The following is a 57,671-nucleotide window of genomic DNA, read 5'->3' on the forward strand; positions in this document are numbered from 1 at the left end:
TGCTGGAATTTATAGAAAATAACAGAATCATATCTGAAAAAGAAGAATGAAAATAAATTCTTCATCTTGTAACAAATCTATAAAGGCTGTCTAACAGCTTTATCTATATAACTATCTTTCCAATGGAGCAGGAAAAACAACTATAATTAAAATTATGGCAACTTTACTTAAAGCAGATGCTGGAAGTGTTGTAATAAACGGTTTGGATATTGAAAAAAATCCAGGGAAAGTTAGAGCCTCTATCAGTCTTACTGGTCAGTTTGCTGCTATTGATGAAATTTTGACTGGGCGTGAAAATCTTCAAATGATAGCAAAACTTAGACATATTAAAAATCCAAATGCAGTAGCAGATGAATTAATTAAGAGATTTGGTATGTCAGAAGCAGCAGATAGCAGAGTTGGTACTTACTCTGGAGGTATGAAAAGAAGAATTGATATTGCAATGAGTCTTGTTGGAAAGCCGAAGATTATATTCCTAGATGAGCCAACAACTGGTCTTGATCCAGAAGCACGTTTAGAAGTTTGGAAAATTGTAAAAGAGTTAACAGCTTCAGGAACTACAGTATTCTTAACAACTCAATATTTAGAAGAAGCAGAACAACTTGCAGATAAAATTGCTATTCTTCATGGAGGGAAAATAATTGCTTTAGATACACTAGAAGGATTAAAAAAACTATTTCCGCCTGCAAAAGTTGAATATGTTGAAAAACAACCTACATTAGAAGAAATATTCTTAACAATCATTGGTAAAAGGGAGGACAAATAAATGGGATTTACAAATAAATATTTTTTCAAAGATATGAGTGTTATGTTTGGGCGTTCTATGCGTCATATTTTTAGAAGTATGGATACAATTATTACAGTTTGTATCACACCAATAGCAATGATGTTATTATTTGTTTATGTATTTGGTGGTGCAATTGAGACAGGTACAGAAAATTATGTTAATTATCTATTGCCTGGTATAATGTTAATGGCAATTGGTAGTGGAATTGCATATGTAGCTTATCGTTTGTATATAGATAAAGAACGTGGTATATTTGAACGTTTTCACTCTATGCCAATTGCTCGTTCTACAGTATTATGGGGACATGTATTAACTTCATTAATTTCTAATGGAATTTCTGTAGTGATAATTATACTTGTTGCTTTATTAATGGGCTTTCGTTCATCAGCAGGAATCTTAGAATGGTTAGCGGTATTTGGAATCCTTGGGATCTTTACACTTGCTTTAACTTGGATTGCTGTAATTGCAGGGCTTGCTGCCAAAACCCCAGATGGTGCAGGTGTATTTTCTTACCCAATAATCTTTTTACCATTTATAAGTTCAGCCTTTGTACCAACAGAAACTATGCCTTCAGTAATAAGTGCTTTTGCAGAAAATCAACCTGTAACACCTATTGTAGAAGCTCTTCGTAATTTATTAGCAAATAAGCCAGTAGGAAATGACATTTGGGTTGCCCTTGCTTGGTGTATAGCAATAATTGTTGTAGCTTATATATTTGCAATGAGAATCTATAAGAAAATATGAATTGTAAAGATAAACTTATAAAAATATTATAAGATGGATGAAAAAATTATAAAATGAGAAAAACATCTCAAATTTAAGTAGTAGGTGGTGTAAGTCTTTTATTATTTGGATCTATAGAAACATCAGGACTTAGAACCTTTATAGAAGAGCAAGTAGATTTTTCAAAATCAAAAAATTTAATACTTACATCAGTTATCTTTATGATAGGATTAAGTGGTATAAAACTAAGTGTAGGTGTTATAGAGTTAAAAGGAATGGGACTACAGCGGTAGTTGGAATTGCTTTAAACTTAGCATTTCTAATATTTGATAAATTAGGAATTATGAATGAAGAACCATAAATAGGTAGACTTAGAGAAATTTTTAATACATAATAACGAATTAATTAAAGTTATGTGAAACTATGATAGTTAAGCATAACTTTTTTTATTTATAATGCATGATAGAAATGAATGTAATTAAATAAAATAATCTATAAATTTACAAAATATGATATAATAAACAAACGAGCTTTTGCTATAGAATAACTATTAAAATTGAAAGGATATTGCTAATGAAATTAATATATATTTGGGTGGAAGAATTTAAAAATATGAAACAAACGGGATTTAGTTTTACAGATAAATTTAAAGTTAAAGTTAAATCAAATTTAGAAAAGTATGATGTATTAATAGAAGAAAATAATAGAAGTGTAGAGTCATTATTATTTGGTGAGAATATAAACTTAGTATCTGTTGTTGGAGATAATGGAGCAGGCAAAAGTACATTACTAGATTTGATAAGAATAATGTTATTTGATCAAAATCGTATAAAAAATAGAAATGTAGGTTTTAGCATATGGTTTCAGGAAAATAAATTAGTAAAATATGCATTCTGCAATAAACACGTTACTATAAATGGAGAAGCTGTTAACAACGTAACAGATGATAACGAATTTAATCTTATATATTACTCAGATACATTTGATATTAAACACTATGATGATGATTTTGATGATGGAGAAGATGTTGAAACCTATATTGAAGAAGATGATTGGAATCGATACTTTAATGACCTTGAAGATGAATGTATTGTACAACAGTTAAGTTTTCAAAATAGATACATGAAACAGTATAATGTTTCAACTACATTTTTATTAAAAAACAGTAAAAATGATAAAGATAAAATTATTAACTTTTTTCATGACGAAGTAAAAAGGCATATAGATTTATATAGTAGAATCAGAAAAATATCAGATTATGAAAATAATATGTTAACATTAAAAATACCAGATAGCTTAACTATTTCAATAAAATTTTTATCACCAAAGATATGTGACGAAGTATTAGATGATCATTTAGTAAATTATTCATATAAAGATATAAGAGATGCTAAACATGGTGGAAATTATACAGAATCAGTAACAATTTATTTATTACAAGAATTACTAAAAATTTATGATTCAGTTGTAAATAAAGGTGATTATAAGATTATTTCAAAGATAGATATTAATTCACTTAACGATATTATTTGTTGGAATTTACTTATTATCTATATTTATAGAATATTAGATGAAAGAAAAGAGGTCTGGGAAAATGATAAGGATGACTATGAATATGTTGATGGAAAATTAGAAGGCATTATTGAAAAATATAATAATGCCAAAGATATATTTAAATTTTGTAGAGAATTATTTGAAGTAGTTGAAAAAGGTGAATATGAAGAAAGTTTCAAGAAAATATTAGATTTTTATGAATGTTTAAAAGATTTTAGAATAAAAAGCGGACATAGTATAGATATTAACTTTAGATTTTCAGATGAAATTATGAGTATTTTAAATGTCAGTAATAGATTTGTTGATGTATTTCAGCAAAATTCTTTATACAAAAATGGTTGGAATGGTGAGAAAGACATAAATGATTTTATGAATTTATATAGTAAATATGAAAAAATAGTAGGGCATTTAGATTTTTTCATGTTAGATTGGGGAATGAGTACTGGGGAATTTAGTTTATTTAGCATATTTGCAAGAATATACAGCTCTGTAAGTAGAATTCAAAAAGAAAACGGAACTGATATAATGATTTTACTTGATGAAATAGATAATACTTTTCATCCTAGTTGGCAGCAGACAATAATAAGCGATATAATTAATTTTTTAAAATTATTATATCCAGAAAAAAGGTTTCAAATAATTTTCACAACACATTCACCAGTACTATTATCTGATATACCTAAGCAGAATGTTATATTTTTAAAAGAACAAGCAATAGAAGAAGAACATGAACAGACTTTTGCTGCTAATATAGCAAGTTTATATTATGATTCATTTTTTATGAAAAAGGGCAGTATTGGAAATTTGGCACATAATTGCATTAACAATTTGATTAATGCAATGAATAGTGTAATTGAAGATAATATTTCAGATATTAAAATACGAAGGAGAATATTAGTTAATAGATTTTATGAATTACATCATAAAATGTTTAATAAAGATTTTGATTCCGAGCAATATGAAGAAAAAACTTATCAAATAAGGAATTTAATAAATTCAGTGGGTGAAGGAATATGGAGATATAAGCTTAATGAATTATTTGAACAATGTGAAGTAGTTTCAGAAGAAAAAAATATCAACAAAGAATTCTTAGAATATATTGAACAATTAAAAAATTCAAAAGGAGAAACTGCTGTAATAAAATTATTAGAGGAATTAAAGGAGAAAAATAAATGATTCCTATAAAGAAGCGTTTGGATTTAATAGAACAAAAAGAATATGTTTCAAAAGTAATGGAGTGCATGGAGACACCTAAGAAAAATAAATTGAAAATAAGTATTGAATTGATACATAAAGATATAAAGATGAATGATTATGGATTATATAAGGATTTACAAATGAATAGTGAACTTTGGGAGAAAGAAAAAAGTAAATATTATATGATATATTCATGGCTAACTTTAGATTATAGTTTATTAGAACAAATTAAAAATTATATTAATAAAAACTATATAGAAAGTAGTTTGAAAAACTATAGTAGCATTTTACAGAAAAATAGATGTAAGGAATTACGAGGTTATTGTGACTTGGTAAAAAGACGAAAATATTCGTATAGTAAGAATAAAAATGTATCTGTAGAATTAAATAAACCGAATGGCTATGATAAAATATATTCAGAATTTGATGACTGTAAAAATATTTATGATCTGTTTTCTAAAAAGCAAATTAATAGATGGGTAATAGAAAAGACCGATGTTAAAGTATGTCCATATTGTAATTTGGCCTATACATATAACAGAAAAGATAAAGCAACTGCCCAATTAGATCATTTTTTTAGCAAATCAGAATATCCAATGTTTGCACTATGCTATTATAATCTGATACCTTCTTGTCCTGCATGTAATCATATTAAGCTTGATAACAATAAAAAAATGTCATCACCTTATGAGAAAAATGCATTTGAAAATGTAAAAATTAATTGGAAATTATTTAACGATAATAATCCTGATGAAAAAGCTTTGAAAGAATTGTGTAAAGAGATACAAATAAATATTAAATCTAATAAAGAAGCGGATATGAATAATATTACTATTATGAAACTTAATGAAGCTTATAATTGTCATAAAGATGATGCTAGTGAAATTATAAAAAGAATACAGACCTACTTAAATGAAAGTTCAAAGAAATTGATACAGTCAATAACAGTTAAAAATGCAATTAGTGACGATGAAATTGAACAGTTCTATTTTGGGATGTACTTAGATGAAGCAAAGGATACAAATAAAATATTATCTAAAATGGTTAGAGATTTTACAAAGCAATATAAGAAAATGAAATCAGGTGATTAGCAATTTAAATTTCAAAAAATCCAGGGCTACATAGCTTACACAGTTATATTCATGGTATAAAACTAAGCATAGGTGTTATAGAATTAAAATGAATGAGGGACTAGCAGCTGTAGTTGGAATTGCTTTAAATTTAGCATTTATAATATTTGATAAATTAGGAATTATGAATGAAGCAGCATAAATAGAGAAATTTAGAGAAAATTTATATAAATAATAACAAATTGATTAAAGTTATGTGAAACTATGATGGTTAGCATAACTTTTTTTATTTATAATGCTATATGGAAATACATCTAGTTAAAGAAAATATAATAAATTGATAGGAGAATAAATTTTTACTAAGTTTAATAGATAAAATTGAAGAGATATACCTAAATATTTAATACAACCTTGATTTGTAAATGTTTTCGATATAATATGATATTATTAGAGTTTATAGGGATGGAGAGGGTTTAATATGCCAATGTTAAAATTTAAGGGAATAGAAACTGAAGAGGTTTGTACAATAAGTAAGAATTTAATAGACGAATTACAGGAATTAATTCAATGTCCAAGAGATTATTTTAGTCTTTCAGTTGATAAATCTGTCTATATAAAAGATGGGGAAATAGTTAAAAGTGAACCTATAGTAGAAGTTTCATGGTTTGATAGGGGACAAGAAGTACAGGATAAATCTGCAAATATAATTACTAAGTATGTTCATTCTTTGGAATATCCAAATGTGGATGTTATCTTTTTTAAATTAGATGAAAGTAAGTATTACGAAAATGGAGAGCATTTTTAATTATTTAAGTAAATATACTGTTAGTAGTAGATAATTGTATATTTAGAACTATTGTTTATGAATTATCTACAATTACATTTATATTTACTTATTAAAAATTTACGATTATTACTTAATGAATATAGGACATTTTATAAAAGTTAGTTAAGTATATCTAATGGGGTGATAAGATGATAATAGAAGTTAATAATAGTATTATTGAAAAGCTGACACCTACAGAAAAAGCTGTAGTTAATTATATTAATTCTAATGCAGATAAATTATCTAATATGTCTATTGTTGATGTAGCAGAAGAATCCTTTACTTCTCCTGCAACTGTATCAAGAACAATAAAAAAATGTGGATTTGAAGGTTTTTCAGAATTGAGATATAAAGTATCTGCAAAAGAAGAGCATAATCATGATTCTAAAAAAGTAAATGAAATATTAGGAAAATCCTTAATTGAAGTAACAAAAACTGTTGAAAATATATCTATAACTAAGGTATTGAATATAGTTAAGATTATTAAGGAGTCTAAGAGGATTTATATATTAGCAAGAGGATTAACTGAATTAGTTGCACAAGAATTTAACTTAAAGCTGCAACTTTTAGGATATAATACATTTTTGATTGTAGATCCAAATATAATGATGAATATATGTAAAACAATTGAAAAAGAAGATGTAGTTATTGCATTTTCATTAAGAGCTGAAACTAATGAAATATTAGAATCTGTTAAAAGTGCTAAAGATTCTGGTGCTAAAGTAGTTACATGCTGTTGCGTAAGAAAAAGTATCTTAGAGGAATATTCAGATGTGACTATAGTTGGTTATAAACAATCTAAAACATCTATAAAAGAATTTGAAGTTACATCAAGATTGCCATTATATATTATTTCAAGAGCAATAATAGATTATTTAATAATATAAAAAATGTATCCTGAAAATTAAAAAAATTGATTTTCAGGATACATTTTTATTTAGAATACAAGTAAAATAGCCATAGTAGCATAAAAAGGGTAAAAATAGATGAAAAGATTTTAGAAAACATTTTCCGTATGATAATGCTAAAATTTAATTATAGAAGAGAATTTGTTAAGTTGATATTAAAAATAGCTTAATAAATCTTAGAGATTTGGAGGGATATTATGAAAATATTATCAACAATGGAAATGTTAAAAAAGGCTCAAAGAGAAGGATATGCTATACCAGCATTTAATATTCATAACTTAGAAACATTACAGGTAGTTGTAGAAACAGCAGCAGAATTAAAATCACCAGTAATACTAGCAGGAACTCCATCAACTATTGAATATGCAGGAGGAGAATTTATAGTAGCAATGGCAGATGCAGCAGCTAAAAAATATAATATTCCTATTGCAATACATTTAGATCACTTTGAAGTAATAGATGAAATAAAGCACTTTGTTAATTTGGGATTTAAATCAACTATGATAGATGCTTCTCATGAGACTTTTGAAGAAAATATAGAAATAGTTAAAAAAGTAGTTGAATATGCTCATAAATATGATGCAACAGTAGAAGCAGAACTTGGTAGACTTGGTGGACAAGAAGATGACTTAATAGTAGACGAAAAAGATGCTAAATACACTAATCCAAAGCAAGCAAAAGAATTTGTTGAAAAAACAGGAATAGATTCATTAGCAGTAGCAATTGGAACAGCACATGGATTATATAAAGGCCAAGCAAAGTTAGATTTTGATAGATTAAAAGAAATAAGAGATATGGTAGATGTACCATTAGTTTTACATGGGGCGTCAGATATACCAGATGAATTAGTTAAGAAGGCTATTTCACTAGGAATATGTAAAGTAAACGTAGCAACAGATTTAAAAATTCCATTTTCAGGTGCAGTAAAAAAATACTTTATAGAAAATCCTGATGCTAATGATCCAAGAAAATATATGGCTCCAGGAAAAGAAGCTATGAAGAAAGTAGTTGCACATAAAATAATGATTTGTGGAAGTAATGGAAAAGCATAAGTAAAAGTGGGGGAGATATAAATGATATATACGCTAACAACTAATCCAGCAATTGATATGAATTATACAGCAGAAAGTTATGAACCATTTAAAGTTAATAGAACAACTAATATAGAATACTCTCCAAATGGTAAAGGAGTAAATGTATCTCTTGTATTAAATCATTATGGAGTAGAAAGCAAGGTACTAGGCTTTTTTGGGGGATTTACAGGTGAATTCATAGTAGATGAACTTCAAAAAATGGACATAGAAGTTGAGTCTTTTTGGATTGATGAGCCAACTAGGATAAATGTTTTTATAGATACTAAAGATAAAAAGGAATTTAAATATGTAAATAAGGGCCCCTTTGTTCCTATAGAAACACAAAAGAATTTATTAAGTTATATAGAAAAGTCTGAGGATTGTAGTTATTTAATTATAAGTGGAAGCTTGCCTCAAAGTATAGATGAAAAGTATTATGATGAATTATTAGAAATATGTAATAAAAGAAATATAAATATAATTTTAGATATAAGCTCACAAAAATTAAAGGATTTATTAAAATATAAACCTTTATTAATTAAACCAAATGATGAAGAAATTAAAGATATTTTCGGACTAGATATAAATAATGAAAAAGACGTTGTGAATATATTAAAGTATTTAAAAAAGGAGGGAGCACAAAATATTCTTTTAACTTTAGGAGAAAAAGGAATGTATTTTTATAATGGAAATAAGATATATTATTGCAACGCACCTAATGTAAACCTTTTAAATTCTGCTTGTTCAGGTGATTCTGCTTTGGCAGCATTTTTAAGTGAATGGTTAAAAGAAAATGACATTGAATATGCTTTAAAAAAGTCATCAGCTACAGGTGGAAATGTAGCTGAGTCAAGAGGTATTGGAACTTTAAATAAAGTTGATAATTATATAAAAAATTTGGATGTTAGGGAGGTATTTTAAATGAAAAAAATTATTGCTGTTACAGGTTGTCCAACTGGGATTGCACATACTTTTATGGCAGAAGAATCATTAAAAAAAGCTGCTAAAGAAATGGGGATTGAAATTAAAGTTGAAACTAATGGAGCTATTGGTGTAGAAAATGAATTAACAGAAAAAGATATAAAAGAAGCAGATGGAGTTATAATAGCATCAGATAAAGATGCCAGGGCAGATAGATTTATTGGCAAACCAATTATAGAAACTTCTGTTCAAGATGGTATACGTAAACCAAAAGAACTTATTCAAGCAATATTAGATGGAAAAGCTCAAATTAAGAAGTCAACAACACAAAGAAGTGAAAATACTAATGAAAAAACAGAAAAGAAAAATGAAGTTATAGGAAAAGAATCATTTGGTAGAAGTATATATAAGCACTTAATGAATGGTGTTTCACATATGTTACCATTTGTTGTTGCAGGTGGTGTATTAATAGCAATATCTTTTTTATGGGGAATATACTCAGCAGATCCAGCCTCAGACCAATATAATAAAATTGCTGCTATGCTTAAGGGGATAGGTGGAACAGCATTTTCAATGATAGTACCAATATTTACAGCTTTCATTGCATCATCAATTGCAGGCAGATCAGGAATGGTTGCAGGGTTTGTTGGTGGATTAATAGCAGATGCAACAGGAGCAGGCTTTATAGGAGGAATAATAGCAGGATTCTTTGCAGGATATTTAATGCTAGGATTAATTAAAATGTTAGCAGGACTACCAAGACAATTTGAAGGTCTAAAATCAATCTTTTTATTACCTATACTTGGAATACTTGCAACAGGAATATTAATGACATTACTAGGAGAACCTGTATCATATATAAATAATTCAGTAATGGATTGGCTTGCATCATTAGAATCAGCAAATCCAATACTTTTAGGATTAGTAATAGGATGTATGTCAGCATTCGACTTTGGAGGACCAGTTAATAAAGCAGCATACATTACAGGAACAATGCTTTTATCACAAGGAAATTACTATTTCATGGCTGGAGTTTCAGCAGCATGTATAACACCACCTTTAGTAATAGCATTAGCAACAACAATATTTAAAAAACAATTTAATGAAGAAGATAGAGCAGCAGGATTAGTTAACTATATTTTAGGATTTACCCATATAACAGAAGGAGCAATACCATTTGCTGCTAAAGACCCACTAAGAGTAATTCCTATATTAATGGTAGGATCATCTATATCATCTATATTAACTTATTTAATGAAAGTTCAAGTGCCTGCACCTCATGGTGGATTCTTAATACTTCCAATTGTTGAAAAACCATTCATTTGGGTAGGATGCATATTAATTGGATCATTAGTTGGAGCTATTTTATATGGATTATACAAAACACACTTAAATAAAAAAGCAGCCTAATTAAATACAAGTTAAGAGGGGATAATTATGGAATTAAAAGACTTAATCAAAGAAAGTACAATAAAACTACAACTCGATGCTAAAGATAAAAATTCAGTTTTAGATGAAATGATTAAACTATTAGTTGATGATAATGTAGTAACTGATAAAAATAAATTTAAAAAAGACATTTTAGCAAGAGAAGAATTAAGTAATACAGGAATTGGTTTTGAAATAGCAATTCCACATGCAAAATCAAAAGCAGTAAAAGAAGCAAGAATAGCTATAGGGATAACTAATAATGGAATAGATTACGGATCAATAGATGGACAAGATATAAAAATGATATTTATGATTGCAGTTAGCGAAGACCAAAGCGATTTGCATTTAAAAGCTTTAGCTAACCTATCAAGAAAACTAATGCATGATGAATTTAGAGAAAGCATTTTAAATGCGAAAACTGAGATGGAAATAATAGATATGTTATAAAAATTAAAAAAAGAAGGCTTAAAGTAAATTAAAAGTTTAAGTTGGAAGTTAAAATATAAAAAGTTTTATAATAGAATAATATATTTGAAAAGAACATGTTCGCTTTTTTAGGAGTGGATATGTTCTTTTTTGTGGAGCAAAATTATATTAACCTACAGCTTATATTCTTAGAAATTTTAAATACAAACACTAATATATTTATTTCTCCGAAAGGAGCATTTTGAAATATTTATAATGTTTCAAAACTTATTATATTTTCTTATCATTTTTTAAATTTACAAGGATCTAACGAAACGCTAGCCACTTGTAAACTATTGATTTTAATAGCTCATAGAACATTTAGAAGGAAATTATATATATTATTCAACTATACAGAAAATTAAAGATTTTAATAATCACTAATAAATTAACTCTCAATAATAACTACATTGATTTATAAAAATAAAACTATTTTATAATTAGGCTTAAGTAAATTTAATTAAGTGCTATAGTTAATTTATAATGTCACTATTTAAATTGAACATTTTATTTGTTGTAATATTTTTACTTAAAAGGTATAATATATGTACATTTTGTTAATACATAGGGAGAAGTATTATGTCTAAAGATGATGATTATATTTACAGTTATATTGATAAAAAAATGGTTAAAGCAAATGATAAACATAAATTTGATAACGAAAGATACAAAAATAGAAAAAGAAACTCATTAAGTGTTATTGGAGCAATAACACTTGGAATTGCTTCAGGGATTTTAGTATTAAGCTTTATAATTTCTAAAGATATAGGAAAGGAAATTGGTAATATAGAATCAAATAATGTTTTAAAATCAGTTTTACCTAAAAGCAACACTAAAGTAGAAAATATGAGTAATTTTCTAAATACATCTAATAGTATGGTAACAGAAACTAATGCTATCCTAAAAAATATGATTAGTACTTATTCAAATAAAGATTTCTCAGAATCAACAAAAAATAACTTAGAAAATTCTTTAGTAAAATTAAATGATTATGACTTAAATCAATTTGATGGAAATGAATATACAAAATTAAAAAATAAGCTTGATGAACATATTAACATAATAAAAAATTGTGTTGAGTATTATTCTGTACTTACTAGTCAAAGTAATGAGGCTTCTAATTATATAAACAAGCTTATTGAACAAAAAAGAGTTTTAGGTGATTCATATATTGAGGATGTAAAAGATACATTAAATAAGGCTGGATTTAAATATGAGATTTTAGATGATGGTACTATTAAATTTTATTAGAAGAATAAATTGAATTATTGTATTAACATAAAAATATAAAAGTATAAGATCAAAAGGAGTTAATAAATGTTTTTTTCAATAATAATTTTAATAATATTGATCTATCTAACAGTTAATAGTTCAAAAATTAAAGGTGTAAAAGGGGAAAAAAGAGTAAATTTAATTTTGAAAGATATTCCTAATTCTAAGGTTTTAAATGATATAATGTTGAAAACTCAAATGGGGACAAGTCAAATTGATCATATCTTGATAAATTCAAAAGGTATATTTGTAATTGAAACTAAAAATTATGATGGATGGATCTTTGGAAATGAAAAATCTAAATATTGGACGCAAATTATATATAAAAAGAAAAGTAAATTTTTAAATCCAATAAGACAAAATTATGGTCATATTAAAGCTATAGAAGAATACTTACCAAACAAAAAGGAAATGTTTCATTCTACCATAGTTTTTAGCAATAAGTGTGAATTTAAAAAATTAGAAGTGACAACACACGTATTAAAGGTAAGAGAACTAAAAAAATTCTTAAATGAATTTAAAAGTAATATTACTTTAACTAACGCTGATATAAATTATTATTTCATGATTCTGCAAAAAAATAATATTACTGATGAGGTTGAAAGAAAAAAACATATAAAGAGAATTCGAGAATCTAATACATAGTCTTAACATAAAGTTATTTAAATATCTCTAATATAATTCTTTAAATTGTTATAGTATATAATCTATATAATTATTGAGGCTTAAAATAATAATAAATTTAAGTAAATAATAGTGAATCCATTAAAGTTATGTGAAACTATAGCGGTTAAGCATAACTTTTTTAGATGTAAACAAATTCAAGACTATATTTATTAATAAAGATAAAATATGGTAAAATACTTATTATAGAATAGTGAAAAGTACAAAGAAATTGGCAATAAAAGAATAAGTATATATTTTAGAGTCCATATTGAAAATCAATTATAAGAGGTAAAAAGGATGAAAATATACAATAAATTAATAAGAGATAGAATACCAGAAATAATAACAGCAGATGATAAAATATGTGAAATAGAAATAGTTAGTGGAATAGAAAAGCAAGAACTTTTAGAAAAGAAATTATTAGAAGAAGTAAATGAATATTTAGAAGATAAAAACCTAGAAGAGCTTGCAGATATTATGGAAGTGCTATTTGGACTTGCAAATGAACTAGGATATAGTGAAGAAGATTTAATAAAGAAAAGAAATGAAAAGCTAAAAGAGCGTGGTGGATTTAAAGAAGGAATAATATTAAAGAGCGTGAAATAAATTTCTATTTAAAGGTACAAAAATAAATTAATGACTATTTTCAAAATACATGGAGGTATAAAAATGGGATTACCAAAATACTATGAAATGCACAAACCTTTTTTAGAATACTTAAAAGATGGCAAATTACACACATTGAAAGAATTAAAGCAATTTATAAGTAAATATTTCAATTTAACAGAAGAAGAACTTTTAGAGTTACTACCTAGTGGAAGGCAAACAGTATTTATTAATCGTATTGGATGGGCAAGAACTTATTTAAAGAAATCTGGTTTAATTGATAGTCCTGCAAGAGCTTCATTTATTATTACTAATGATGGGTTAGAAGTTCTTAAAGATAATCCAGATGTTATTGATAGTAATTACTTAATGAAGTTCGAGAGTTTCAGAGAATTTCAAGGTGTAGTTATAGATATAAAAAATAATAATGAGACATCAAATGATATTAACAATACACCTGATGATACTTTTGAAGATTCATTTAGAAAAATTAACAAAAGTTTAGCAGAAGATCTTCTTGCAGAAGTAATAAAACTTTCGCCAACAGCATTTGAACAAATGGTTATTGATTTACTTTCAAAAATGGGATATGGTTCCTTTGAAAATGCTGGGAAGACAACTGCTACTACTGGAGATGAAGGTATTGATGGCATTATAATGGAAGACAAACTTGGATTTAATTTAATTTATATTCAAGCAAAGAAATGGGAGTTGAATAGCAAAGTAGGGAGACCAGATGTACAAAGTTTTGTTGGGGCCATATCTGGTAAAGGTGGTAAAGGTCTATTTGTTACAACTGCAAAATTTTCAAAACAAGCTATTGAGTATGCGAAAAATCAGCATATTATACTAATCGATGGCGAGAAATTATCAAATCTCATGATTGAACATAATTTTGGGGTTACAGTAAAAAAAGTTTTTGAAATTAAAGCAATTGACACCGATGTGTTTAATGAATATTTAGAGTAATAAGCTTTTAGTAATATACAATTATTATGAAGCAAAAAATGATATTAAATTTAATTAAGATACTATAGTTAATCTCTAATATCATTATTAATTTATCTAACTAGCGAGTTTTAATATTAAAACAGATTTAAATGGAGATAGAATTTATGTATATAAATAAAGTACAACATGAATTAAATAAAGATACTCATATAGAAGAAAAAGGTATCATTTTAAATAGTAATGAAATGATTTTATATAATTTACCTAGTTCTAGTAATGTAGATACAAAAATATTTGCTAGGTTATTAGAAGATAGTAGAGTAGTTGCAAGCTATAAAATGTATTGGCTTTTAGGTATTTTAGAAGAAGTGAATTTAGGTAATATTGAAATAACCTTTAAAAGATTAGTTGCACGAATGTTAACAGCAGCATGGTACCCGACTTTGCAATATAAACTATATTTTGGACAATTTGATAATTTAGTAAAATCAATAAATTACATATCAAGTATATACAGTGTGCCTACTAATATTAATAATAATGAATTATTAGAATTTATTTGTAGTCTTGATGATAATATATTAAATAAGCAAATGAAGGATTTAACAAACAATGTTCCATATATGCTTTTAACTCCTTTTTTTGATGATAAAATAAAAGGAACTTCTAGCTCAAAAAGAGTTAGAAAAATAATAGAATTATCTTTAAGTGAGTCAGGTGTTTTATATAAGATAATTAAAGATAGCAATAATATAGTTATGGATGAAGATTGGGCAATCTATATGAAAAGTAATTATAAGGTAATAAAATCTTGGATATATTATAAGTTAAGTTGTTTCTTACAAAAAAGAAATCCAAATGTACCAGCAATTATATTCAAATTAGATCCACCTATATGCAGAAATTTATCTAAAGCAACAAGAATATGGACAAGTATTATTGCAGATAGAAATGTTAAAGACATTTATACAGAAAGAGAGTTTTCGCAGGAAAATTATGATGAACTAGGAGTTTTGAGTATAGATCACTTTATTCCTTGGAGCTTTGTAATGCATGATGAGATGTGGAACTTAGTACCTACCTTTAAAAATATAAATAGTAGTAAAAGTGATAAACTTTTAAGATACGAAAATTATATAGATGATTTTTGTGATATACAGTATGAAGCATTTTCTTTTATGTGTGATAACAATAAGAAAAAGGATTTAGAGCCGTACGTAGATATTTTGAGGTTAGAAAATCCATTAGATTTTTATAAATATAAAGGAAAAGAAGGTTTTTCAGAAAAACTAAAACTAAGTATAGCTCCAATATATAAAATAGCTGTAAATCAGGGGTTTAGTGTTATTGATAAGTTATAGATTATAAGATTAATATAAGATTAATATAAAATAAGAATCAAATAATAATACAAGTTAATACATATTAATATATATTTTTAATAATCTAACTCGAAAACAAGTTAACTATTAAAGACTTAAGTGAAATATGCAATTTTTTGGATATTAATTTAAAGATATAAAGTGAGTAAAAAATTATATATAATTATTTATATCTAAATAATACTGTATTTAAAGACTTAATATAAAAAGGTTGTATCAGATCCTCCAATCAATCTGATACAACTCCTTCTATTTCTCAATCAAAGGAACAATCCCAAGCTTTTCCTTCAACAATTCATATATAAAAACCCGTCCTTTTTCAGTCCAGTGGGTTACTATTGTATATTTTTCATCAGAGATATTTAATGTTTTAGAACTTGTATATCCCTGTGGTGCGTATTCTTGATATAAAACCCATTTATCTGAAATCCTGTATTGTACTCTTAATGAATTAAGGATTTTATTCATTTGAATTCCTGACATTCCATAGTCCTTTGCAATAATTGTTATAGGTATTAATAATTTACTATTTAGAACTTTATCATGGTAATTTACCTTTTCTTTAGATTCTTCAAGTTCAAACATTAATTGTTGTCTTTCTTCTTTTAATTCAGCAAGCAACTTTTCTAAAGTAGTTGGTTCTTTTAATCCATCTTCTATTACTTTATCTGTAGCATAAATTCCCTTAGACCTTATTGATGGAAGTATTTCATCAAAAACCCAGCTTTCAAATTTTTCAGCATAAGGTAATTTAGAATGAACAATAAGTCTAAATAAATCACCTTCTGGTATGAAACTAACATCTTGATTACCGCCTATTGTAGCAATTTTATATTTGATAGAATGTTTACAATGTCTATTCAAAGCTGCTCGTGCATTTGAATATCCAAGCATTGATGCACATTGAACAGCTTGAAAATAATCCTTTCCATCAAGCTCTAGTATATTCATTTCTCCAAAGGTGTCATTTTTGAAAATTTCCATTTTTTCCATATTTTTAATCCTCTCTTTCATATAAAATTTATTTTTTTAAAGGGAGTCGCGTTTTGCGACCCCCTTTAGAATCCTTTATTTTACAAGTATAAAGGGGCATTTTAATAAATTTTTTCATTTATTAAATATGCAGAAAGTAGAAGTTTTTAAAAAAATCCATATATTTATTTTTTATTTTCATTATATTTTTCTTAATTAAATAAAAAAGAGTAATTCAGAAAGTACTGTAACTATTAATAACATTAAACCAGATAATTTTGTGTTTACAGATATTCCTGAATTTAATGCAATTTATGTTTCAAGTAGTACATTAACTATAAATAATAACACCTATTAACGGAGAGGTTATCGAAAGACATCCTACTAGAGATAGTAGTAGTAGTACTAATGCAACCTTGATAGAGCTATCTTTATAAATATTCTGCCAAATAAAGTAGTGAAAAGTCTAAAAGATGAAAAGAGGGGGGAGGATTTATTTTCACATTATGTAGATATTTTAATTTAGAAATATGCACAAAAATGTGCATTTTAAATATTATATAATATAGGGTTTCACTAACAATATTTTAACTAGATTAAACTATGGAGGAAGTGTTATTATGAATGATAACAAAATAAATACAAATGAAAATATAGCTGAAAATGCAGCTTTAGTAGGACAATGTGCTGAGGTTAAGACTCTACAACAATCTTTAACTGAACAAGCTTCTGTAACTCCTGATGTTATTGCACCAGGACCAGTAGTTGTTAAGGTTCCAGTTGTAATAGCTGAAACTAATATAACAATCCCAGTGGAAGCTACTATTAAATTAGATCATCCTGCTATAGAAATTAAGAGAATTAGAAAGAATGTATATTTAAATCAATCTAGAATTATTCCATTTTCTCAAGATGGTCTTTTTGGTACTGGAATACTATTCATAGCTGGATTTATAAGAAAGAATATAGAATATGCAACTAAAACTTGCAGTAGGTATGGATCTCCTAATATTTGTGGTAATATAAGACATTGTACAGTTGAAGTACCTTTTAACTTTACAACAAGAATTACTTTCATTAGACAACCACAATTTATTACAAATTTACCTCAACTTGAAGTAGAATTCTTTACAGATAAGAATAAGAGTTGCGATGCGTGTGCAGATCCAGTTATTGGACGTAATGTTTGTGATCAAAGCTTTTTCACTTCAGAATTCTTTAATGAAAAACCTTTTACTGAATTAGTAAGAGCAGATATTGCTGAAGTTGATATTCACACAGATCCATATAAGGACTGTGAAAATCCTACAGAACAACTTTTCACTAAAATTACAGAAAAAGTTGTAGTTAATCTAACATTGAAAGTATTACAAAATCAACAAGTAAATGTTGCAGCATTAGGATTAGGTAGAGAATAAGTTTATGAATTGAACTAAAAAATTAATTTTATAAAATCTAAAGTATTAAGATAAAAATTATATTGATTAAGCATATCCCTGTCATTACTTAATTTAAGTTTTGTCAGGGATTTTTTTATTATGAAATAATAATTATATTATAATTGATAAACTTTATTATATTTATTAGTAAAAGAATACCTTAGTTTATTTATGTACAATAAATGCGAAATTTGTATATTATACATTAGATAGTTAACTAACTATATCAAACTAGATAAAATGGAGGATACTTTTTAATGAGTGATAATAATGAAAATACAAATGAATATAAAGTTATAGAAACTCCTTGTACAACTGTTATTTCTGAAGTAGAGTCATTTAATAAACAGAGTTTTAAAGAGCTTGATGTTGTTACATCAGGGCCTGTATTTGCTAAGCTTCCAGTTGTATTAGCAGAAGTAAATATAACAATTCCTCTTGAAGCCACTTTAACACTAGATAGAATTGCTATGGAAATTAAACGAATTAAAAAAAGTGTGTTTTTGACTCAATCTCGCATTGTACCTTCTTCACAAGATAGTCACCCTGGTACTGGAATACTATTTATAAAAGGTTTTATAAGAAATACTATTGAATATGTAAATCAAAAATTAAGTGTACCCATAAGTAAAAATATCTCTGGAAACATAAGGTATTGCATAGTTGAAGTCCCTTTTGACTTGAGCACAAGGATTACTTTTATTAGAGAGCCTATTTGGGATGAAAATAATGAAGCAAATGAATTAGATTTTTCTACAGGCAATCTTAGTAGTTGTGATGATTGTTCAGATGAAATAATTGGAAGCAATCCTTGTGATGACAATTTTTTCTCTACAGAATTCTTTTACGAAAAACCTTTTACCGAATTAGTAAGAGCAGATATTATTGAAGTTAATATTAATACAAATTCATCTTTAAATAACACAACTCCTACAGAGGAAAGTGTTACTAGTATTACTGAAAAATCAATATTAAATTTAACATTAACAGTATTACAAAGACAACAAGTAAGAATTACTGCATTATAATTATCGAGTAAATATAAATCTAAAAATTAAATATTATTTGATAATATATTACAGACTTAAAGCTTGCCAAGGAAGTTTTTAGGTCTGTTTTAAAATTAGTTAATTATTTTCAAAATACTACAAATGACTGTCACTCTCCACCATTATTTCTATCTTAACACAGTACTTACTTTCATCTTTAGTTGAAAGTTCATTTAGGGGATATTCCTCATAAGCATCACTACAAATACGTAAGTTATTTTCTTTAATATAATCATATAATTTTTTATAAAGATCGTCAGATTCTCCATAAGCACATCTACCATAGAAAACAGCATATTTTCCTTCAGGTTTATATGATTTTTGATCATTCATAGCTTTAAAATAATATTGAATTGCATATAAAGGTTTTTCTGATTCAATGTCATCTTTACTAACAATAGCACCAAGTGGATAACCTATGTCAATCCCATTTTTAAAAGCAAAATTATAAAATGAAATAGCAGATTCATCTTGTGATTCTTTTATAGAATCTTTAGAAATTATTGGGCCTAGGAAAATAGGCTCTTTCTTTTTGTATTCAATATTTATGCTATTTTCTTTATATTTAATAGCATCCTCTGCCATATCAACATAAAGTTGCATAACTTCTAATATACGTTTAAGCTTTTTTATTTCAGTTAATATATGTTTTTTTTGTGAGCTAAATAATGCAAACATTTCTTCAGGACTACGTATATCAATATATTTTTTTATATCTTCAATTCCAATTCCAATTTCTCTGAGAGAGATAATCAAATATGCTGTAGTTAACTGACTTCTAGTATAGTATCTATAGCCATTTTCACCACGAAATTCTGGTGATAACAATCCTATTTGATCATAGTATCTTAGGTTTTCACGTTTAATACCTGTAAGAGCAGAAAATTCTTTAATTTGCATATTAGATTTATCTTTCATAAGTACCTCCGAATTTTAATTATACTATTGACATTAAAGTTACTTTAAGCTTTATAATACCACTGAAATCAAGTTTTTGCAAAATCACTTACATAACGGAGGTAGACTATGAAATATTTAAAACTATTCCTAAAAGAAAGAAAAGGCAAAGTAGGAATAACATTAATTATGCTTTTAGGACAAGTAGTAGGAACATTATTAATCCCATTTTTGATAGCAGGGATTGTAGATAATGGAATTTTGAAAGGTGATATGAATGAAATTCTTCATATAGGTATACAAATGCTATTAGTCCTTTTAATAACAACTGTAGCAGCAGTACTTGGAAGTTATTATTCAGCAGACCTTGCTGCAGTTTTTGGATATTACATGAGGGATAAGATTTTTCGTAAGAGTCAGGATTTATCTATTCATGAATTTGACAATATTGGGGTTTCGTCTATGATTACACGTACAACTTCAGATATTTCTAATATGCAACAGACTTTTGGATTGGTCTTGCAGCTTATAGTTCCAGCTCCACTTATTATTGGTACGTCTATTGTAATGACAGCATACACTAGCTTTACTTTAGCCTTAATACTTATTTTATCTGTGATAATATTTATGGCTTTTGCTGTGTTAGTACTTAAGAAATCAATATTTATTTCTAAAAGGATTCAGTCTAAATTAGATTATATAAATCAAGTCATAAGGGAATCTATTACGGGAATTCGTGTTATTCGTGCCTTTGGAAATGAAAAATACGAGGAAGGTAGAGCAGGTAAAGCTTTCAAAAGTTATGCTACAGATATGATAAAGCTAAATAAGTTATTTGCTGTATTAAATCCTACAATATGGCTTATAATTGGCTTTTCTATGGCTCTTATAGTTTGGATAGGTGGAGTTCTATCTATGAAGGGGACAATGGAAATTGGGCAAATAACTGCTGTAACTGAGTACTCTATTATTACATTAAGCTATTTAATAATGGCTACAACAACAAGTGTTACTCTTCCTAAAATGAAATCATGTCTTGATCGTATAGAGGAAGTCTTAGAAATTAATCCAGAGATTCAGGATTTGAATATAGAAAAGGCTTGTACAAAGGATACTAATTCAGTAGTTGAATTTGAAAATGTATCTTTCTTTTATCCTGGAGCAGAAGAGCCAGTTATAAGAAATTTATCATTTTCATGTAATAAAGGTGAGACGACAGCCATTATTGGAAGTACAGGCTCTGGTAAGAGTACTATTGCTAATCTTATTTTAAGATTACATGACATAGACAAAGGAGAAATTCGTATAAATGGTGTTGATATAAGAGGCCTTTCACAAAATGAATTAAGAGATACAATTGGTTATATTCCTCAAAAAGCATTTTTATTTAGTGGAACAATTGAAGATAACCTAAAAATGGGCTATAAAGAAGCGACTAAAGAGGATATGAAGAGAGCATTAAGTATTTCACAGTCAGATTCTTTTGTAAATACATTACCTAAAGGGTTACAATCTGAAGTTTCTCAAGGTGGTTCAAATTTCTCAGGCGGGCAAAAACAACGTTTATCTATTGCAAGAGCTCTTATAAGAAAAGTGCCAATTTATATTTTCGATGATAGTTTTTCTGCTTTGGATTTAAAAACAGATGCAGCACTTCGTAAATCACTTAAAGAAAATATGACAGATGCAGCTAAGATAATAATTGCTCAAAGGGTGAGTACAATTATGGATGCAGATCAAATACTTGTATTAGACGAAGGAAATCTAGTAGGTATTGGAAAACATGTTGAGCTAATGAAGAATTGTTCTGTATATCAAGCAATTGCTAAAAGTCAGATGAATATAAAGGAGGCTTGATTTTATGAAGAAGGATAAAAATAGAGAAAAAGATACAATGATATTTAGTGAGGATATTCCTCAAAATACAAAAAAGACTATTAGAAGGTTAATGGGACAATTAAAAACACAAAATAAAAAACTAATAATTGTAGGTATATCAGCATTACTTAGCAGTGCATCATATGCAATTATGCCACTTATAGTTGGATTAGCTATTAATAATCTAGTAAGTGCAATTCGTATTTTTGATGGATCTACAAGTATTCTATCAATGATAACACAGGCGCTAACTATACCAGTTTTGATACTAGTACTAACTTCTATTGTTAGCAGTTTTCTTTCTTATGCTCAGCAATATATAATATCAAGTATTGGCGAAAACTTAACTTTATCACTACGTAAAGAAATTAGTGAAAAAATAAATAGACTTCCATTAAAATACTTTGATTCACATAAAACAGGAGATGTAATGAGTAGGGTAACAACTGACCTTGAAAAAGTATCTCAAGTAATGCAGGTTGGATTTATGCAGTTTATTTCTTCTTGTTTTACAATTGTACTTACAATTATTTCAATGCTTATATTAAATCCAAGGTTGTCGTTATTGATTTTTATATTCCTTGGAATTAGTACCATTGCAACTAATTATGTATCAAGTTTAAGTCAACGTTATTATGCAGAGAACTATGTTGCAATGGGTGACTTAAGTGGAAAAGTTGAGGAAGTATATTCTGGTAATCGTATTATAAAAGTATTTAATAAGCAAGAAGATATAATTGAAGAAGTTACTGAGCTTAATAAAAAGCAGTTTGTGGCAAATAGAAAGGCACAGTTTGTTGATTTTGCTATATATCCAGCTGTTAGATTTTTAAATCAATTAGGCTTTGTAGTAACAGCTATTGTAGGTGGAATAATGACACTTAATGGACAAATTTCCTTAGGTGGAATACAGGCATTTTTACAATATGTAAATCAAGTTTCTGAGCCTGTTACCCAAGCTTCTTATGTTATTATGTCCTTACAGTCAGCTATTGCTGGAGCTGAGAGAGTTTTTGAATTATTAGATGAAGAAGAAGAAATCGCAGATAAATTCAACGAATTTTCATTTAATGAATATCCTATATCTCATGGAAAAGTTGATTTTAAAAATGTAAAGTTTGGATATACAGATGAAAAAACTTTAATAAATGATTTAAATCTTGAGGTAAAACCAAATGAAATGGTAGCTATTGTTGGTCCAACAGGTGGAGGAAAAACTACATTAATTAACTTAATTATGCGTTTTTATGAATTGAATGGAGGAGCTATATCAATTGACGGGGTTAATATTAATGAGATTCCTAGAAATATATTGCGAAGACAAATTGGCATGGTACTTCAAGATACATGGCTGTTTGAAGGTACAATAGCAGAAAATATTGCTTATGGTAATATGGATGCTACACGTGAAGAAATAATAACTGCTGCAAAAGCTGCTAGCTGTGACCATTTTATTCGTACACTAGAGCATGGATATGATACTGTAATTTCTAGTGAGACAGCAAATGTTTCTCAAGGACAAATGCAGCTTTTAACTATTGCTCGTGCTATGCTGACAAATCCTACTATTATGATATTAGATGAAGCTACTTCAAGTGTAGATACAAGAACAGAAGTAGAAATCCAAAAAGCTTTATCAAGACTTATGAAGGATAAAACAAGCTTTGTAATAGCTCATAGATTATCGACTATCCAAAATGCTGATATGATTTTAGTTGTTAAAGATGGAGATATTGTAGAAAGAGGAAATCATGAAAGCCTTCTAGAGCAAAATGGGTTTTATGCTTCTCTTTATTACAGCCAGTTTGAAGTTGCAAATTAGCTAGTATTTTTCTAATTATTTTAGTTTTTATATAAAGGTATATAGCTATAAAAAAGTAAGTATTAAATATAAAAAAGTAATTTTAATAAGAAATTTGTGTTTTTATGACAAGTATTCTGTAACGAATAAACGATAATTCTCATAGGTTATAAGATATAGTAATTAATAGAGTGGAGAAGTACATGATAAACGTAGCGCTAACACCACTACATTATATTTATCTTATTTTCATTATAATTATCATAGTGGCTATGGTAAAGAAAAGAGATATATCTTTAATTTGTATACTTGGGATATTTATATTAGGCCTTATGGGAACTGAATCACTTTCTAAGGCAACTATGGGTATTTTTGATAGTTTTGTCTATGCTACAAGGGAACTCATGCCGACAATATTTATTATTTCTGTGGTAACAGCTATGAGTAGAACTTTAATTGATTCTGGTATAAACGATGAGATGGTTTCACCCTTTAAGGGAGTCATTAAAAATTACTGGATTGCCTACTGGGTCATAGGAATAGTTATGATGACTTTATCCTGGTTCTTTTGGCCATCACCAGCAGTAGCACTTATAGGTGCTTTGTTTTTACCTCTAGCTAAGAAAGCAGGGCTTCCGGCTATGGGAGTAGCCATAGCTATTAATTTATTTGGACATGGAATTGCATTATCAAGTGATTATATTATTCAAGCTGCACCAAAGCTTACTGCCGATGCAGCTGGAATACCTATAGGAGATGTTATTTCGGCTAGTGTTCCCCTTGCTATAACAATGGGGGTTGTAACTACTATTGCTGCATTTTACTATCTTAGAAAAGATATTAAATCAGGAGCATTGACTACTGAAGATGATATCGATTATGAAGATAGTAATGATAAAAGCAAAATGGCTATATCATCAAAAAAAGTAAGAAAAGCTTTAGCATTTTTAATTTTAGTATTATTTGCTTTAGATTTATTTATAATGTTTAAGACGAATCTTCAAGGAGATGAAGCAACAGCCCTTATTGGTGGTACAGCAGTATTTATAATGAGTTTAGTTTCTATAATATCATATAAAAAAGAGGCTCTTGAAAAAGTAACAGAGGATCTTGTAAAGGGATTGCGATTTGGTTTTAAAATATTTGGTGTTGTTATACCAGTTGCTGCCTTTTTCTATTTAGGTGACTCAGCCTTTAATGAGATTTTTGGCAAGATACTTCCGGAAGCTTCTCAAGGAATAGTAAATGATTTAGGGCTTGCCCTTGCAAATATAGTACCTATAAATTCAGTTGTTTCAGCAAGTACACTTTCAGTGGTAGGTGCAATAACTGGATTAGATGGTTCGGGTTTTTCAGGAATATCACTAGTTGGATCTGTTTCACAAATATTCTCAACTGCCTTAGGTGGAGGAATAGAAACCCTTACAGCTTTAGGCCAATTAATAGGAATATGGGTTGGTGGAGGAACTATAGTTCCTTGGGCCGTAATACCAGTAGCAGCAATATGCGGTATAGATCCATTTGAGCTTACTAAGAAAAATTTCAAACCTGTTGTAATTGGAATAGTTGTAACTACTCTGGTAGCAATATTTATAATTTAAATGAGAAAAAACATGATATTGTAATTAAATGAATTACAGCATCATGTTTTTTCTTTTTAGAATTAAAATCTAAAGGTAGTTTAATTTATATTTTAACTATTTACTTTTCTATATTCAGAAGGGGATCACCCTTTAAGCTTTCTAAAATTCGCAGAGCATGAGTCAAGTGATTTAGTAAATTGGAAAAGATAAGGTGTTGCAATAACACCAACAGAAGTTTATGAATCTCATGGGTCATATTCAGGAGGGGCAATAGAACTAAATGATAAGTTATATCTTTATTATACTGGTAATGTAAAATATGATAGTGGAGATAGAAGTGCAAATCAATGTTTAGCCATTATGGATGAAAAGGGAAATAATGCTAGTAAATTTGGTATAAATATTGTATCATCAAAAAGAGAAAACTTAAATTTAACTTTTGATAGAGAAAGTGGTTTTATTTGCCTTAATAGAAAAGAACTAATAAATAGCTTTGCTGAAGAATAAAGAAAAAGTATATACTAGGAGTATTTAGCTTTGAAAAAAGTATTATGTATTGGTGAACTATTAATAGATTTAGTTCCAACAGAATTTCAGAATGATAATAATAGAAAATATTAAAATATATTTATTAATTTATTAAAGAAATATATTCTTAGAAAGGGTGAACTTAATGAGTGTTTAGACTCTTGCTTTTAAAATTTATATAAATTGAGGAGAAAGAGTATGATAAAAGATTTAAATTTAAATATAAATAAGTTAGAAGAAGTAATGAAAATCTGGCTTGAAACAAATATAGATGCCCATGATTTTGTAGCTAAGGAATATTGGATTAAAAATTATAATTTAGTTAAGGATTTACTTAAAGAAGCTGATGTTTATATATTTGAAGAAGATAATATTGTTAAAGGCTTTGTAGGTATAGTTGAGAATAATTATATAGGAGGAATTTTTGTAAGTAAAGATTATCAAAGAGAGGGTGTAGGACAAAAATTAATAGATTTTTGTAAATCTAAATATCCCTATTTAACATTAAATGTTTTTACAAAAAATAAAAAAGCACTAAACTTCTACAATAAAAATGGTTTTGTAGTTTTAGAAGAACTTATTAATGAAGATACAAAAGAAAGGGAATATCTTATGTCTTTTGGACAAAAGTAATCTAAAATCTAATATATAAATTTATAATATCATAGTTTCATTATACCACAGTTTCATTTTTGAAATTGTGGTATTTATAAATATATATAAAAATACAAATATATAGTATCTTTATTTGGAGGGGTTAAGTTGAAATATACAAAAAGCATTCCATTTACCGATGAATTAGTATGTGAAAATTTATTGTTAGATGGTTGGAAAAAACTAAAAGAGCCTAAAAATGTTAAAACCGCTATTTTTTATTCTTTGCCAATTATGATTGTTTCTTTTTTTATCGAGTTAACACTTATATATTTTTTATATGAACCTTTTAGAGAACTTATTAATGGAAGTAGAGATTTAAAATTACAGTTAACTTTAAATTTGAATATATTTATATATTTAATTGCTATTATTATTTTCTTAATTATACATGAATCACTTCATGCTTTATTTGTTCCAAATATCTTAAAGTCAAATAGGACATATTGGGGATTTAGTGGAATGTTTGCTTTTGTTTATACTGAAGAAAAGATGAAAAAGAGTAGATTTATAATTATTTCTGTGATGCCTTATTTAATATTATCTTTTATTTTTCCAATAATTTTGAGTATGTTTGGAGTATTAAATGGATTTTTTTCTTTCTTATGTTTATTAAATTCTGGTGGATCCTGTGTTGATTTATTAAACGTTATTTTAATTAGTGTACAGACACCAAATAATTCTTATATACTTAGCAATGGTCATAATACATTTTATAAATAACTTTATAGCTTTAATAACCCAGAAATTCAACTTCTAAATTGAATTTCTGGGTTATTTTTAATATGCTATAAATTTGTAAATATAATTGTTTTCAACTCATAATTATATGAAAAACTTTAATCAAGTATAAAAAAATTAAAAATAATGAGAATTGATAAATTTTATACTAAAACAAGGTTTTGATTATCAAATTGATTAAAAAATCTTCTTTGAATTTAAAAATTTTATATAAAATATTTAATTTTTTAATATTTATATATTGACATTTTATGTATTAAAGTGTATTATTTGTTTAAATCAGAAGAATAAATACACATTTATAAAATGTATATGAAATTATTTCGGGTTATAAAAAGACATCATTGGGGTTTAATTTTATTATTAAATAAAAAATAAATATTAAGGGGGAATTAATTTTATGAAGAGCAAAAAAATAAGAAGAATTTGTGCAGTAGCACTAACACTTGCTCTTGGAATGTCTGTTTTTGCAGGATGCCAAAGTAAACAGGAGGAAGCAAGAAAGTTAATTTATAATTTAGGAGAGGAGCCTGAAACAATCGATCCTACTTTAAACACTTCATCAGGATCAGGCTCAGTAATAGATAATGCTTTTGAAGGCTTAATGAGACTTGATGAAAATGAAAAAGCAATTCCTGGAGTTGCTGAAAGTTATGAAGTTTCAGATGATAATTTAGTTTATACTTTTAAATTAAGAAAAGACGCTAAATGGTCAGATGGGGAAGCCGTAACAGCAAAGGATTTTGAATATTCTTGGATAAGAGCTATATCCAAAGAAACAGCAGCAGAATATAATTATCAATTATTTTATATAAAAAATGCGCAAAAATTTAACGAAGGTACAGCAACTAGAGAAGATGTTGGAATTGAAGTTGTAGACGATCATACTTTAAAAGTAACTTTAGAAGCACCAACAGCTTACTTCCTAGAACTTACTACTTTTACAACTTATATGCCATTAAGAGAAGATATAGTTAGTAGTGATCCAGAAGGATGGGCACTAGATCCAAAAACTTATGTTTCAAATGGACCTTTCAAATTGACTCAATGGGATTTAAAAGATCAATTAGTATTTGAAAAGAATGAAAATTACTGGAACAAAGATGATATAAAGCTTCCAGGCGTAGTTTATAAATTAGTTACTGATCAAAATACTGCTTATGCTTCATTAAAATCTGGTGAATTTGACATGGTTGATACAGTTCCACCATCAGAAATTGAAAGTGGTCAAGCTGAAGGATTAGTTACAATCCATCCAAATCTTGGTACCTACATGGTAGTATTTAATGTTGGTAAACAATCAACTTTATCTGAAGATGCAAAAAAGGTTTTAAGTAATGCAAAAGTAAGAAAAGCTTTATCTATTGCAATTGATAGAGAAGGTATAGTTAATGAAGTTACAAAAGCAAAACAAACTCCAGCATATGCTTTTGTTCCAGAAGGAATTTTAAACGCTGAAGGAGAAGATTTTGCTGATAGAAAATACTATGATGCAACAACTCCTAATATAGAAGAAGCTAAGAAGTTATTAGCTGAAGCTGGTTATCCAAATGGAGAAGGAATTCCAACTTTAGAGTTTATGTATAATACAGAAGGCTCTCATAATTTAGTAGCACAAGTAATTCAACAAGACTGGGCTAAGATTGGAGTTAATGTAGAGCTTACTAACCAAGAATGGAAAGTATTCTTAAATACTAGACAACAAGGTGGATATCAAATTGCAAGACATGGCTGGCTTGGAGATTATGTTGATCCAATGACATTCTTAGATTTATGGGTAACAGGTGGAGGAAATAACGATGCTGGTTATTCAAATCCTAAGTATGACGAATTAGTTAATGGTGCTAAGGTTGAAGCTGATGTAAATAAGAGATGGGATATGATGAAGCAAGCAGAAGATATCTTAATGGAAGATATGCCAATAATCCCGCTTTATTTCTACAATAAAACAACTGGGGCTAAACCAGAAGTTAAGGGAGTTAGAGTTTCAATGCTTGGACATGTTTACTTTGATAAAGCATATATAGAGGAATCAAAGTAAGATAATAATTAAAATCATCTATTATTAAACTCAATGATAAGAAATTAAGAAGTTGTATAAGATTAAGTATTAGCATTTAATCTTATACAACTTTTATTTTATTATTTGGTATTTCAATATAACTTAAAAACTTATAAATCTTATTTATTTCTATATAATATATAGTACTTAAAGAAGAAATAATATGATATCTGATATAACCTGATTTCCTAAATATTTTTTCCGAAATTATAACCACACTTCCACGTAAAAATTATTGATATTATAAATATATTACTCAAAGCATATCCAAAAAGTAATCCTGTTAAAACTCTTTTTAAATTATTACTTTCATAATCAGTTAATAGTTGAGTAAAGCCATCTAAAAGCATTGGAATTATTAAAATTAAATTTAATAGTATATTTGGATGATATAGAGAAAATAGAAATGGCGAACAAACCATTCCGATTAGCTCGCCAGTACATCTAGCACATATAGGAAATTTTTTATCTTTAAAATAAAAAGATCTATCTGATCTACAATGGCATCCAAAAATAATTGGCAACCATTTAAAAATAAAGGTTTTAATCATTTATTAATAACCATATGAAGCTCCAGCAGCGCCTATAATAAATATAAATAAGTATAATAATATATAAATACCAACTGAAACTAAAGCTCCAATTCCAGCAGCCTTAGATGTTTTAGGTTTAGTGTCTTTCCAAACTAAAAATAAAATTAACCCTACAACTGGAATACAGCATCCTAATAATCCCCATCCAAATCCACCATTATCTACAACATCAGGTGTAGCATTTGTTGCTACTCCACAATGTATACATACTGCTGCCTTATCATCTATTTCTTTCCCACAATTTTTACAAAACATTTATCTTCCCCCTTTTTATAATTTTATGTAGTTAAGACATTTGATTGAATTCAAAACAATAATATTTTAAAATTATAACCTGTTTTATAAAGATACTTATATTTAACAATACATTCTATGATTTAAACTAAAATAATATTCACTATTAAATATTTATTCAATATTTATTTTTGATATTTACTTAGAGTTAATTTTAAAATGTATAATAAAAAAGGCACTCGATGGAGTGCCTTTTTTGATGGAAGAATAGATGCAGTGAGTTAGTATTGCCAATGATATAGTATAATAAAATAAATTTTTAATTTTATGTTTAAATAGATTTATGATAAAGCTATAGAACCATCACCAACAACTATTAATTTATAGCTAGAATCTAATTTAGGATATAATTGAACCTTCGGAGAGTTAGGCATTAGTTTTATTGATTGAACTATAGTATTGCCTTCATCATAAATAATGAAATAAGTAATACCTTTGTCTGAAATATTTTGAGCATAATTTATGTCATTTAGTGGAATATCAAGATCATTTGCATTGTAAACACCTTCTGTAAGTGTTTTTGAAGGCACTTGAAACCCAATTGCAGAAGCGTTGAAAGATAAAGATAAAGATAAAGAAATTAATAGCGCAAAAATAAATTTTTTCATAAGTTAAACCGCCTTTCAATTAATTTTTATTATTTAAAGTTCGAATGTTTTAAGATAAAAATGCTGATCCATCACCAATTAAAATTATTTTAAAGTTTGGATTTAGTTTATGTAAGTCATACTTAGGAGAGTTAGGTTCTATTTTAAGTGCTTGTATTACTGATTGATTTTCATCTACTAACAGAAAATAAATACTTTTATCGCTAGATATGTTTTGTATAGATGATAAATCTCTCCCTAAGACTTGAATAATTGTATCTACTCTATAAACACCTTGATTGAAAATATTAGTATATATAGAAGGCTGAGCTTTAGCAATATTAAAGTTCAAGCATAAAAAAATTAAAAGAGTATAAATAAATTTTTTCATAATAATAACCACCTTTCATGATTAGTTTGTCTATAGAACAATTTAAATATACAAACTAGCTTAGAGATGATGTAATTAGCTAAAGTATATAAAAATAAATCTAGTATTTATAAGAACTTATTCAGAAATTGAAGGCGATAAAATAAAAGTTAAGGAAGTATTATCTATAATATTCTCAGAAATAATCTTTAAGTTTGCATCAGCTAATATTTAATGAATCTATTGAAAATTATCCTCAATAACATTAAAATTATATTAAGTTTAATTTAAATAGTTTTAAGGAGGGTGCTTTGGATAGAAAGTTAATCGAAAAAATAATAGGCAAGAAGAATTATGTCGATTTAAATGATGTAATATATATGTTAAGAGATCTTACAAGTATTATGAGACAAAATATACAAAACAACTTATCTTTTACAGATGAATTTATTACTGAAATATATATTAAAGCTTCAAAATCTAAAGTAAAAGTAGATGAAATAATTAAAGGTTTAGAAGATGATTCATTTATCCTAGGATATACTAATAGTAAAAATTATTTATTAAAATATTTAAAGGATTTTAATAATAACCTAGAAGGAATTATAAACTCTACTAAGCTTTTCAATTATGATGAGTTGATTAAATATACAAATAGTATTATAGATCTTATTTTGCTTTTCTAAAAGTATTGAAAAGCTAAAGGGTTATGTCTGCAATACTTTATAAGATAAAATATTAGAAATTAAATATTAATAAAGGGATGTAGTTAATTATCTACATCCCTTTATTAATATAGCAAATAGAACTACTTTTTAGGTATTAAATATTTGGTTTATGTAATTATAGTTAACCTTTTAAATAGAACTTAATTTCATTTATAAGAATATAATCAACCTATATATTAGTTTGATTATATTGTATTTAACAGTAATTATACTAATGAAATAAACTTAACAATCAAGAAAAGTATAACATTTAATGATATCGTGTACATTTACAAAAAAATACATAAATCCAATTATAAATATAATTAAATAGGGTTTAAACTAAAAAATATCAATATAATGCCCCAAAAAAGTATAAAGAAAGTATAAAAAGAGTTAAAAATATAACTTTTATTGTAAAGTATTAAGTAGTTGGTATAATAGTATTTGCGCAAAATAATATATTTTTTGGAAATATATTATTTAGTATTTTTCCAAAAGATATAATTATTTAATAATAAGTAAATTAGAGTAAATGGAAGACTTGACAGATGGAGGAACTAAATGGATTATACACATGAAAAAAGAAATTATTTAAGTAAGTTGAAAATACTTTCAGAATGGGAGGCTTTACCTGGATTATTACTATTAATTGCAACTATTTTTGCATTAATTATTGCAAATAGCCCATTAAAAGAAATATATAATAATATATTTCATCATATAGAAATATTTCCTAATTTTAATTTGCACAAGTTTATAAATGACTTTTTAATGGCAATTTTCTTTTTGGTTGTAGGATGTGAAATTAAAATGGAAGTTATAAGAGGGCATTTATCAGATGTAAAAAGAGCATCTTTCCCAATTATAGCAGCTATTGGAGGAGTAACTATTCCTGCTATTATATTTTTTATTTTTAATAGAAGTACCCCTTATATTAGTGGAGTAGGGGTTCCAATATCAACTGATATAGCATTTGCTGTTGGAGCATTTATGATATTTAAGGATAAACTTAGTAATTCACTTAAAATATTTTTATTAACTTTAGCAGTGGTTGATGATTTAATTTCTATTGCGGTTATAGGAATATTTTATTCATCAGGAATAAAGCTAATACCGTTAGCTTTAGGAGCATTAACATTTATCATGTTATTATCACTTAGAAAAATTGATAAAAAAGAAAGGCTTACCCCTTACTTTATACTAGGATTTATTTTATGGCTTTGTATATTTTCAAGTGGAATACACGCAACTATAAGTGGTGTTTTATTAGCCATTACATTACCTATTAGCAAGTGTAATAAAGATACACTTGAGTGTACATTAATAAGAATTGAACATGTATTAGCACCATATGCTAATTTAATTATACTTCCGTTATTTGCATTTTCTAATACTGCAATAAATATGAATATTTCATCAATACCAGAAGGTTCTATAAAGGTAGCTTTAGGTATAATTGTTGGATTAGTTATAGGAAAGCCTTTAGGTATAATGTTATTTACATCTGTTTTATCTAAATTTAAAGTTATAGAAAAGCCTAAAGATGTAAAATGGTATGATATAATGTGTGTTGGAATGCTTGCAGGAATTGGTTTCACTATGTCTATATTTGTAGCTGAAATAGCATTTACAGGTAATGAAAATGTATTGAATATAGTAAAAATCTCTATATTATTGGCTGCAATTATCACATGTTTAGTAGCATCTATTGCAATTAATTTAGGTAAAAGAAAAAATAATAGATCAAATGTAAAAGAAGTTAATGCTTAGTAACAAGTTCTAAGTACTATAAAACCTTAAGCAATACAGAAATGTAGCGCTTAAGGTTTTATTTTTATTTAAAGTAAGATTAAACTTTTTTTAACCTTCCTCGTCAACTCCCTTTAAATAATGTCTTCAAATTTTATAGTTTCTTGTTTGCCAGTAATCATATTTTTAATATTTATAGACTTATTTTCCTCTTCTTCCTCACCTAGAAGTATAACGTATGGTATTTCTAACTTATTAGCATAATTAAGCTTTTTCTTTAATTTATCATCTTCAAAATATATTTCTACAGCTTTTCCAGACTCAGTTAATTTCTTATATACTTCACCACAATATTTTAAAGTTTCACCAATTGGAATAATTAAATATTCAACTTTAGATGGAAGTTTATAATTTTCAACAAATCCTATTTCTTTTAAGAGAAAGAATAATCTAGTTAATCCAATAGAAATTCCAACTCCAGGTAAGATATTATTAGTGTAATTTTCTGCTAAGTTATCGTATCTACCCCCAGAGCAAATTGAGCCATATTCTTCATTGTTAATTAATAAAGTTTCAAATACTGTTCCTGTATAGTAATCTAATCCTCTTATTATTTTTAAATTTATTATATATTCGCTATCATCAACCCCAAGTACTTCTAGAGTAGTAGTAACTTCTTTAAGCTCATTTAATCCTAAGGTGAATTTTTCATCTTGTATATTTAATAATTCTAATTCTTCCAGTACTTTATCTTTAGATCCATTTATATTTATAAAGTTATTTATTATTTCTGCACTTTCTTTATTAATTAACTTATCTAGTTCTTCTTTAAATGCTTTTTCACCAATCTTATCATATTTATCGATTAATATCATAACAGCCATAGAATTTTCTATATTTAGAGAATTTAATAAAGCAGAGAGTAGTTTTCTATTGCTTATTTGAAACTTATAATCTTTTAATCCTATTGATTTAAAAGCCTTTGAAGCTAGACTTATAACTAAAGCATCATTTTTAATACTTAGCTTATCTTTTCCTATAATATCAACATCACATTGATAAAACTCTCTATATCTTCCTCTTTGATTTCTTTCTCCTCTATATACTTTGCCTATTTGATATCTTTTAAATGGGAAAGTTAAATTATTGAAGTATTGAGAAGTATATCTAGCAAAAGGAACTGTTAAATCAAATCTTAATGCTAAATTATTAGATCCTTTTTGAAATGCATAAACTTGCTTTTCTGTTTCTCCAGCACTTTTAGCAAGTAAAACTTCAGCTTTTTCTATAATTGGAGTATCTATTGGAAGGCACCCATTTTCTTCATATACCTTTGTAATTTTTTCTACCATATCATTAAATTTTCTTTGTTCTATAGGTACTAACTCCATAAATCCTGGTAAAATACTTGGTTTAATTTTATAGTTACTCATTTTCATTTCTCCTTTATATTAATATTTTTGTGTAGTTCTTTTAGCATTTAATACTAATTGTTAGAAATATAAGTATTATTAGCATTTATATTTAATTCTAAATCAAAAAGCCATGTAGGCTAATATCCCACATGGCTTACAAAAATATGATTGCACTTACATATCATAGCCTAGAGATACAAGCCCACTTAAAATAGACTTGCACTCTTTTTATAAGAACAAGTCTCTCTAGCAATGATGATGTATAAATTTATACAAGTTATTTAGTGCTTTCATAATTATTCCTCCAAAAGTTATTAAATTAATTATAAAACAATTAATTTCTTTCTTCAATAAAATTTGAAAGTTTACAAGTTTAAAAATAATGGAATATTTACGTAATTTATATGCGCTTTTAAATTATATAATCATCTTTCATGATAATATAATGTTTTATATTCTTTTGGGGTTATTCCAACAAATTTTTTAAAAGTCTTTGAAAAATGGCTTTGATCAATAAAACCTAAAGGTACATAAATATCTACAACAGATTTTTTGCCAGATACAATTAATTTTTTGCATACTTCAATTCTTTCTTTTTGTATATAATCGCTAATAGATATTCCAACTTCTTTCTTAAATAAATGTGAGAGATAGCAAGGATTCATAGATGAGTACTCTGCAAGCTTTGAAAGGGATATTTTCTCATATAAATGTTCAAATATGTATTTTTGACATTTAAGAATAGCAGAAGAGTAGTTATACATTTTAACTTTCTTTACATGCTCTGTATAATCTAAAATCATTTTTAAAAATAATTCATTTATATCTTTTATAGTATTAAGATCTTCAACTGCTTCAAAATAAAAATCAGTAAGTGTTAGGGATACTTCCCAAGCAAGTCCCTTTTCTATAGCTGCACGGGACACTATTGATGTATAGCTAATAAAAATATTCTTTAGATTTCTTAAAGGATTTTTGGAGTTAACTCCTAATTCACCATCAAAAGTAGTATATTTAAAAAACTCCATTACCTCTTCTAAATTCCCTTCTGTTATATGTTTCAATAATTTTCTTTCAAACTCTTGAGAATGATGCAATCTACCATTTCGTCTTTTCTTTAAATTTGAAATATAAAAGGCTTTACTATCTTTAAGTTCAACATCAATAAGAATTTCATCAATATTTACTACATTAGTTAAATCTAATTTATCATTATAAATGGAATGATAAAGAAGTAGCCCTGCATCTATAAAACTATTAAAATCCATTATAACGATATTATTATAATAATTAATTAAGCTTTCTCTGTATTTTACAAAAATATCAAACTTTTTAATAATTGAATTAATAGACTTCTCATCAATTTCAGAAGAAATAGTGGGTCCTACTAAAAGAGTTCCGCTAATATTGTCATTAGTAATTACTTTAATAATAAAATAATTTTCATGATACATTGTTGATTTAATATTTATAGGAATATTTTCATCATTAATAGATAGAAAGTCATTTAAAAGTTGTTCAGTATTATTATATAAGGGGTTAGTACTATGTTTATAAGAAAACTTAAAGAGAATTATACCACTAGAGTTAAAAAAGAATATTGGTATTTTTAACATTCCAAAGGTTTTATTACAAATATATTCTATATCATCTAAAGACAAAATACTATTTTTAATAGGAAACATTTACATCACTCCTAGAAGAACTATTCCTAATATTTAACAATATAGATATTATAACATACATAACAATAATAAAGTAAAATAATTCCCTATAATATGTAAAGTAAATACAAAATTCTAATAATAATACAATAATAAATTTATAAAAATATTTAATATAAAGGTATGACTAAATGAAAGGAATGATTAATTTATGGGGAAAAAAGTTGCTCTTATAACAGGCTCATCAAGAGGAATAGGTGCAGCATGTGCTACAGAATTTGCTGAAGCAGGATATAATGTTATTATTCACTGTAATAGTAATGTAGAACGTGCTAAAGATGTAGCTAATGCTTGTATTTCACTTGGAGCTGAAGTTCTAATATGTCAAGCAGATGTTTCAAAATATGATGAATGCAAAAAAATGGTACAAGAATCAATAAACAAGTTTGGTTTTATTGATGTACTTGTTAACAATGCAGGTATTGAATTTAATGGTTCAATAATGGATACTGAAATAGAAAAATTTGATCAGGTTATGAAAACAAATGCATATGGACCTTTTTATATGTCAAAACTAATAGTTCCATATATGATGCAAGAAAAAACAGGTAGCCTTATTTTTATATCTTCTACAAGTGCTTCAACAGGTGCATTGGGAAGCTCTGCATATGCTTCTTCAAAGTCAGCACTTCTTGGATTGACAAAGACGCTTGCTAGAGACTTAGCGCCAATAGGTATTAATGTAAATGCTATTTCTCCTGGAGCCATAGAAACAGATATGGTATCAGTTCTTCCGGAAGAATTAAAAACTTGGATAAAGGGTAGTGTATATGCAGCAAGACTTGGAAAGCCAGAAGAAATTGGTGCAACAGCCGTATTCCTAGCATCAGATAAAGCCAAGTATTTAACCGGACAAAATATAACAGTTGATGGTATTTTTCGCACATAATTGTATTTTATTTAACAAACTATAACTAATTTAATAGTAGAAATAATTTTATAAATTTAAAATATACTATTTAATTTCACTTTTACAGAAAATAGCCTTTAATATCTTCGAAAAAGATTATATTAAAGGCTATTTTTATATAGTTAAATTTATTTAATTTTTAATATATTAAAAATTAAATAAATAGACGTTAAGTATCAACAAATAATAAATTATAAAATCCTTATGGTATAACTATATAAATACTTCAAGTAAAATTACGCTTCCTCTATTTTCCTTTTTATGTTATAGTGTATATACACTAGTAAATATTTTAGGGGGTTGTGTAAACTTGAATTTAAAAAATGAAATAATTAAATTAAAAAATAAAAAAAATGCTCTTATATTAGCTCATTTATATCAAAATGATGAAATTCAAGAAGTATCTGATATTGTTGGAGATTCTTATTTTTTAAGTAAGAAAGCAATGGAAAGTGATAAAAGCTTAATAATCTTTTGTGGAGTAAAATTTATGGCAGAAAGTGCAAAAATTTTATCGCCTAACAAGAGAATTTTAATACCTTCAAATAAAACAACCTGTCCAATGGCTGATATGGCAGTAGAATATAAATTAAATCATTTGATAGAAAAACACTCAAAAGCTAAAATAGTTACTTATATTAATTCTAATATTGATATAAAAGCTATTTCAGATGTATGTGTAACCTCATCTTCAGCAGTAAAAATCATAAATAATATTGATAGTAATGAAATTTTATTTTTGCCAGATAGAAATCTTGGTAGCTATTTACAAGAACAAATTCCTAATAAGAAATTTATCTTATACGATGGATTTTGTCCAACTCATGAAAGAATTGAAGTAAACGAAATTAAAGCAATTAAGGATAAATATAATGAATTTAAAGTACTTGTTCACCCAGAATGTAATAAGGAAGTAAGAGATATTGCAGATTATATTGGTAGTACATCAGAACTTATAACTTATAGTGAAAAATCTAATGCTAAAGGCTTTATCGTAGTAACTGAAGAAGGCGTTCTTTATCAAATGAAATTAAAAAGTCCAAATAAAACCTTTATAAAAACTAATACAGGTATGATTTGTCCTAACATGAAAATGATAACTTTAGAAAATTTATATAATTGTTTATTAAATGAGGAATATGAAGTGCACTTAGACGAGGATTTAAGAAATAAGGCATATAAATCTTTAGAAAATATGCACTTATTATCTAGGTAGATTATGATATATGATGTTTTAATTGTTGGGACAGGTGTAGCTGGGCTTTATACAGCTTTAAATATCCGTGATGATTTAAGTGTTTTAGTTATAACAAAAGGAAAAAGAACTGATTGCAATAGTTATTTGGCTCAAGGAGGTATATCTACAGCGTTAAATACTGAAGACATAAGTATTTTTATAAATGATACTCTAAAAGCTGGAAATTATAAAAATAATATTGATTCTGTTAAGGAAATTGCAGAAAAATCAATGGATATAACTTTAGATTTAATAAACTTAGGAGTACCCTTTGATAAAAATTACAATACTTTAAATTATACTAGAGAAGGGGGTCATAGTGTAAATAGAATCCTTCATGTTAAAGATCAAACTGGAAAAGCAATAGTAGATTCCTTACTAGATAAAGTATCATTAAAGAAAAATATAAAGATTTTAGAAAATACTACTTTAGAAAATTTAATAATTTTTAATAATGTTTGTATAGGTGGATTAGTAAGTAATGAAGAAAATGAATATAAGATATTTTCAAAAATAACTGTATTAGCTACAGGTGGTATTGGTGGTATATTTAACTCAACTACAAATGTTGAATCATTAACAGGGGATGGAATAAAAGTAGCTCTACATAATAAAATAAATGTTGTAGATATGGAATATCAACAGCTTCATCCTACAGTATTATATAAAAAAGAAACTAATAGTAGACGATTATTGCTTACAGAATCTCTAAGAGGTGAAGGAGCTATAATTATAAATCAAAAAGGTGATAAATTCATAGATCCATTATTGCCGAGAGACATTGTATCAGCTAGTATATTAAATGAAATTTCAAAAAACTATGTAACCCCTTATGTATATCTAGATGTGAGAAGTCTTGGAAAAGAATATTTAAAGAAGAGGTTTCCTTATATCTATAATGAATGTTTAAAAATTGGCTTAGAAATTCATAAGGATTTAATACCAATATCACCAGCTCATCATTTTTCAATGGGCGGTATTAAAGTGAATTTAAATGGACAAACATCCTTAAATAATCTTTATGCTGTTGGTGAAGTAAGTTGTACAGGAGTTCATGGTTCTAATAGATTAGCTAGTAATTCATTACTAGAAGCAATTGTATTTGCTAAAAATGCAGCTGAAGATATAAATATTAAGGCACCTGAGTTATGTATAAGTACAAACTTTCAAAATAATGTTAAGAGAATAAATGAAAAGATATTAATAGAATATTTAAAGAAAAGAGTTGATTATAAATATGCTAAACTTTTTAATAGTTGATAAATTAATAAAAGAAGCTTTACTAGAAGATTCTCCTTATGGAGATGTAACCACATCTTCTATTGTAAGAGATGAAAAAAAAGCTAGTTCTGATTTAATAGTTAAAGAAAATGGAGTAATTTGTGGTTTGCCTATATTTATTAGAGTCTTTGAAATATTAGGTGAAGTTGAATTTAAATCCTATGTAAAAGAAGGCGATTTTATAAGTAAAGGAGTTATAATAGGAAAATTATATGGAAATGCTTCTAATATTTTAATTGGAGAACGCATTGCATTAAATATTTTACAAAGATTAAGTGGAATTGCTACTGAAACAAATAAATATGTATCAAAGCTAAAGGGACTTAGCACGAAGGTTTTAGATACTAGAAAAACAACACCTACTCTTAGGCATATAGAAAAATATGCTGTTTCCATAGGTGGAGGAATGAATCATAGGTTTTCATTATCAGATGGAATTTTAATTAAAGATAACCATATTGGATATGCTGGAGGCATTAAAGAAGCTATTAATCTCGTAAGAGAAAGTAGCTTATTTATTAGAAAAATAGAGGTAGAAGCTGAAAATGAAGCTGATGTTTTAGAAGCATTAGAAGCTAAAGCAGATATTATAATGCTTGATAATATGTCTGTAGAAGACACTAAAAAAATGGTTAAAATAATTAGAGATAGGGCTTTAATAGAAAGCTCTGGGAATATTACATTAGATAATATAAGAGATTATGCAGAAACTGGTGTACATTTTATTTCTTCTGGTTCTTTAACTAATAATATTAAGTGTTTAGATATTTCTTTGAAAAATTTAAAAGTAATTTAGATAAAAAATTATCCTTATCGAATTATTAATACTTGAAGTGATCTGTAATGAGTATTAAAATTAGCTTGTTAGAAAATTATAAATAAATACATATGATGTGAGGTTAAAAATGAAGATACGAAAGCCAGATTACTTTGATGAATTTGAATGTATAGCTTCTGAATGTGAAGATACTTGTTGTGCTGGATGGGGAATAGTAATAGATGAAGAAAGTCATAAACATTATTTATCTGTAGAAGGTAAATTTGGAGATGAATTAAGAAGCAAGATAGTTAATGAAGATGAAGAAAATGTTTTTGTTTTAAATGGAGATAGATGTTCTTTTTTAAACCAAAATAATTTATGTGATATATATAATAATTTAGGACCAGAAGGTCTTTGTTATACCTGTAGACAATATCCTCGTTACTTAGAGGAGTTTGGAAATACTCGTGAAATTGGTATATCTTTATCATGTCCTGAAGCTGCAAGAATAATACTTAGAAAATCTGATAAGGTAGAATTTGAATTAAGTGAAAATGATGAAGAAATCACTAGCTATAATGATATTAATCCGATGATTTATATTAATCTTATGCAATGCAGAAAAATAGTTTTTGATATCATGCAAAATAGAGAAATAGATTTAAAAATAAGATGTGCTTTAGTTCTTATATTTATAAATGAAGTGCAAGAAAAGATAGATTCAAATGATATCCAATCAATTAAGTTAGTTAAAGATAAGTACTTAAATAAGGATTTTATTAAATCAACTATTAATGATATTGAAGTATATAAAGGTAAAAATACAGAAAAATATATTAACATAAAAGAAGTTATAGAAGTCTTTAGAGATTTAAAGCATATTAAGCCAAATGACATTTTAGGGCTAGAAGATGCCTTAAGATACTTTTGGCAAAATGAAGATGATAAAGATATTTACCTAGATATTCATAAAAAGTTTGATGGATATTATAAGGCAAAAAGCTATGAATTTGAACAAATACTAGTTTACTTTGTATTTAGATACTTTATGAAGGCTGTTTTTGACTATGATGCTTTAGCTAAGATTAAAATAGCATTAGTAAGCTATACAATGATAAAAGAACTGTGTGTAGTAAGATATCTAGAAAATAAAGAGTTTACAAATGCAGATATGGTTGACATAGCCCATACATATTCTAAGGATGTAGAACACTTAGAAGAAAACATTGAAACTTTAGAAGAATTATTTGAAACTAATGATGTATTTAGTATTGAGGAATTATTAATTACTCTATTAAACTAAGATAAATATGCAATAATATTCTATATTATTAAAAAGAAAAATAATCCTATCTATTTTTAATTGATAAGATTATTTTTCTTTTTATATTTATCTCTTATATAAAAGATTATACTCAATATTAAATTTATTATAATTTTTTATAGATAATAAACCAACTAATTTCATTGCTTTAATATGGAAATGTAGTAAAATATATATGTAGTTAAATAGGGGGTAAATATATGAAACTATTAAAAAGAATATCAATAATAATGACTTTAGTACTATCAATTACTGCTTTTTATGGTTGTAAAAGCAAAGAGCCATCTCCATCTGACACAGTAAAAACTTATTTTGATGAAATTAAAAGTGCTGATGAAGCAACAATTTCTACATTACTAAGTAATGTGAAAGAAACTGACACTAATTCTTCTAAAAAGATGATTACTGAAATACAAAAGCTTACTTATACTATTAATTCAGAAAGTATTGATGGAGAAAAGGCAACAGTTAATGTTAAAGTTAATGGACCAGATATGGCTGCTGTAATTGCTACGTCCATTCAAGAAATGTTTACAAGTGTATTTTCACAAGCTTTTTCTGGTACAGAAATGACAGAAGCAGAACAAAATAAATTATATGATGATATTATGGTAAAAGCTTTAGATGGAGTTACATTTACAGATAGAACTGGAGATATAACTTTAGAAAAATCAGAAAATGGTTGGGAAATTACTAGTGCTAATGAAATTACTAAGTTAATAATGAATATAGATCCAACTACTTTTGACACATCTAATACTGATATTGCAAATTAGATTATAAAATAAATCTTTATATTAATTTAAAAATGACCTTATCAAGTTTGAAATTGATAAGGTCATTTTTCTTATTAACTCTACTTTAATACTTATTACTTTTTATTGTTGCAACTTTATAGTATAATAGTCATAAAACCTTATGTTTACAAGGTTTGTACTTAAATTTAGGGATGTGAGGTAATAAAAATATGTTAACTCCAATGATGAGACAATATTTTGAAATAAAAGAAAATTATAAGGATTGTATCTTATTTTTTAGATTAGGTGACTTTTATGAAATGTTCTTTGATGATGCTAAAATAGCTTCTAGAGAATTAGAACTTGTTTTAACTGGAAGAGATTGTGGTCTTGAAGAAAGAGCTCCTATGTGTGGAATCCCATTTCATGCAGCTCCATCTTATATAGCAAGACTTGTTAATAAAGGTTATAAAGTAGCTATTGGAGAACAAGTTGAAGATGTTTCAGCTTCTAAAGGTATAGTTAAAAGAGATGTTATTAAAGTTATAACTCCTGGTACATATATAGAAAACACTGAAGATAGTGAATATAAAAATACATATTTAATGTGTATAGTTGAAGATAATGGCTATTACGGGTTAGCCTCTTCTGATATATCTACTGGAGAATTTAAAGTAACGAGCTTTACAGCAATAAAAGCAAGTTTATTAGATGAAATAACTAAAATATCTCCAAAGGAAATAATTGTAGATATTAACATAAGTGATGAATTATTATCAGAAATTACTTCTATTTCTTCAGCACTAATTACTAAGAGAGATTTAAGTAAAAGTATTTGTACTGAAGAAGAAATTCTAGAACAATTTTCAGAAGTATGCATTACTAATTTAAATGATTTATCTAAGACTGTATCTAAAGCCTTATTAAAGTATATTTATGATACTCAAAAGATGACTTTAACTAATATAAACCTTTTAGAGTATTATGACATAATTAATTATATGACTATAGATGGTAACTCAAGAAGAAATTTAGAGCTTACTGAAAACCTAAAAGAAAAATCTAAAAAAGGTAGTTTGATTTGGGTTTTAGATAAGACTGCTACTTCTATGGGAGGAAGAGCAATTAGAAAATGGATTGAAGAACCTCTTATTATAAAATCTGAAATTGAAAAGAGATTAGAAGGTGTAGAAGAGCTATATGATAATGCTTATTTTAATGAAGATTTAAGAAGTTTACTTAAGGAAATTTATGATATAGAAAGAATTGTAGGTAAAATTTCTAATAAAAATGCTAATGCTAAGGACTTAATTTCACTTAAGTGCTCATTAGAAAAGCTACCAGGTATAAAGTCTCATTTATCAGAAGCAACATCAAATATACTAAAAGAATGGTATAAGGATTTAGATGAACTTACTGATATTAAAGAACTTTTATCTAATTCTATTTTAGATGATCCATCTATTGCCTTAAAGGAAGGTAATATAATAAAAGATGGATACAATGAAGAAGTAGATAGTTTAAGAACAGCTAAGCTTCATGGTAAGGAATGGATTGCAGCTCTAGAAAATAGAGAAAGAGACTTTACAGGAATTAGATCATTAAAGGTTGGATATAATAAGGTATTTGGTTATTATATAGAAATATCAAAAGCTAATTATAATTCAATTCCTGAAGGTAGATATATAAGAAAGCAAACACTAGCAAATGCTGAAAGATTTATAACTCAAGAATTAAAAGAAATGGAAGATAAAATCTTAGGAGCTGAAGAAAAGCTAGTAGCTTTAGAATATGATTTATTTATAGAAATAAGGGAAGCTATAGAAAAAGAAATTGCAAGACTTAAACAAAGTGCTAGAATTATCGGTAACTTAGATGCTTTATCTACTTTATCTTTAATAGCAGTAGAAAATGATTATGTTAAACCTAGCATAAATGAAGATGGAATTATAGAAATAAATGAAGGAAGACACCCAGTTGTAGAAAAAGTAATTGGAAAAGGTGAATTTGTTTCTAATGATACTACATTAAATTCAAATGATAATAGACTTTTACTTATTACTGGTCCTAATATGGCAGGTAAGTCTACATATATGAGACAAGTGGCACTTATTACTCTTATGGCTCAAATAGGATCATTTGTACCAGCTAAATCTGCTAATATTTCTATATGTGATAAGATCTTTACAAGAATAGGTGCTTCAGATGATTTAGCAGGTGGAAAATCTACCTTTATGGTTGAGATGTGGGAAGTATCTAACATCTTAAAGAATGCTACATCTAAAAGCTTAGTTTTACTTGATGAAGTTGGAAGAGGAACATCAACTTATGATGGACTTAGTATAGCTTGGTCTGTAATAGAGTATATATCAAAAAATAACAACCTAAAATGCAAAACACTTTTTGCTACTCATTATCATGAATTAACTAAACTAGAAGGTGTTATAGAAGGTGTTAAAAACTATTCTGTTGCTGTAAGTGAAGTTGATGATAATATAATCTTCTTAAGAAAAATAGTAGAAGGTGGAGCAGATCAATCTTATGGTATAGAAGTTGCAAAACTTGCTGGATTACCAACACAAGTTATTGATAGGGCTAAGGAAATATTATCTTCACTAGAAAATACATCAAATAAAAACTCATTAGATGTTACTTCAATAAAAGAAGTTGCGACTGATAAGGTTGAGAAAGATGAAGTTAATGGATCTGTAGAAGTTAAAGCTCCCGCTCCAAATAGTAACTCATTAGATAATTCTAAGAATGATTCTAATGAAAGCTATATAGCTAAAGAAAGTGATACTTTAAATAATACATTATTAGAAGATACTAATACAAAGAAAGACTTTAAAAAGAAAAAGAATTATAAAGAAGAAATAAACGATTATCAAATAGATTTCACAATGATAGAAAAAGAAAATTTAATTAATTCAATTGCTGATATAGACGTTATGGCATTAACTCCTATGGATGCAATGAATACCTTATACAAGTTAATACTTGAAGCTAAAAGGGTTAAATAATTAATATTATAAATTAATTAATAGGGTACGTAATTGAGGTGATTATATGAAAAGAATAAATCTATTAGATGAACATACCTCTAATAAAATAGCAGCTGGAGAAGTGGTTGAACGCCCTTCTTCAGTTGTAAAAGAATTAGTAGAAAATTCAATAGATGCAGAAGCCAAAAATATCACCATCGAAATAGAAGAAGGTGGTATTTCTTTAATAAGAATTATAGATGATGGTAATGGAATACATAAAGATGACATTAAAAAGGCTTTTATGCCCCATGCAACATCCAAGATCCAAAATGTAGAGGATATATATTCTATTATGACTCTAGGCTTTAGAGGAGAAGCATTGGCTTCTATAGCATCTATATCAAAGGTATTATTAAGAAGTAAAATAAATGGAGAAGATTTTGGTTCAGAAATTTCAATAGAAGGTGGAGAAATACTTTCTGAAAGTGAAACTGGAACTAATAAAGGAACAATAATAGAAGTTAGGGATTTATTTTATAATGTACCAGCTCGAAGAAAGTTTTTAAAATCTACTTCAAGAGAAGGTGCATTAATAAGTGATATAGTTTCAAGGATTGCATTATCTAATCCAGATGTATCTATAAAGTTCTACAATAATGGTAAGAAGGTATTACATACTTATGGTACAGGTAATCTTAAAGACGTTATTAGAACTGTATATGGAAAATCTATAAGTGAAAACTTAATATACTTTGAAAGTGCAGAAGATGCAATTCATTTATATGGATATATAGGTAAAGAAGAAATAGCTAGAGGATCTAGAAATAATCAAAGTATCTTTGTTAATGGCAGATATATAAAGAATAAAACTATAGTTGCAGCAATAGAAAATGCCTTTAAGTCCTTTGCGACAGTAAATAAGTTTCCATTCTTTGTTTTATTTCTTGAAGTGTATCCAGAGTTTGTAGATGTTAATATACATCCAACAAAGGCTGAAATTAAGTTTAAAGAAGATAGAGGGATATTTAAAAAGGTATTTGATGCAGTTCATAAAGCTTTTAAAAGTGAAGTTTTTAATGATTTCTATATACCAGAGGAAGAAAAAGAACATAAGGATGAAGTACCTACAGAAGTTGTTGAGGAAATATCTTTTAACATAAATGTAAATGATACTTATTCAAATCCAAATAACTTACCTTTATCTTACTATGAAGATAATAGCAATAAAAATAAGGAAAATGAAATAAATACAATGCCAGGAGTTTCTTATGAGGATTTAAGGAGAGAAGAAGAACTTTATAATAATCTTAAGAACCTAAAGGAACTTGGTAAATTAGATATTAAAACACATAATAATAACAATAATATAGATGATAACAACAATTTTGATTATAGACCTATAAACTATGATCCAAATACTGTAGTTTGTGAAGATAAAAAAGAAATTTCTAATAATGAAGTAAATACAGATATATCAATTAAAAGTAACGAAGTAAATAATGAAAATGCAGTAAGTAATAAAGAAAACTTAAATAATATAGAAAATAGAAATGCAAAATTCCCTAACTTAAGAATAATAGGACAGTTTAATAAGACATATATATTAGCTGAATATGATGAAGTACTTTATATGATTGATCAACATGCTGCTCATGAAAAGATTCTTTTTGAAAAGTACTTAAATAGCATAGAAGAGGGGGATATAGTAGTACAACAACTACTAGTACCTACTTTGATAGATTTAACTACAGATGATTTCTGTTATTATGAAGAAAATTCACATGTATTTACTATGGCAGGTTTTTCTATTGAGAACTTTGGTGGAAATACTATAGCAATTAAAGAAGTGCCTTATTTCTTAGGTAAGCTTGATCCAAGGAATTTATTTATTAATATCTTAGATAATATAAAATCATTAGGTAGTGGTAAAACAACCGAAGTAAAGTACAATAGAATTGCAACACTTGCATGTAAAGCTGCTGTTAAGGCTAATGATTATTTAAATCAAATGGAAATGGAAAAACTAATAAATGATTTAAGATATATAGAGGATCCATTCCATTGTCCTCATGGTAGACCTGTAATTATCAAGTTTACTAACTATGAATTAGACAAAAAATTTAGGAGAATAGTATAAAAGGAGCAATAATGAAAGATAAAATTTTAGTTATAGCAGGTCCAACAGCAGTTGGGAAAACAGATTTATCTATAAAATTAGCAAAAGAATTAAATGGAGAAATAATATCAACAGATTCAATGCAAATTTATAAATATATGGATATAGGATCTGCTAAAATTACTAAAGAAGAAATGTGTGGTGTTCCACATCATATGATAGATGTAGTAGATCCTAGTACTCCATTTTCTGTTGCTGACTATAAAGAAATGGCGCAAAAATGTATAGAAGATATTATATCTAGAGGAAAGCTTCCAATACTGACTGGGGGTACAGGGTTATACATAAATGCATTAACCTGCAATATGAACTTTACAGAAGCAGAAAATGATTTAGAGTATAGAAAACAATTAGAAGAACTTGCAGAAACGCATGGCAATGAATATATTCATAATATGCTTAAGGAAATAGATCCTATTAGCTATAAAGAAATTCATTATAATAACAGAAAAAGGGTTATTAGAGCTTTGGAAGTATATAAGTTAACTAAGAAACCTTTTAGTTCATTTAATGCAGGAGAAGAGTTTTATAATGGTCCTTATGATGTAAGTTATTATGTTCTAAATATGGATAGAGAAAAGCTGTATAATAGGATAAACCTAAGAGTAGATATAATGATGGATAAAGGTTTACTTGAAGAGTGTATAAAGTTAAAGGAAATGGGGTATAATTCATCTGTACAGTCAATGCAAGGGATAGGGTATAAAGAAATATTTTATTACTTAGAAAATAAGATATCTCTAAATGAAGCTGTAGAAATGATTAAGCAGGGTTCAAGAAATTATGCAAAAAGACAATTAACTTGGTTTAGAAGAGATCCAAGAGCTATTATTTTAGATAAAGATATATTTAGTGAAGATGAAATATTTAAAAGAATAGTTGGTGAATTTCTACCATAAATTGTATAATAGTATTGTAAGGATTATGCGGAGGTGAATATGGTGAATAAACAACCAAACAATTTACAAGATATATTTTTAAATGGAGCAAGAAAAAATAAGATTTCCGTTATTATATACTTAACTAATGGATTTCAACTAAAAGGGTATGTAAAAGGATTTGACAGTTTTACAGTTGTACTTGATAGCGATGGTAAGCAAATGTTAGTTTACAAACACGCAATAACAACTATAACACCAATAAAACCAATTTTATTTAATAATGATGAAGAGTAGGCAATTAGCCTACTTTTTTATTTATATGATTACTGTACTTAATTAGCATTTTATTTAAATTGAATTTAGATATAATCTTTATTTTTATATTTAACCATATTATTTTCCTATAGTTTAATTAAATATTAAATCTATGCATAAATATATACTGCCTTTATATAATTTATGTACTATGAAATTAAGTTAAAATATGATAATATTTTATTTATGTAATATAATTATCTTATTTAAGTACTTAGAAGGGAGAAATTACATATAATTAAATAAATATGTAATAATAACGTTATGCTAAGAGAAACAGAAGAATTAATGATGAAAAACTTTAATTTTAAGCCTCAGACATTTGAGTTATATAAGAAAGCTCTAAAAGATGTAGAAGAGGTTTTTGAATCATATGATGAAATAAGAGAGTATAATCAATTAAAAGTGTTGAAAGCTTTCCAAGATGAAAGAATAAGTGAATCCCACTTTACAAACTCATCTGGATATGGATATGATGATATTGGAAGAGATTCATTAGATAAAGTTTATGCAAGAGTGTTTAATACTGAAAGTGCTTTAGTTAGACCTCATTTTGTTAATGGAACACATGCTATAGGGTGTGCTTTAATGGGAAATTTAAGAACAGGAGATACAATGGTATGTATTTCAGGTGCTCCTTATGATACATTACATAACATAATAGGGATAAGTGGTAAAGAAAATATAGGATCACTTAGAGAATATGGAGTTAACTATAAGCAAGTTGACTTAAAAAATGGAAAATTTGATTTAGATAAAATAAAAGAAACACTAACATCTGATGAAACTATAAAGCTTGTACATATTCAAAGAAGTACAGGTTATGGTTGGAGAAATTCATTCTTAGTTAAAGAGCTTGGTGAAGTTATTAATTTTGTAAAAGGTATAAGAGAAGATGTAGTTATTTTTGTTGATAACTGCTATGGCGAATTTATTGATGTTATAGAACCTACAGATGTTGGAGCAGATTTAATTGCAGGTTCTCTTATAAAGAATATAGGTGGAGGAATTGCACCAACTGGTGGATATATAGCTGGTAAAAAAGAATACGTAGAACAAGCTAGTTTTAGATTAACTACTCCTGGAATAGGAGGAGAGTGCGGCTCAACATTTGGAGTTATGAGACAATTCTATCAAGGTTTATTTTTAGCTCCACATATAGCTATGGAAGCTGTGAAAGGTGCTGTATTCTGTTCAAGAATAATGGAACTTGCAGGTTTTGATGTCCTTCCTAAATATAATGAAAAAAGAAGTGATATTATTCAAGCTATTAAGTTTGGAGATAAAGAAAAACTTATACAATTCTGTAAGGGTATCCAAAAAGGTTCTCCAATAGATTCTTTTGTTGAATGTGAACCTTGGGCTATGCCTGGATATAATGATGAAGTTATTATGGCTGCTGGAGCATTTATTCAAGGTTCTTCAATTGAATTATCAGCAGATGCACCTATTAGAGAACCATATATAGCTTATCTGCAAGGTGGGCTTACTTTTGATCATGCTAAGATAGGTATATTAATTTCCTTAAATAATATAATTGGATAATTTAAAATAGCTTTTTATTTAACAAAAACCACTAGCTAATTTCATAGCTAGTGGTTTTTGTTATTCGTTACTATCATCAACATTAAAAATCATCTCTTTAATATATTCAGGAGCTTTATTTTTCTCAATTAAGCTATTTTTAATTTTATTATTATCTATATGTTCTAATAACTGATAGCAAAATTCATCTTTACATTCTAACTCATCATCATCTTCAAAATCAATTGAAATTTCTTTCAATGCTATATTTGAATTAATATATTCATAAGGTGTAATTATTAAACTTTCTCCAACAGACTCATCTCTAATTAGAATTATTGAAAATATTAAATCTGACATGGAAATTATCGCTGAGGCAGAAGCAATAGCATATAAATAAATATTAAATTCTAATATATAACTAATTATAGTTGGTGCTAATGCTAATATTATAAAAGGTACTGTTGATGCTATTAACACTCTATCTTTGGATATAGGCTTTGTAGAAGATATAGATATACTCATACTATAGGGATTTAAATTTAATTTGATTATATCTTTATTAAATGCATTAGGTAATAATGATACCTTTAAAAGAGCATAAGGAAATTCCATTATGAAATATAACACTATCAGTATAAGCAAAAACTTAATTCCAACCTTAACAAAATCATCACCACTATAAAATAAGCTATATCCAAGTCCAAAGGCATAAATGGATGCTATAATGACTTTAATAAGTAATATTAGTGAAGAAAATTCTTCTTTTATAATATGTCCATTATTATGTTCATCCACAGAGTCATTATTTTTATTATTATCACTTTTTAAAATAGAAATTTTCAAAGTATGCACCTCCTTAAATTGTAGTAAAAAAAATAAGATTCATACAATATTGTATGAATCTTATTTTTTAATATGCTCTAAATAAACCAACTAATTTACCTAAAATAATGCAGTCTTCAACAATGATAGGAGAGAGTGCATCATTTTCAGGTTGAAGTCTTATGTGATCTTTTTCCTTAAAGAATCTTTTTATAGTAGCATCATTTTCAATTAGAGCTACAACTATATCTCCATTTTTAGCAGTTGGAGCTTTTTCTATAATAGCATAATCTCCATCATGTATTCCTGCATTAATCATACTATTACCAGTTACTTTTAACATAAATAATTCTTCATTATGTTTTATGTAGTCTATTGGAATAGGGAATGTATCTTCTATATTTTCCGTTGCTAAAATAGGTGTTCCTGCTGTAACTCTTCCAACTAAAGGTATATTTAACATTTCTTTTTTCGTATTAGAAGTTTCCATAATTTCTAATGCTCTAGGTTTAGTTGGATCTCTTCTTATTAATCCTTTTTTCTCTAATCTTTTTAGATGACCATGAACAGTCGATGTAGATCTTAAATTAACAGCATCACAGATTTCTCTTACTGAAGGCGGATAACCTTTGTTTTCTGTATATATCTTTAAGAACTCATAAATCTCTAATTGTTTATCTTTTATTTCGTTCATTATAACACCTCACTCTATTTCTATTATTATATCATAAAAGTATGATAATATCAAACTTATGTTCTCAAAACGAACGTTCTTACAGCAATTATTTATATTTTTTTATATGTAATCCTTAAATCAGTTTATAATGTAAATTATGTGTGATTATTAAATAAATTTGTAATGTACACAATGAATTTCATATTATCTACTATATAAATCTCTTAAATTTAGTAGTGCAAATTATTTTACTTATATAAGTAGAATAGTAAAATTGAAAGCATATAGCATTTAATTTTATTATATAATTTGCTTATTTAATATTTATTTGTTATAATAAGTTTCGGTTTATTTTAAACAAAGGTGGTGTATTTATGGATTTTAAGAAATTCACAGAAGATGATTATTGTGATATATATCCTAATAGAATTTGTGATAACTGTGGAGATTGTCTAGAAGAAGAAGGTATAGATGTAAGAGCAATCAAAATTGAAGATATAGCTAAAACAGTTGAAGAAAATGAATTCTTAGAAAATGAATATAAAAAAATGATAGAAGCTTTAAAAGAAGAAAAGCTTTCAACTGAAGAACTTGATGAAGTAGGAGAGTACGCTTTAGAAAATGAATCAAGTGACTATGTTGATGCTTTTGATCATATTGAATACATAGATGATTTAGATATATTAGGTGATGATTCACTAGAAGATGCTACAGAAGAAATTTTCCCTGGAGTTAGAAAGTTAAAAGGAAAGTACTAATAAAATTAAATGTTAAGATTTTTAAAAAAGACCCTATATAGTAGACACCCATAAAAGATAGTCTATTTATATAGAGTCTTTTTGCATATTTTTATTTGTACTTTTTTTTATAATTTCGATAATGGGTTTGAATTTACAGCATCTCTTAAAATTTCTTCATCAACGTGAGTGTATATTTGGGTTGTAGATATATTTTCATGACCTAGAATGCTTTGTAAACTTCTAATATCAACATTTCCATGCTTATACATTAGCGTAGCAGCTGTATGTCTTAATTTGTGAGGAGTATATTTCTCATTACTTAATCCTGAATTAAATATATGTTTTTTAACAAGTAATTCAACCGTTCTTTTATTAATAGGTTTAAAACGGGAGGAAAGTAGTAAGTATTCTTTATCCTCAGGTGTACATTTAGATGTATCTCTAACAGCTAAATAATTATCAATTGCTTTTAAGCAAGCTTCATTTAAATAAACAGTTCTTTCTTTATCTCCCTTACCGATTATAGTTAAAGTATCACCTTTAATTTTATCTAATTTAATGCTACAAAGTTCTGATAAACGCATCCCGCAATTTAAAAATAAAGTTAAAATACAATAATCTCTGTAATAATTCTTATTATCTTTATCTAATGAACTAAGTAAATTCACACTTTCATCTAAAGATAAATAAACAGGATGCCTTTTATTTATCTTTGGTGATTCTAACTCCAGAGTAGGGTTATCATCTATAATTTTTGCTTTTCCATTAAGAAACTTAAAATAAGATTTAAGTGCAGCAACTTTCCTAGCTCTTGCATAACTTCCATTTTCCCTTTGTTTTTCTGCAAAAGATAAAAAAGCATATAAATCAGTTAGTTTTATTTTCCTGATAAATGAATTATCAATATCTCTAATATCTATTTCAGAAAACTCTAAAGAATCATCGGTAATAAGTCCTTTGTATATTTTTAAAAATCTGAAGAATAAAGTTAAATCTATTTCATATCCCTTAATAGTGTTAGGAGATTTCCCCTTAATTGTTTCTAGATAATTAAGAAAATCTATAACTGATTCTGGCAAATTTTTAATTTGAACTTGCTCAATACCATACTTACTTTGTATTGAATTTGCGTTTAAATTCGAATTTCCGACAGAATTCAATTCTAAATTTACTTTAGAATTCTTTTTATTTATCTTTTGAGCCTTTTTAATGCTGCGATTTATCCCAAGTTCTTTAAGCCAAATTTGAACATTTCTAACTCCAGTATCATAAATTTGTGCTATTTGAGAAGTTGATAATTTATGTACTTCAGCAAGTTTAAATAGATCTTCAATTATAAATTCATATCCACGTTCAGCATTTAAATTATAATAATTAGAATAAACTAAGTGAAGTTTTTTCTTATCTTTATTCGATAATTCTATACTTAAAAGTCTTTGAACATCGTTAGTATAACAAAAATCTTTATATTTGTATGTTTTCGTTCGTCCTGTAGACATTTTTTCACCTCCAAAATCTCTCTAAAGCCTTGATTTTATTATATCACAGAGATTTTCAACTTACAATATTACGAAATATAATAAATGTATATTTAGCGAAATAAATTTTAGGCTTTTTTATATTATTTTATTATATTTTCGAATACTTTTTACTTCAATTATGCTATTTTTATTTATATTAAGTATATTTATTTAAAAATACTTCTTTTATTTTAAATATGACAAATTTCATAATTAAATTTGTCTTTATATAAGTTATTCATAGATTTAACAGAACTTTAAATATAATTTTGCTATACATAAATTTTGCATAATTATATTCACAATCTTATTCACTGCATGTTATTAAATATGACTTTAATAAATTCATTATTATGTTTATTTTTTAAATATTTAATAACAATATTAAACATATTAAACATTATGTAAAGTAATATTTCATAAACAATGCTTATGCATTGCTTAATTCAAATAATTAAATCTTTATATTCAATATTATTAAATTTATCTATAATAATCTTAGAATTACTTATTTCCTTACTTTGAAGCAAATACTTCCATATAGAATTATTATATCCATTAATAATTGTAATATCTTCTTTATATTTTATTGAAAACTTCGGAGACAAATAATTCAAATTCCAAAATTTAATTTTAGGAACTTTAAATCCTAAATTTATCCATTTTTCATTAATCTCCTTAAAATCCATTAAATCAATATCTTCAGATTTATTATATATAAACATTATAGATTTAGGAATTGCTTCAGCTTTCAAATTTTTTTTAATGCTAGTAAATAGTAATAAATCTAAAGCTGAATATAAATCGATATTATAATTAATATTATTTTTTGATATTGTTTCTATTTCTTCTATATAATTGCCTCCTGTTAATTTATTAAATTTAGAATTCTTTTTAAAAGACATATAATAGTTTTTAAAGCTGTTCGAATTCAATTTGTTGTATAAAAGGATTGTTGCAATTAATACATCAAAGTATCTATTTTGATCTTTTGTAAACTCCCCTTCAATTCCATTAATTATTAAAGTATCTTCAAATGAGTTTATATCCTTTATAGTTATATCTATTAAATATTCTAAATTTTTGCTATACATATCTTCTATACTGTTTCTATTATAATTATTCAAATTATTTCTAATAGTTGAAATCATCTTCTCAAGAGATTCGAATATAAAAGTATTTTTATTATTTTGTAATTTAAATTTTTCATAGCTTACTTTATCATTTCTTAAAAATGCCTTTTGATATTTTCTTATATTTAATTTTGTAAGATTCTCATAATCTATTTTAGAATAATCTCTCCTACTTATATTGGTTTCTACTATATCTATCTTTTTTCTTAAACTAGATAACAAACGTCTATATTCTTTAGGCGAATATCCAAGTAACCTTCTTGTTTTATTAGCAAGCCTTTTCGATTCTTTAGAAGAAGTATTTTCTGACTTTAACCATTTAGCTAATGTAGATGGTTTGCTAGAATTAACATCTATTTGTAATTGGTTTTTAAATAAATCTATAACTTTATCTTCAACTTTCGTATTAAATAAATAATATAAGTCATCCCATCTACCATACTTAGGAATTAAGGCTAAGTTATTTTCTATATAATTCGGGTGTTCAGTTCCTAAGTATCTTAAAATAACCCTAAATATTCTTCTCTCCCCTAATCCATTTATCTTATCTCTAATAAAGAATAATAACTTAATGCTACATTTAGTTCCAGAGTAAAAAATCCTCCTAAAACTTTCTATAATTTCTTCTTCAGGCGCATTTCTAAAATATGCTATATCATCTATAAATTCTTCTATTGCATTTATATTAACTTCTTCTTCTTCTTCCATATCAATTTCCGAGACTTTATATAATTCTTCTCTTATTCTACTTAAAACACTAGACATTTTACCCTCCTAAAAATTAATACAAGACACGTTTATATAATAATTATATCATATATTATAAATACATCATATCAATTTGCTGTTAGTGTCTTTTCAAGATACATAAATTATTACGCTGTTAGTATCTTTTCATTATTATAATATTGTAAACATTATAAATTTAGAACAAGTTTATAATAAAAACACAACCATCTATAAGTTTTCTTTTTTACTTTATTTAATGTAATGTAAAATTTTATACTTTTCGACAAATAAAAAAAGTGCTGCTATAGCACCCCTTATGACTCAACAATTTTATTTATTAAATTATTTACAATTAACTCTGATTTAGAACTTCCTTTTTTATTGAAGCATCTAACTTGCTTATAATCAATACCATTTAAATTTAGGTCTATGATATCTATTCTCTCTCCTTCATATACAACTGGATCCTTTTTTCCTTTTAAAAATATAGATACTTTCATAAATTTTCTCCTTATGTCAAATATATATTAACTATTTTATACAAAGTATAATCTTAATTAAATCTAATTAAAATAAAAAAATATAGTGTTAAACTGTTTAATACAATAACACTATATTTATAATATCACATTTATTGCTTATTTAAAAATATTAAATGGTTTGCCTGTTGGTAAAAATACTTTACCAAAATGTTTATTTAAAACAGCTGCACCACTTCCATAAAATGAAAAGATTGCAATTGCAAGCTCTGCATAAGCAGCTAAACTATGAGCAAAATGAGGTATGATTCCAAATGAATTTAACATTAAACCTATAAATAAGAAGTCTATTAAAACAAAAATTATAAATAATACCTTATTAGTTTCCATTGCTCCAATTGTCATAAATAATGTAAATATTAAGTATGCTAAAAAGGCAAATCCTAATTGTTTTGTATCAGCTGCAGAAGCAAGTTTTTCTCCAAAAACTCCATTTTGTATAAGCCATGTCATTCCCATTGCATACCAGAAGAATGCATATGCTCCAAAAGCTGTAGCACCA

51 protein-coding genes and 2 pseudogenes (1 of these 53 running past the window's edge) are annotated in these 57,671 nt (G+C 26.6%); 39 read left to right on the top strand and 14 right to left on the bottom strand.

What is annotated here, in order from left to right; all coding sequences use genetic code 11:
* Positions 1-118: 118 nt before the first annotated feature.
* The 16 genes and pseudogenes from J7M87_RS01560 to J7M87_RS01635 form a co-directional block, all read left to right on the top strand.
* Positions 119-766: pseudogene (locus tag J7M87_RS01560) on the top strand (ATP-binding cassette domain-containing protein); the annotation flags it as partial.
* Positions 767-1,531: an ABC transporter permease gene (locus J7M87_RS01565; protein WP_291648006.1), complete on the top strand. Its 765-nt coding sequence runs from the start codon at positions 767-769 to the stop codon at positions 1,529-1,531.
* A 77-nt stretch (positions 1,532-1,608) separates the two neighbouring features.
* Positions 1,609-1,871 (top strand): annotated as a pseudogene (locus J7M87_RS01570) (solute carrier family 23 protein); the annotation flags it as partial.
* A gap of 212 nt (positions 1,872-2,083) precedes the next feature.
* Positions 2,084-4,240, top strand: a complete 2,157-nt coding sequence (locus J7M87_RS01575) for an AAA family ATPase (RefSeq protein ID WP_291648008.1) — start codon at positions 2,084-2,086, stop codon at positions 4,238-4,240.
* Positions 4,237-5,352, top strand: coding sequence for a hypothetical protein (locus J7M87_RS01580; protein WP_291648010.1), 1,116 nt, complete (start codon positions 4,237-4,239; stop codon positions 5,350-5,352). Before J7M87_RS01575 ends, J7M87_RS01580 begins: the two co-directional genes overlap by 4 nt.
* A 457-nt stretch (positions 5,353-5,809) precedes the next feature.
* Positions 5,810-6,136 carry a DUF1904 family protein gene (locus J7M87_RS01585; RefSeq protein WP_291648012.1) on the top strand — a complete coding sequence of 109 codons (327 nt, stop codon included), beginning with the start codon at positions 5,810-5,812 and terminating at the stop codon, positions 6,134-6,136.
* Positions 6,137-6,306: 170 nt separating this feature from the next.
* Complete coding sequence (locus tag J7M87_RS01590; protein ID WP_291648014.1) at positions 6,307-7,044, top strand: MurR/RpiR family transcriptional regulator; 738 nt, start codon at positions 6,307-6,309, stop codon at positions 7,042-7,044.
* 215 nt (positions 7,045-7,259) lie between these two features.
* Positions 7,260-8,117, top strand: a complete 858-nt coding sequence (locus J7M87_RS01595) for a tagatose bisphosphate family class II aldolase (RefSeq protein ID WP_291648126.1) — start codon at positions 7,260-7,262, stop codon at positions 8,115-8,117.
* A gap of 21 nt (positions 8,118-8,138) precedes the next feature.
* Positions 8,139-9,059, top strand: a complete 921-nt coding sequence (gene pfkB, locus J7M87_RS01600) for a 1-phosphofructokinase (RefSeq protein WP_291648016.1) — start codon at positions 8,139-8,141, stop codon at positions 9,057-9,059.
* Positions 9,060-10,469, top strand: coding sequence for a PTS fructose transporter subunit IIBC (locus tag J7M87_RS01605; RefSeq protein WP_291648019.1), 1,410 nt, complete (start codon positions 9,060-9,062; stop codon positions 10,467-10,469).
* A 27-nt stretch (positions 10,470-10,496) separates the two neighbouring features.
* The gene (locus J7M87_RS01610; protein WP_291648021.1) at positions 10,497-10,937 is read left to right on the top strand and encodes a fructose PTS transporter subunit IIA; all 441 of its coding nucleotides are present in this window, start codon (positions 10,497-10,499) and stop codon (positions 10,935-10,937) included.
* A gap of 597 nt (positions 10,938-11,534) precedes the next feature.
* Complete coding sequence (locus J7M87_RS01615) at positions 11,535-12,206, top strand: hypothetical protein (protein ID WP_291648023.1); 672 nt, start codon at positions 11,535-11,537, stop codon at positions 12,204-12,206.
* 66 nt (positions 12,207-12,272) lie between these two features.
* The gene (locus tag J7M87_RS01620) at positions 12,273-12,872 is read left to right on the top strand and encodes a nuclease-related domain-containing protein (protein WP_291648025.1); all 600 of its coding nucleotides are present in this window, start codon (positions 12,273-12,275) and stop codon (positions 12,870-12,872) included.
* A 318-nt stretch (positions 12,873-13,190) separates the two neighbouring features.
* A complete protein-coding gene (locus tag J7M87_RS01625; protein ID WP_291648027.1) occupies positions 13,191-13,499 on the top strand; it encodes a nucleoside triphosphate pyrophosphohydrolase in 309 nt (102 codons plus the stop codon).
* A gap of 63 nt (positions 13,500-13,562) precedes the next feature.
* The gene (locus J7M87_RS01630) at positions 13,563-14,468 is read left to right on the top strand and encodes a restriction endonuclease (RefSeq protein WP_291648029.1); all 906 of its coding nucleotides are present in this window, start codon (positions 13,563-13,565) and stop codon (positions 14,466-14,468) included.
* Positions 14,469-14,614: 146 nt separating this feature from the next.
* The gene (locus J7M87_RS01635) at positions 14,615-15,811 is read left to right on the top strand and encodes an HNH endonuclease domain-containing protein (RefSeq protein WP_291648031.1); all 1,197 of its coding nucleotides are present in this window, start codon (positions 14,615-14,617) and stop codon (positions 15,809-15,811) included.
* A gap of 270 nt (positions 15,812-16,081) precedes the next feature.
* Here J7M87_RS01635 and J7M87_RS01640 read toward each other — a convergent pair whose 3' ends face one another.
* Entirely contained in the window at positions 16,082-16,825 is a 744-nt protein-coding gene (locus J7M87_RS01640; RefSeq protein ID WP_291648033.1) for a phage antirepressor KilAC domain-containing protein, read from the bottom strand.
* Positions 16,826-17,424: 599 nt separating this feature from the next.
* Here J7M87_RS01640 and J7M87_RS01645 point away from each other — a divergent pair.
* Together J7M87_RS01645 and J7M87_RS01650 are read left to right on the top strand one after the other, a co-directional pair.
* Positions 17,425-18,222, top strand: coding sequence for a CsxC family protein (locus J7M87_RS01645; RefSeq protein ID WP_291648035.1), 798 nt, complete (start codon positions 17,425-17,427; stop codon positions 18,220-18,222).
* Between the two features lie 278 nt (positions 18,223-18,500).
* Positions 18,501-19,271, top strand: coding sequence for a CsxC family protein (locus J7M87_RS01650; RefSeq protein ID WP_291648037.1), 771 nt, complete (start codon positions 18,501-18,503; stop codon positions 19,269-19,271).
* A gap of 117 nt (positions 19,272-19,388) precedes the next feature.
* Here J7M87_RS01650 and J7M87_RS01655 read toward each other — a convergent pair whose 3' ends face one another.
* On the bottom strand, positions 19,389-20,210 hold the full coding sequence (locus J7M87_RS01655) for a MerR family transcriptional regulator (RefSeq protein WP_291648038.1): 822 nt from the start codon (positions 20,208-20,210) through the stop codon (positions 19,389-19,391).
* A 108-nt stretch (positions 20,211-20,318) separates the two neighbouring features.
* On the opposite strand from J7M87_RS01655, the gene J7M87_RS01660 reads away from it, so the two are divergent.
* From J7M87_RS01660 to J7M87_RS01690, 7 genes are all read left to right on the top strand, one after another.
* Complete coding sequence (locus J7M87_RS01660; RefSeq protein ID WP_291648040.1) at positions 20,319-22,046, top strand: ABC transporter ATP-binding protein; 1,728 nt, start codon at positions 20,319-20,321, stop codon at positions 22,044-22,046.
* A 4-nt stretch (positions 22,047-22,050) separates the two neighbouring features.
* Complete coding sequence (locus J7M87_RS01665) at positions 22,051-23,889, top strand: ABC transporter ATP-binding protein (protein WP_291648041.1); 1,839 nt, start codon at positions 22,051-22,053, stop codon at positions 23,887-23,889.
* A gap of 182 nt (positions 23,890-24,071) precedes the next feature.
* Entirely contained in the window at positions 24,072-25,469 is a 1,398-nt protein-coding gene (locus J7M87_RS01670; RefSeq protein ID WP_291648043.1) for a hypothetical protein, read from the top strand.
* 201 nt (positions 25,470-25,670) lie between these two features.
* On the top strand, positions 25,671-25,958 hold the full coding sequence (locus tag J7M87_RS01675; RefSeq protein WP_291648128.1) for a hypothetical protein: 288 nt from the start codon (positions 25,671-25,673) through the stop codon (positions 25,956-25,958).
* A 219-nt stretch (positions 25,959-26,177) separates the two neighbouring features.
* Entirely contained in the window at positions 26,178-26,612 is a 435-nt protein-coding gene (locus J7M87_RS01680) for an N-acetyltransferase (RefSeq protein WP_291648045.1), read from the top strand.
* Positions 26,613-26,741: 129 nt separating this feature from the next.
* On the top strand, positions 26,742-27,356 hold the full coding sequence (locus tag J7M87_RS01685; RefSeq protein ID WP_291648047.1) for a DUF3267 domain-containing protein: 615 nt from the start codon (positions 26,742-26,744) through the stop codon (positions 27,354-27,356).
* Between the two features lie 418 nt (positions 27,357-27,774).
* The gene (locus tag J7M87_RS01690; RefSeq protein WP_291648049.1) at positions 27,775-29,415 is read left to right on the top strand and encodes a peptide ABC transporter substrate-binding protein; all 1,641 of its coding nucleotides are present in this window, start codon (positions 27,775-27,777) and stop codon (positions 29,413-29,415) included.
* Positions 29,416-29,624: 209 nt separating this feature from the next.
* On the opposite strand, the gene J7M87_RS01695 is transcribed toward J7M87_RS01690, so the two are convergent.
* The 4 genes from J7M87_RS01695 to J7M87_RS01710 form a co-directional block, all read right to left on the bottom strand.
* Positions 29,625-29,987: a DUF2085 domain-containing protein gene (locus tag J7M87_RS01695; RefSeq protein ID WP_291648051.1), complete on the bottom strand. Its 363-nt coding sequence runs from the start codon at positions 29,985-29,987 to the stop codon at positions 29,625-29,627.
* Positions 29,988-29,990: 3 nt separating this feature from the next.
* Positions 29,991-30,284, bottom strand: a complete 294-nt coding sequence (locus J7M87_RS01700; RefSeq protein ID WP_291648053.1) for a zinc ribbon domain-containing protein — start codon at positions 30,282-30,284, stop codon at positions 29,991-29,993.
* Between the two features lie 320 nt (positions 30,285-30,604).
* A complete protein-coding gene (locus J7M87_RS01705; RefSeq protein WP_291648055.1) occupies positions 30,605-30,931 on the bottom strand; it encodes a hypothetical protein in 327 nt (108 codons plus the stop codon).
* 49 nt (positions 30,932-30,980) lie between these two features.
* Positions 30,981-31,301 carry a hypothetical protein gene (locus J7M87_RS01710; protein ID WP_291648057.1) on the bottom strand — a complete coding sequence of 107 codons (321 nt, stop codon included), beginning with the start codon at positions 31,299-31,301 and terminating at the stop codon, positions 30,981-30,983.
* A gap of 290 nt (positions 31,302-31,591) precedes the next feature.
* Between J7M87_RS01710 and J7M87_RS01715 the strand changes: the two genes are divergently transcribed.
* Positions 31,592-31,966 (top strand): hypothetical protein, encoded by a 375-nt coding sequence (locus J7M87_RS01715; RefSeq protein WP_291648059.1) that lies wholly within the window; start codon positions 31,592-31,594, stop codon positions 31,964-31,966.
* A gap of 585 nt (positions 31,967-32,551) precedes the next feature.
* Positions 32,552-33,760, top strand: coding sequence for a Na+/H+ antiporter NhaA (nhaA, locus tag J7M87_RS01720; protein ID WP_291648061.1), 1,209 nt, complete (start codon positions 32,552-32,554; stop codon positions 33,758-33,760).
* 113 nt (positions 33,761-33,873) lie between these two features.
* Here the strand turns inward: nhaA and hisS are convergent, their stop codons facing one another.
* Both hisS and J7M87_RS01730 read right to left on the bottom strand, forming a co-directional pair.
* Positions 33,874-35,172 (bottom strand): histidine--tRNA ligase, encoded by a 1,299-nt coding sequence (gene hisS, locus J7M87_RS01725; protein ID WP_291648063.1) that lies wholly within the window; start codon positions 35,170-35,172, stop codon positions 33,874-33,876.
* Between the two features lie 407 nt (positions 35,173-35,579).
* Complete coding sequence (locus tag J7M87_RS01730) at positions 35,580-36,839, bottom strand: helix-turn-helix domain-containing protein (RefSeq protein ID WP_291648065.1); 1,260 nt, start codon at positions 36,837-36,839, stop codon at positions 35,580-35,582.
* A 190-nt stretch (positions 36,840-37,029) separates the two neighbouring features.
* Between J7M87_RS01730 and J7M87_RS01735 the strand changes: the two genes are divergently transcribed.
* The 11 genes from J7M87_RS01735 (at position 37,030) to J7M87_RS01785 (ending at position 51,028) form a co-directional block, all read left to right on the top strand.
* Positions 37,030-37,767: a 3-oxoacyl-ACP reductase family protein gene (locus J7M87_RS01735; RefSeq protein ID WP_291648066.1), complete on the top strand. Its 738-nt coding sequence runs from the start codon at positions 37,030-37,032 to the stop codon at positions 37,765-37,767.
* 331 nt (positions 37,768-38,098) lie between these two features.
* The gene (nadA, locus tag J7M87_RS01740) at positions 38,099-39,004 is read left to right on the top strand and encodes a quinolinate synthase NadA (protein WP_291648068.1); all 906 of its coding nucleotides are present in this window, start codon (positions 38,099-38,101) and stop codon (positions 39,002-39,004) included.
* 3 nt (positions 39,005-39,007) lie between these two features.
* Positions 39,008-40,285: an L-aspartate oxidase gene (locus J7M87_RS01745; RefSeq protein WP_365844165.1), complete on the top strand. Its 1,278-nt coding sequence runs from the start codon at positions 39,008-39,010 to the stop codon at positions 40,283-40,285.
* Positions 40,263-41,102, top strand: coding sequence for a carboxylating nicotinate-nucleotide diphosphorylase (gene nadC, locus J7M87_RS01750; protein WP_291648070.1), 840 nt, complete (start codon positions 40,263-40,265; stop codon positions 41,100-41,102). The genes J7M87_RS01745 and nadC overlap by 23 nt, the downstream gene beginning before the upstream one ends.
* 109 nt (positions 41,103-41,211) lie before the next feature.
* Positions 41,212-42,369 (top strand): flagellin lysine-N-methylase, encoded by a 1,158-nt coding sequence (gene fliB, locus J7M87_RS01755; RefSeq protein WP_291648072.1) that lies wholly within the window; start codon positions 41,212-41,214, stop codon positions 42,367-42,369.
* 221 nt (positions 42,370-42,590) lie between these two features.
* Entirely contained in the window at positions 42,591-43,166 is a 576-nt protein-coding gene (locus J7M87_RS01760) for a hypothetical protein (protein ID WP_291648074.1), read from the top strand.
* 191 nt (positions 43,167-43,357) lie between these two features.
* Positions 43,358-46,147, top strand: a complete 2,790-nt coding sequence (mutS, locus tag J7M87_RS01765) for a DNA mismatch repair protein MutS (RefSeq protein ID WP_291648076.1) — start codon at positions 43,358-43,360, stop codon at positions 46,145-46,147.
* A gap of 46 nt (positions 46,148-46,193) precedes the next feature.
* Positions 46,194-48,248, top strand: a complete 2,055-nt coding sequence (mutL, locus tag J7M87_RS01770; RefSeq protein WP_291648078.1) for a DNA mismatch repair endonuclease MutL — start codon at positions 46,194-46,196, stop codon at positions 48,246-48,248.
* A gap of 11 nt (positions 48,249-48,259) precedes the next feature.
* On the top strand, positions 48,260-49,186 hold the full coding sequence (miaA, locus tag J7M87_RS01775) for a tRNA (adenosine(37)-N6)-dimethylallyltransferase MiaA (protein ID WP_291648080.1): 927 nt from the start codon (positions 48,260-48,262) through the stop codon (positions 49,184-49,186).
* Between the two features lie 39 nt (positions 49,187-49,225).
* Entirely contained in the window at positions 49,226-49,462 is a 237-nt protein-coding gene (gene hfq, locus J7M87_RS01780; RefSeq protein ID WP_291648082.1) for an RNA chaperone Hfq, read from the top strand.
* 285 nt (positions 49,463-49,747) lie between these two features.
* Positions 49,748-51,028, top strand: coding sequence for a methionine gamma-lyase family protein (locus J7M87_RS01785; RefSeq protein ID WP_291648083.1), 1,281 nt, complete (start codon positions 49,748-49,750; stop codon positions 51,026-51,028).
* A gap of 60 nt (positions 51,029-51,088) precedes the next feature.
* On the opposite strand, the gene J7M87_RS01790 is transcribed toward J7M87_RS01785, so the two are convergent.
* Together J7M87_RS01790 and lexA are read right to left on the bottom strand one after the other, a co-directional pair.
* On the bottom strand, positions 51,089-51,853 hold the full coding sequence (locus J7M87_RS01790) for a metalloprotease family protein (protein WP_291648085.1): 765 nt from the start codon (positions 51,851-51,853) through the stop codon (positions 51,089-51,091).
* 67 nt (positions 51,854-51,920) lie between these two features.
* Complete coding sequence (gene lexA, locus J7M87_RS01795; RefSeq protein WP_291648087.1) at positions 51,921-52,526, bottom strand: transcriptional repressor LexA; 606 nt, start codon at positions 52,524-52,526, stop codon at positions 51,921-51,923.
* A 356-nt stretch (positions 52,527-52,882) separates the two neighbouring features.
* Here lexA and J7M87_RS01800 point away from each other — a divergent pair, with 356 nt between their 5' ends.
* Complete coding sequence (locus J7M87_RS01800) at positions 52,883-53,266, top strand: hypothetical protein (RefSeq protein ID WP_097034295.1); 384 nt, start codon at positions 52,883-52,885, stop codon at positions 53,264-53,266.
* Between the two features lie 107 nt (positions 53,267-53,373).
* On the opposite strand, the gene J7M87_RS01805 is transcribed toward J7M87_RS01800, so the two are convergent.
* The 4 genes from J7M87_RS01805 to J7M87_RS01820 all read right to left on the bottom strand — a co-directional run.
* Positions 53,374-54,369, bottom strand: a complete 996-nt coding sequence (locus J7M87_RS01805) for a tyrosine recombinase XerC (RefSeq protein WP_291648132.1) — start codon at positions 54,367-54,369, stop codon at positions 53,374-53,376.
* Between the two features lie 845 nt (positions 54,370-55,214).
* A complete protein-coding gene (locus J7M87_RS01810; RefSeq protein ID WP_291648090.1) occupies positions 55,215-56,666 on the bottom strand; it encodes a DUF2828 family protein in 1,452 nt (483 codons plus the stop codon).
* Positions 56,667-56,944: 278 nt separating this feature from the next.
* The gene (locus tag J7M87_RS01815) at positions 56,945-57,130 is read right to left on the bottom strand and encodes a hypothetical protein (RefSeq protein ID WP_291648092.1); all 186 of its coding nucleotides are present in this window, start codon (positions 57,128-57,130) and stop codon (positions 56,945-56,947) included.
* A 138-nt stretch (positions 57,131-57,268) separates the two neighbouring features.
* Positions 57,269-57,671 carry the 3' portion of an acetate uptake transporter gene (locus J7M87_RS01820; RefSeq protein WP_291648094.1) on the bottom strand. 206 nt of this gene lie beyond the right edge of the window, so 403 of the gene's 609 nt are visible here — the last part of the coding sequence; its start codon lies beyond the right edge, outside the window; its stop codon occupies positions 57,269-57,271.

This window comes from Clostridium sp. (assembly GCF_017888565.1).
GTDB lineage: Bacteria > Bacillota > Clostridia > Clostridiales > Clostridiaceae > Clostridium.

What these genes read in the sequence shown, in the direction of transcription:
- hisS (WP_291648063.1), bottom strand. Translation starts at nt 35,172, where the DNA reads ATGAGTAACTATAAAATTAAACCAAGTATTTTACCAGGATTTATGGAG.
- J7M87_RS01670 (WP_291648043.1), top strand. Translation starts at nt 24,072, where the DNA reads ATGATAAACGTAGCGCTAACACCACTACATTATATTTATCTTATTTTC.
- J7M87_RS01700 (WP_291648053.1), bottom strand. Translation starts at nt 30,284, where the DNA reads ATGTTTTGTAAAAATTGTGGGAAAGAAATAGATGATAAGGCAGCAGTA.
- J7M87_RS01580 (WP_291648010.1), top strand. Translation starts at nt 4,237, where the DNA reads ATGATTCCTATAAAGAAGCGTTTGGATTTAATAGAACAAAAAGAATAT.
- J7M87_RS01665 (WP_291648041.1), top strand. Translation starts at nt 22,051, where the DNA reads ATGAAGAAGGATAAAAATAGAGAAAAAGATACAATGATATTTAGTGAG.
- J7M87_RS01690 (WP_291648049.1), top strand. Translation starts at nt 27,775, where the DNA reads ATGAAGAGCAAAAAAATAAGAAGAATTTGTGCAGTAGCACTAACACTT.
- J7M87_RS01650 (WP_291648037.1), top strand. Translation starts at nt 18,501, where the DNA reads ATGAGTGATAATAATGAAAATACAAATGAATATAAAGTTATAGAAACT.
- J7M87_RS01745 (WP_365844165.1), top strand. Translation starts at nt 39,008, where the DNA reads ATGATATATGATGTTTTAATTGTTGGGACAGGTGTAGCTGGGCTTTAT.
- J7M87_RS01615 (WP_291648023.1), top strand. Translation starts at nt 11,535, where the DNA reads ATGTCTAAAGATGATGATTATATTTACAGTTATATTGATAAAAAAATG.
- J7M87_RS01660 (WP_291648040.1), top strand. Translation starts at nt 20,319, where the DNA reads ATGAAATATTTAAAACTATTCCTAAAAGAAAGAAAAGGCAAAGTAGGA.
- J7M87_RS01645 (WP_291648035.1), top strand. Translation starts at nt 17,425, where the DNA reads ATGAATGATAACAAAATAAATACAAATGAAAATATAGCTGAAAATGCA.
- J7M87_RS01705 (WP_291648055.1), bottom strand. Translation starts at nt 30,931, where the DNA reads ATGAAAAAATTTATTTTTGCGCTATTAATTTCTTTATCTTTATCTTTA.
- J7M87_RS01800 (WP_097034295.1), top strand. Translation starts at nt 52,883, where the DNA reads ATGGATTTTAAGAAATTCACAGAAGATGATTATTGTGATATATATCCT.
- J7M87_RS01760 (WP_291648074.1), top strand. Translation starts at nt 42,591, where the DNA reads ATGAAACTATTAAAAAGAATATCAATAATAATGACTTTAGTACTATCA.
- J7M87_RS01590 (WP_291648014.1), top strand. Translation starts at nt 6,307, where the DNA reads ATGATAATAGAAGTTAATAATAGTATTATTGAAAAGCTGACACCTACA.
- J7M87_RS01710 (WP_291648057.1), bottom strand. Translation starts at nt 31,301, where the DNA reads ATGAAAAAATTTATTTATACTCTTTTAATTTTTTTATGCTTGAACTTT.
- J7M87_RS01630 (WP_291648029.1), top strand. Translation starts at nt 13,563, where the DNA reads ATGGGATTACCAAAATACTATGAAATGCACAAACCTTTTTTAGAATAC.
- nhaA (WP_291648061.1), top strand. Translation starts at nt 32,552, where the DNA reads ATGGATTATACACATGAAAAAAGAAATTATTTAAGTAAGTTGAAAATA.
- J7M87_RS01575 (WP_291648008.1), top strand. Translation starts at nt 2,084, where the DNA reads ATGAAATTAATATATATTTGGGTGGAAGAATTTAAAAATATGAAACAA.
- J7M87_RS01610 (WP_291648021.1), top strand. Translation starts at nt 10,497, where the DNA reads ATGGAATTAAAAGACTTAATCAAAGAAAGTACAATAAAACTACAACTC.
- J7M87_RS01605 (WP_291648019.1), top strand. Translation starts at nt 9,060, where the DNA reads ATGAAAAAAATTATTGCTGTTACAGGTTGTCCAACTGGGATTGCACAT.
- mutL (WP_291648078.1), top strand. Translation starts at nt 46,194, where the DNA reads ATGAAAAGAATAAATCTATTAGATGAACATACCTCTAATAAAATAGCA.
- J7M87_RS01815 (WP_291648092.1), bottom strand. Translation starts at nt 57,130, where the DNA reads ATGAAAGTATCTATATTTTTAAAAGGAAAAAAGGATCCAGTTGTATAT.
- J7M87_RS01585 (WP_291648012.1), top strand. Translation starts at nt 5,810, where the DNA reads ATGCCAATGTTAAAATTTAAGGGAATAGAAACTGAAGAGGTTTGTACA.
- mutS (WP_291648076.1), top strand. Translation starts at nt 43,358, where the DNA reads ATGTTAACTCCAATGATGAGACAATATTTTGAAATAAAAGAAAATTAT.
- J7M87_RS01565 (WP_291648006.1), top strand. Translation starts at nt 767, where the DNA reads ATGGGATTTACAAATAAATATTTTTTCAAAGATATGAGTGTTATGTTT.
- J7M87_RS01640 (WP_291648033.1), bottom strand. Translation starts at nt 16,825, where the DNA reads ATGGAAAAAATGGAAATTTTCAAAAATGACACCTTTGGAGAAATGAAT.
- J7M87_RS01785 (WP_291648083.1), top strand. Translation starts at nt 49,748, where the DNA reads ATGCTAAGAGAAACAGAAGAATTAATGATGAAAAACTTTAATTTTAAG.
- J7M87_RS01625 (WP_291648027.1), top strand. Translation starts at nt 13,191, where the DNA reads ATGAAAATATACAATAAATTAATAAGAGATAGAATACCAGAAATAATA.
- J7M87_RS01620 (WP_291648025.1), top strand. Translation starts at nt 12,273, where the DNA reads ATGTTTTTTTCAATAATAATTTTAATAATATTGATCTATCTAACAGTT.
- hfq (WP_291648082.1), top strand. Translation starts at nt 49,226, where the DNA reads ATGGTGAATAAACAACCAAACAATTTACAAGATATATTTTTAAATGGA.
- lexA (WP_291648087.1), bottom strand. Translation starts at nt 52,526, where the DNA reads ATGAACGAAATAAAAGATAAACAATTAGAGATTTATGAGTTCTTAAAG.
- J7M87_RS01735 (WP_291648066.1), top strand. Translation starts at nt 37,030, where the DNA reads ATGGGGAAAAAAGTTGCTCTTATAACAGGCTCATCAAGAGGAATAGGT.
- J7M87_RS01730 (WP_291648065.1), bottom strand. Translation starts at nt 36,839, where the DNA reads ATGTTTCCTATTAAAAATAGTATTTTGTCTTTAGATGATATAGAATAT.
- nadC (WP_291648070.1), top strand. Translation starts at nt 40,263, where the DNA reads ATGCTAAACTTTTTAATAGTTGATAAATTAATAAAAGAAGCTTTACTA.
- J7M87_RS01695 (WP_291648051.1), bottom strand. Translation starts at nt 29,987, where the DNA reads ATGATTAAAACCTTTATTTTTAAATGGTTGCCAATTATTTTTGGATGC.
- pfkB (WP_291648016.1), top strand. Translation starts at nt 8,139, where the DNA reads ATGATATATACGCTAACAACTAATCCAGCAATTGATATGAATTATACA.
- J7M87_RS01655 (WP_291648038.1), bottom strand. Translation starts at nt 20,210, where the DNA reads ATGAAAGATAAATCTAATATGCAAATTAAAGAATTTTCTGCTCTTACA.
- fliB (WP_291648072.1), top strand. Translation starts at nt 41,212, where the DNA reads ATGAAGATACGAAAGCCAGATTACTTTGATGAATTTGAATGTATAGCT.
- J7M87_RS01810 (WP_291648090.1), bottom strand. Translation starts at nt 56,666, where the DNA reads ATGTCTAGTGTTTTAAGTAGAATAAGAGAAGAATTATATAAAGTCTCG.
- J7M87_RS01680 (WP_291648045.1), top strand. Translation starts at nt 26,178, where the DNA reads ATGATAAAAGATTTAAATTTAAATATAAATAAGTTAGAAGAAGTAATG.
- miaA (WP_291648080.1), top strand. Translation starts at nt 48,260, where the DNA reads ATGAAAGATAAAATTTTAGTTATAGCAGGTCCAACAGCAGTTGGGAAA.
- J7M87_RS01635 (WP_291648031.1), top strand. Translation starts at nt 14,615, where the DNA reads ATGTATATAAATAAAGTACAACATGAATTAAATAAAGATACTCATATA.